Annotated in this window: 49 protein-coding genes and 1 tRNA gene (2 of these 50 cut by a window edge); 39 read left to right on the forward strand and 11 right to left on the reverse strand. The window is 47.4% G+C overall.

Annotated elements, in window-relative coordinates; genetic code table 11:
- Positions 1-74, reverse strand: the beginning of a protein-coding gene (locus tag OXH00_23060; GenBank protein ID MCY3743905.1) for an SUMF1/EgtB/PvdO family nonheme iron enzyme. The gene continues 1,957 nt to the left of window position 1, outside the view; only the first 74 of its 2,031 coding nucleotides appear in the window; the start codon lies at positions 72-74; its stop codon lies off the left edge, out of view.
- 326 nt (positions 75-400) lie between these two features.
- Here OXH00_23060 and OXH00_23065 point away from each other — a divergent pair, with 326 nt between their 5' ends.
- The 12 genes from OXH00_23065 (at position 401) to OXH00_23120 (ending at position 11,663) form a co-directional block, all read left to right on the forward strand.
- Positions 401-1,153, forward strand: a complete 753-nt coding sequence (locus OXH00_23065) for a LamG domain-containing protein (GenBank protein MCY3743906.1) — start codon at positions 401-403, stop codon at positions 1,151-1,153.
- Positions 1,154-1,175: 22 nt separating this feature from the next.
- Entirely contained in the window at positions 1,176-1,775 is a 600-nt protein-coding gene (locus tag OXH00_23070; GenBank protein MCY3743907.1) for a peptidylprolyl isomerase, read from the forward strand.
- Complete coding sequence (locus tag OXH00_23075) at positions 1,753-2,355, forward strand: peptidylprolyl isomerase (GenBank protein ID MCY3743908.1); 603 nt, start codon at positions 1,753-1,755, stop codon at positions 2,353-2,355. Before OXH00_23070 ends, OXH00_23075 begins: the two co-directional genes overlap by 23 nt.
- 63 nt (positions 2,356-2,418) lie before the next feature.
- Complete coding sequence (locus OXH00_23080; protein MCY3743909.1) at positions 2,419-2,790, forward strand: hypothetical protein; 372 nt, start codon at positions 2,419-2,421, stop codon at positions 2,788-2,790.
- 52 nt (positions 2,791-2,842) lie between these two features.
- Positions 2,843-3,235: a DUF1844 domain-containing protein gene (locus tag OXH00_23085; protein ID MCY3743910.1), complete on the forward strand. Its 393-nt coding sequence runs from the start codon at positions 2,843-2,845 to the stop codon at positions 3,233-3,235.
- 123 nt (positions 3,236-3,358) lie between these two features.
- Positions 3,359-4,414, forward strand: a complete 1,056-nt coding sequence (locus OXH00_23090; protein ID MCY3743911.1) for a HEAT repeat domain-containing protein — start codon at positions 3,359-3,361, stop codon at positions 4,412-4,414.
- Positions 4,415-4,490: 76 nt separating this feature from the next.
- Positions 4,491-5,501 (forward strand): NAD-binding protein, encoded by a 1,011-nt coding sequence (locus OXH00_23095; GenBank protein MCY3743912.1) that lies wholly within the window; start codon positions 4,491-4,493, stop codon positions 5,499-5,501.
- Positions 5,502-5,632: 131 nt separating this feature from the next.
- Positions 5,633-7,171: a YifB family Mg chelatase-like AAA ATPase gene (locus OXH00_23100; GenBank protein MCY3743913.1), complete on the forward strand. Its 1,539-nt coding sequence runs from the start codon at positions 5,633-5,635 to the stop codon at positions 7,169-7,171.
- A 22-nt stretch (positions 7,172-7,193) separates the two neighbouring features.
- Positions 7,194-8,546: a sulfatase-like hydrolase/transferase gene (locus tag OXH00_23105; GenBank protein ID MCY3743914.1), complete on the forward strand. Its 1,353-nt coding sequence runs from the start codon at positions 7,194-7,196 to the stop codon at positions 8,544-8,546.
- A 1-nt stretch (position 8,547) separates the two neighbouring features.
- Entirely contained in the window at positions 8,548-9,291 is a 744-nt protein-coding gene (locus OXH00_23110) for a class I SAM-dependent methyltransferase (GenBank protein MCY3743915.1), read from the forward strand.
- A 466-nt stretch (positions 9,292-9,757) separates the two neighbouring features.
- Positions 9,758-10,636 (forward strand): metallophosphoesterase, encoded by an 879-nt coding sequence (locus tag OXH00_23115; protein MCY3743916.1) that lies wholly within the window; start codon positions 9,758-9,760, stop codon positions 10,634-10,636.
- A gap of 67 nt (positions 10,637-10,703) precedes the next feature.
- Entirely contained in the window at positions 10,704-11,663 is a 960-nt protein-coding gene (locus OXH00_23120; protein ID MCY3743917.1) for an ATP-binding cassette domain-containing protein, read from the forward strand.
- A 40-nt stretch (positions 11,664-11,703) separates the two neighbouring features.
- Here the strand turns inward: OXH00_23120 and OXH00_23125 are convergent, their stop codons facing one another.
- On the reverse strand, positions 11,704-12,456 hold the full coding sequence (locus tag OXH00_23125) for a HEPN domain-containing protein (protein ID MCY3743918.1): 753 nt from the start codon (positions 12,454-12,456) through the stop codon (positions 11,704-11,706).
- A gap of 201 nt (positions 12,457-12,657) precedes the next feature.
- Between OXH00_23125 and OXH00_23130 the strand changes: the two genes are divergently transcribed.
- The 8 genes from OXH00_23130 (at position 12,658) to OXH00_23165 (ending at position 22,407) form a co-directional block, all read left to right on the forward strand.
- A complete protein-coding gene (locus tag OXH00_23130; protein MCY3743919.1) occupies positions 12,658-13,581 on the forward strand; it encodes a fumarylacetoacetate hydrolase family protein in 924 nt (307 codons plus the stop codon).
- Between the two features lie 209 nt (positions 13,582-13,790).
- Entirely contained in the window at positions 13,791-14,540 is a 750-nt protein-coding gene (locus OXH00_23135; protein MCY3743920.1) for a glucose 1-dehydrogenase, read from the forward strand.
- Positions 14,518-14,805 carry a hypothetical protein gene (locus OXH00_23140; GenBank protein MCY3743921.1) on the forward strand — a complete coding sequence of 96 codons (288 nt, stop codon included), beginning with the start codon at positions 14,518-14,520 and terminating at the stop codon, positions 14,803-14,805. The genes OXH00_23135 and OXH00_23140 overlap by 23 nt, the downstream gene beginning before the upstream one ends.
- Positions 14,806-15,201: 396 nt before the next feature.
- A complete protein-coding gene (locus OXH00_23145) occupies positions 15,202-16,524 on the forward strand; it encodes a sigma-70 family RNA polymerase sigma factor (GenBank protein ID MCY3743922.1) in 1,323 nt (440 codons plus the stop codon).
- 16 nt (positions 16,525-16,540) lie between these two features.
- Positions 16,541-17,488, forward strand: coding sequence for a hypothetical protein (locus OXH00_23150; GenBank protein ID MCY3743923.1), 948 nt, complete (start codon positions 16,541-16,543; stop codon positions 17,486-17,488).
- Positions 17,489-17,746: 258 nt separating this feature from the next.
- Positions 17,747-18,433 (forward strand): hypothetical protein, encoded by a 687-nt coding sequence (locus OXH00_23155; protein ID MCY3743924.1) that lies wholly within the window; start codon positions 17,747-17,749, stop codon positions 18,431-18,433.
- Positions 18,434-18,462: 29 nt separating this feature from the next.
- Entirely contained in the window at positions 18,463-19,518 is a 1,056-nt protein-coding gene (locus OXH00_23160; protein MCY3743925.1) for a hypothetical protein, read from the forward strand.
- Positions 19,519-19,710: 192 nt separating this feature from the next.
- The gene (locus tag OXH00_23165) at positions 19,711-22,407 is read left to right on the forward strand and encodes a tetratricopeptide repeat protein (GenBank protein MCY3743926.1); all 2,697 of its coding nucleotides are present in this window, start codon (positions 19,711-19,713) and stop codon (positions 22,405-22,407) included.
- A gap of 30 nt (positions 22,408-22,437) precedes the next feature.
- Here the strand turns inward: OXH00_23165 and OXH00_23170 are convergent, their stop codons facing one another.
- Together OXH00_23170 and OXH00_23175 are read right to left on the reverse strand one after the other, a co-directional pair.
- Positions 22,438-24,057 (reverse strand): MBL fold metallo-hydrolase, encoded by a 1,620-nt coding sequence (locus OXH00_23170; GenBank protein ID MCY3743927.1) that lies wholly within the window; start codon positions 24,055-24,057, stop codon positions 22,438-22,440.
- Between the two features lie 663 nt (positions 24,058-24,720).
- Positions 24,721-26,499 carry a hypothetical protein gene (locus OXH00_23175; protein MCY3743928.1) on the reverse strand — a complete coding sequence of 593 codons (1,779 nt, stop codon included), beginning with the start codon at positions 26,497-26,499 and terminating at the stop codon, positions 24,721-24,723.
- A 293-nt stretch (positions 26,500-26,792) separates the two neighbouring features.
- On the opposite strand from OXH00_23175, the gene selA reads away from it, so the two are divergent.
- The 8 genes from selA to OXH00_23215 all read left to right on the forward strand — a co-directional run bounded on the left by selA (position 26,793) and on the right by OXH00_23215 (position 38,190).
- A complete protein-coding gene (gene selA, locus OXH00_23180; protein MCY3743929.1) occupies positions 26,793-28,205 on the forward strand; it encodes an L-seryl-tRNA(Sec) selenium transferase in 1,413 nt (470 codons plus the stop codon).
- Positions 28,202-29,011 (forward strand): formylglycine-generating enzyme family protein, encoded by an 810-nt coding sequence (locus OXH00_23185; protein MCY3743930.1) that lies wholly within the window; start codon positions 28,202-28,204, stop codon positions 29,009-29,011. Before selA ends, OXH00_23185 begins: the two co-directional genes overlap by 4 nt.
- A gap of 213 nt (positions 29,012-29,224) precedes the next feature.
- The gene (locus OXH00_23190) at positions 29,225-30,298 is read left to right on the forward strand and encodes an ABC transporter ATP-binding protein (protein ID MCY3743931.1); all 1,074 of its coding nucleotides are present in this window, start codon (positions 29,225-29,227) and stop codon (positions 30,296-30,298) included.
- 58 nt (positions 30,299-30,356) lie between these two features.
- On the forward strand, positions 30,357-33,845 hold the full coding sequence (locus tag OXH00_23195; protein MCY3743932.1) for a UvrD-helicase domain-containing protein: 3,489 nt from the start codon (positions 30,357-30,359) through the stop codon (positions 33,843-33,845).
- Complete coding sequence (locus OXH00_23200) at positions 33,842-34,552, forward strand: hypothetical protein (protein MCY3743933.1); 711 nt, start codon at positions 33,842-33,844, stop codon at positions 34,550-34,552. Before OXH00_23195 ends, OXH00_23200 begins: the two co-directional genes overlap by 4 nt.
- Positions 34,553-34,633: 81 nt before the next feature.
- Positions 34,634-35,359, forward strand: coding sequence for a hypothetical protein (locus tag OXH00_23205; protein ID MCY3743934.1), 726 nt, complete (start codon positions 34,634-34,636; stop codon positions 35,357-35,359).
- A gap of 21 nt (positions 35,360-35,380) precedes the next feature.
- Entirely contained in the window at positions 35,381-36,544 is a 1,164-nt protein-coding gene (locus OXH00_23210) for a Gfo/Idh/MocA family oxidoreductase (protein ID MCY3743935.1), read from the forward strand.
- The gene (locus OXH00_23215) at positions 36,529-38,190 is read left to right on the forward strand and encodes a CRTAC1 family protein (protein MCY3743936.1); all 1,662 of its coding nucleotides are present in this window, start codon (positions 36,529-36,531) and stop codon (positions 38,188-38,190) included. Before OXH00_23210 ends, OXH00_23215 begins: the two co-directional genes overlap by 16 nt.
- 57 nt (positions 38,191-38,247) lie before the next feature.
- On the opposite strand, the gene OXH00_23220 is transcribed toward OXH00_23215, so the two are convergent.
- From OXH00_23220 to OXH00_23250, 7 genes are all read right to left on the reverse strand, one after another.
- Entirely contained in the window at positions 38,248-39,099 is an 852-nt protein-coding gene (locus tag OXH00_23220) for a hypothetical protein (GenBank protein MCY3743937.1), read from the reverse strand.
- 36 nt (positions 39,100-39,135) lie between these two features.
- Entirely contained in the window at positions 39,136-40,038 is a 903-nt protein-coding gene (locus OXH00_23225) for a hypothetical protein (protein MCY3743938.1), read from the reverse strand.
- Positions 40,039-40,106: 68 nt separating this feature from the next.
- Positions 40,107-40,940 carry a hypothetical protein gene (locus tag OXH00_23230; protein MCY3743939.1) on the reverse strand — a complete coding sequence of 278 codons (834 nt, stop codon included), beginning with the start codon at positions 40,938-40,940 and terminating at the stop codon, positions 40,107-40,109.
- 138 nt (positions 40,941-41,078) lie between these two features.
- Positions 41,079-41,972: a hypothetical protein gene (locus OXH00_23235; protein ID MCY3743940.1), complete on the reverse strand. Its 894-nt coding sequence runs from the start codon at positions 41,970-41,972 to the stop codon at positions 41,079-41,081.
- Between the two features lie 146 nt (positions 41,973-42,118).
- A complete protein-coding gene (locus tag OXH00_23240) occupies positions 42,119-43,036 on the reverse strand; it encodes a hypothetical protein (protein MCY3743941.1) in 918 nt (305 codons plus the stop codon).
- A 47-nt stretch (positions 43,037-43,083) separates the two neighbouring features.
- Positions 43,084-46,002, reverse strand: coding sequence for a sigma-70 family RNA polymerase sigma factor (locus tag OXH00_23245; GenBank protein ID MCY3743942.1), 2,919 nt, complete (start codon positions 46,000-46,002; stop codon positions 43,084-43,086).
- Positions 46,003-46,275: 273 nt separating this feature from the next.
- Complete coding sequence (locus tag OXH00_23250; GenBank protein ID MCY3743943.1) at positions 46,276-47,193, reverse strand: hypothetical protein; 918 nt, start codon at positions 47,191-47,193, stop codon at positions 46,276-46,278.
- A 352-nt stretch (positions 47,194-47,545) separates the two neighbouring features.
- On the opposite strand from OXH00_23250, the gene OXH00_23255 reads away from it, so the two are divergent.
- The 11 genes from OXH00_23255 to OXH00_23305 form a co-directional block, all read left to right on the forward strand.
- On the forward strand, positions 47,546-47,719 hold the full coding sequence (locus OXH00_23255; protein MCY3743944.1) for a hypothetical protein: 174 nt from the start codon (positions 47,546-47,548) through the stop codon (positions 47,717-47,719).
- Between the two features lie 631 nt (positions 47,720-48,350).
- Complete coding sequence (locus OXH00_23260) at positions 48,351-49,508, forward strand: Gfo/Idh/MocA family oxidoreductase (protein MCY3743945.1); 1,158 nt, start codon at positions 48,351-48,353, stop codon at positions 49,506-49,508.
- Between the two features lie 164 nt (positions 49,509-49,672).
- Complete coding sequence (locus OXH00_23265; GenBank protein ID MCY3743946.1) at positions 49,673-50,479, forward strand: phytanoyl-CoA dioxygenase family protein; 807 nt, start codon at positions 49,673-49,675, stop codon at positions 50,477-50,479.
- Positions 50,480-50,625: 146 nt separating this feature from the next.
- Positions 50,626-51,762, forward strand: a complete 1,137-nt coding sequence (gene dgoD, locus OXH00_23270) for a galactonate dehydratase (protein ID MCY3743947.1) — start codon at positions 50,626-50,628, stop codon at positions 51,760-51,762.
- 94 nt (positions 51,763-51,856) lie between these two features.
- Positions 51,857-53,047 (forward strand): aspartate aminotransferase family protein, encoded by a 1,191-nt coding sequence (locus OXH00_23275; GenBank protein MCY3743948.1) that lies wholly within the window; start codon positions 51,857-51,859, stop codon positions 53,045-53,047.
- A gap of 1 nt (position 53,048) precedes the next feature.
- Positions 53,049-53,939, forward strand: coding sequence for a hypothetical protein (locus OXH00_23280; GenBank protein ID MCY3743949.1), 891 nt, complete (start codon positions 53,049-53,051; stop codon positions 53,937-53,939).
- A gap of 12 nt (positions 53,940-53,951) precedes the next feature.
- Positions 53,952-54,839, forward strand: a complete 888-nt coding sequence (locus OXH00_23285) for a 4-(cytidine 5'-diphospho)-2-C-methyl-D-erythritol kinase (protein ID MCY3743950.1) — start codon at positions 53,952-53,954, stop codon at positions 54,837-54,839.
- A 4-nt stretch (positions 54,840-54,843) separates the two neighbouring features.
- Positions 54,844-54,915: transfer RNA gene (locus OXH00_23290), tRNA-Gln, on the forward strand.
- A gap of 201 nt (positions 54,916-55,116) precedes the next feature.
- On the forward strand, positions 55,117-55,818 hold the full coding sequence (locus OXH00_23295; GenBank protein ID MCY3743951.1) for a 50S ribosomal protein L25: 702 nt from the start codon (positions 55,117-55,119) through the stop codon (positions 55,816-55,818).
- On the forward strand, positions 55,739-56,989 hold the full coding sequence (locus tag OXH00_23300; GenBank protein ID MCY3743952.1) for an N-acetylmuramoyl-L-alanine amidase: 1,251 nt from the start codon (positions 55,739-55,741) through the stop codon (positions 56,987-56,989). Before OXH00_23295 ends, OXH00_23300 begins: the two co-directional genes overlap by 80 nt.
- 38 nt (positions 56,990-57,027) lie before the next feature.
- Positions 57,028-57,671 carry the 5' portion of a GerMN domain-containing protein gene (locus OXH00_23305; protein ID MCY3743953.1) on the forward strand. The gene runs 118 nt beyond the window's last position, so only the first 644 of its 762 coding nucleotides appear in the window; it begins with the start codon at positions 57,028-57,030; its stop codon lies beyond the right edge, outside the window.

Consider the following 57,671-nt stretch of genomic DNA (forward strand, 5'->3'; position numbering starts at 1 on the left):
CCCGGTTCAATTCTCACAAATTGCATACCGAGTGAATTTGTATGTGTCTGTCCTTTAATCGCCAATTCCTGCATAGTTTTCCTTTCCTATCCAGACAATACCTTAGGCTGTACCCTCACCTTCACGTCTGCCACCATCATTATACCAACTCGTAGCGAATTTGTCACGAAAAATGTCGAAAAATATTCCCTTTGACTTTTTTCATTACTTTTGCTATAGTATTATAAAGTGTGTTAAAGGTTTCGTAACCCTTTTGTTAAAAAACAAACAAGTTTAGTATGCGGCAGTTGTTCGTTGCTATCAACTTTCAAGAGAATAAACCGTCTCAAATCGCTGCAAGTACGTCATTTAGATAATACTTAATACATCAATTAAACACCTAATTTTAGGAGGCACAATTTTGAAACAGTCTGTCATCTTCGGGCTACTTTTCCTCACTTTAATAAGCATCGCAACGATCTGTCAGGCACAAGATCTTGTATTACATCTCTCCTTTGATGAATTAGATGGAAAAGTTGCAAAAGACCTGTCCGAATTTGGTAACGATGCCACCTTTAATAAAGGTAATCCAAAATTGATCGAGGGTGTTTTCGGGCAAGCGATGGCGTTCGACGGAAAAACCGCTGGCGAAATTGATGACAATCCGAGCCTCGATATTGTTGATGGCATTACTATCGAGTTCTGGGCAATTGTTGAAGGCGGAGAAGCAATCCAGAGCGGTGTTGAGAAAGGCTCCGCTTGGGTCTCCGGTCTGTATAACCTCGCAGCACTCTACAACGGTGGGACGATTCTTCAATTCTTCGACCTTCCAGAACCGTGTAATGACGACAATAAAGGTCCGAGCATTCAGGACGGTAAATGGCATTTTCTTGCGGGAACGTGGGATGGTGATGACATCCTACTCTATATCGATGGCGAACTGGAAGCAGAAATGCCTTGTAAAGGTGAATTAAAACCGAACGACGAGTCGCTCTACATCGGTGCACGCGGCGGAAGCCAACGGTTCCTTACCGGTGCCCTCGACGAAATCAAAGTGTATAACTACGCCTTAACTAAGGAGGCGTTGCTCAAAGATATGGCGGAACCTGTCACGCTGCACGTTGACGCAGAGGACAAGTTGGCAACCGTCTGGGCACGCCTCAAAACCGACTAACCCATATAACAAAGGAAAGTTGATGCGAACAACTCGTTATCTTTTTGCACAACTGGCAAGTCAAAACTTGCTATACAAAAGTCCAACGTTTCTTCTTTTACTATTAACCCTCATTATTGGCTGCGCGCTGCCCTTCGGTCAAAACCTAACACCTGAAGAGCAGGTCGCCGTCGTTACAACCGATAAAGGCACAGTCGTAATTGAGTTCTATCCCGATGCCGCCCCCGTGGCAGTGGATAATTTCATCAAATTGATCAACCAGAAATTTTACGACGGCTTAACATTTCATCGCAGAGTTGACGAATTCGTCGTTCAGGGCGGGTGTCCTAACGGCGATGGAACAGGTGGCCCCGGTTGGAATATTACTGACGAATACATGCATCCGAACCAACGTCCACACCTTAGAGGTACAGTGGCCATGGCTCGGACGTCCGCGCCAAACTCATCCGGGAGCCAATTCTACATTTGCTTCAAACCCCAACCCTCTCTCGACGGCAATTACACCACTTTCGGCGGTGTAATTCAAGGCATGGATGTCGTTGATCGTTTAGCGATAGGCGATGTCATGACAAAAATCCGATTGGAGGCGAAGTCAAAATATGTTCAGGCAACAGCAGAATAAGCAACACCGGCAGTTCGCATCCGCAGCACTTTTAGTCTTGGCAACGCTGTTTGCCACCTTCGTGCTGAGTTGCGCACAAGAGGAGAAGAAAGCACCTGCACCGCGCGCCCGTCGCGCCGGTACAGGTTCAACGATAACCTCGGCAAAACCACAGATTAACCCCGCAACAGCCATAGCTGTTATTGAAACGGCAAAAGGCAATATTGAGTTTGAATTTCTGGCAACCGAAGCCCCCGAAACTTCTAAGAATTTCATCAAAAACGCGCAGGTGATGTATTACAAAGGTGAAAAGTTTAATCGCGCAGAAGAACTTCTCATCCAAGCAGGTTCAAAACTTGCCGCTGGTGAAACAATTCCCATTGAGAACGGTGCGAAAGAGATGTCACGTGGCGTTGTCGCTATGGCAAAAGAAGAGGGGACGAGCGTTTCATACGCATCTGAATTCTTTATCTGCCGAGATAGCACGATTCTGGATAGTGAATACACTATCTTCGGAAACGTTGTCAGTGGGATGGATGTCGTTGACAGTATCGTTGCAGACGACGTAATTACGAACATCACCATCCGAAACAAGGAATAGCAAAGTTCATGTAACGGTTGGCATTATGCCAATCGTTACATCCGACTCTATACGGAGGAATGTATGGCATTAACCGTTATCCGCACGGCTCGCCCAAACCCCGTTTGGCAGGAGAGTTACGTGCGCGTAAAAAAAGGACAACGTCTCGTTATTGACGGAGAGGGGGCTTGGTCACCAGATTTGCAAAATCGTACCGGCTGGTGCGGTGCCGATGGTATCCCGAAGACCCCAGGCTCCAACGATTATCTACTCCCCGGTACGAATATCGGTGCCCTCATCGCCAAGATCGGAAATACCATTTTCGCTGTCGGTTCACGCTACGACAATCCGGCTCCCGACGATGGCGTTATCTTTCTCGCGATGAACGAAAGTCCACACAACAATAATCAAGCAGGGAGTTTACTGGCACAAATCATTATCTTTGACGACGAATAACAGATCTTTTCAACAGACGCTGGATATACTCAGGTGAATCAGGAGCAGTTATATGGAAGAAACTATAGATCAGGAAGAAGCACAAGAACTTCCACCTACGAATTTCATCACTTTTCTCGGTGACCTCGTAACAACAGGGCAACTTTACTTGGAAGGGATCCGCAATCCTGAAACAGACGAGGTGATCATCGATCTTGGACTCGTGAAACGGATTATTGATAGTATTGAGATGCTCGAAGAAAAGACGAAGGGAAACCTCACTGCCCCAGAAGCCAACTTCCTGTCAAATACGCTCTACGAACTCAGAATGGGGTACATTCGTGCTGTCAGTAGACAGGAAGCAGCTGCACAAGAGGAAACCACGGCTGAAGAACCCGAAGCGGAGTCATCAGATAAAACAACCGAAGCAGAGGTTCCCGCTGATAAAACTGAAGAAGCCTCCTAATTAAGTGGTACAGCAAGAACTGTTATCCAACAACCGCGCATTGCAAGTCGGAATTCGCCGATTTTTATGAATTATCCGCTACAAATTGAGTTAACCCTGTTAAACCTTCTGGGAGAACCAATTATGGAATTCTATCACGGTACGACGTTAAGCAGCGCGAGAGGCATTATTGAAAACGGGTTTCGTCCACGCGGGGGAGCCACCTGGTTCACAACAAATTGGAACTACGCGAAGAACCGGGCCGAACAAAAGGCACGTCGAAAACATGGTAGACCTGTCGTCCTGAAAACCGATTTGGAGATTGAAGCACTCCGTACACACCTCGGTAACGGTAAAATTCATTTGCACGGCAACATTATAGCAGTTCGCGAACGGCTGTCTGTTCAACTCCTACAGTCTAATTTTTTTGAATTGTTAGCGTATCCAGCTGCACTTGCACAATGGGTTAACCATCAATTAGGGCTTTATTCCCACAATGGTGTGAGTCAAAACCACTGGGGCATCGTTAGATTGGCACACTGGATGGATAACAGGATGCGCTCTGGCACTGGAAAGCACATTGACCAACAGGAGTTTTTGGCAAAAGGCAAGCAATGGCTACCAGCATTCTTTGACAAAATCCCGTTCAGCCCTGAAGGACTCCCTATTCAACATCTTCAGAGGGATACTATTGCAGTCCGTGTACTGTACACTGACCTATCAGAAGAACCGATCCAGCCATCAAAAGTAGATACGCGCTACCTCAAGGCGATGGCGGACATTTCTAACGAAAATCCGAAACGCCGGATGCGCGGACTCCAATTTCTTGAAAAAACTGGAACTGAAGAACTATTTGATTGGTGTGCGATGCATCTTGAAGACGAATCAATAGACGTGGTATGCAACGCTTTGCGGATTATGTGCCGCTGTGATGAGGGCTATATTGCTCCCATTCTGCCGCATGCCGAATCGGAAAACAGACGTATTCGCGCGGGCGCACTCGCAGCACTCGCGAAACATGCCTCAGATGATGTCGAACGTTGGTTTGAACGCGGGCTGAAAGACCCCGCTGTATGTGTCCGCATGGAGGTCGCAAAACTTTTGACGACGCTTGATAGAATTGAGCATCAAGACCTTTTCGACATTGCGCGACACGATCCTAACCCCGTCGTTAAACGGCTTGCTAAAAAGCGGCATTAAACTGGAAAAATCATAGTACTTCCCTTGTAAACGCGCTGTGTTAATTGTAAGCGCACCTCATGCATGAAAGAGGAGAATGAATTATCAACGCCAGATTATAATCGCCCTTGCAATGCTCATGGGCTTGCTCGTGACAGGAACCACCGGTTACTTGATGCTCGAAAGGGATAGCGGATGGGATCCCCTTGACGCAGTCTATATGACGGTCATTACCTTGACAACCGCTGGGCATGACGATCTGGAAATGAGCGACAACGGACGTATCTTTACGATACTACTTCTCATTGGTGGCATCGGGGTATTCACCTATAGTGTCACTGTCGCCACCAGATTTCTGATCGAAGGACAACTCCAAAATTTTTTCCGACAACAAAAAATGGTACGAACTGTCGATAAATTATTAAACCACTATATCATTTGCGGGCTCGGCGATACCGGTGTCCATGTCCTCGACGAGATGCTGAAGGCAGATGTTGATTTTGTCGGCATTGAACTCGAGGAAGAACGCTTAATCCACCTCGCTGATACACGAAATTTTCCATACCTCCACGGCGATGCAACCGATGATGAAATACTCACGCGCGCCGGTATCACGCGCGCACGAGGGCTCGTCACTTGCCTCAGCCGCGACCAAGATAACCTGTTTGTTGTAATCTCCGCGAGAAAATTAAATCCGCACTTACAAATAGCCTCCAAAGCGGTTGAAGATAATTCGCCCGGGAAACTGGTTACTGCCGGAGCAGATGAAGTCGTACTCCCAGATCACATTGGTGGTATTCGTCTGGCATCGAGTATACTCTACCCACACCTCGTAGAGTTTCTGGAAAATATCACGCAAAATCAGCAGGAAACCCATTTTGCCGAATCCATTATCCAGCAAAATGCCACATTAGACGGGATCTCTCTCAAAACCGCCAATATCCAAGAACATACCGGATTGGTCATCGTCGCCATTCGTGATAATGACGGGACATTCCTCTATAATCCGCCAGGAGATAAGAGAATCCAAGCCGGTGATGCCCTATTAGTCATATCGAATCAGAGACAGTTACAAATATTACACAAACTCACAGGAGATTCCAGTTAGGTGAGGCTGCCAGTTGTGAGTCTTCAGCCATCAGGAAAGAAGAAGCCGCAGTTCGCTGGTGTAGACGGCACGCCTACAATACGAACCAGTGGAACTGTTCAAATTAACGCAAATCGGAAGGAAACATCTGTATGCTCGCAACAGTCCTAAGCAGTGCCTTGCTGGGAATTGATGCCTATATCGTAAAAGTTGAAGTAGATGTCGCTGGCGGTCTGCCATCCTTCAGTACCGTCGGTCTACCGGACAGTGCCATCAAGGAGAGTCGGGACCGGGTTACTGCAGCGATTAAGAACTCGGGTTTCTACTTCCCACAAACCCGAATCACGGCGAACTTAGCACCGGCGGACATCCGAAAAGCAGGCTCGGCGTTTGACCTTCCAATCGCAATCGGCGTTATGGCGGCTACCAATCAGGTAAACCCCGCAAGACTCGAAAATGCCATGATTTTGGGTGAACTCGCACTTGATGGAAACATCCGAGGCATACAAGGTGGACTCCCAATAGCCATCGCCGCAAAAGAGAACGGCATAGAAAATCTTATTTTACCCTCCGAAAACGCTAAGGAAGCGGCAATCGTGGACGGTGTGAACGTCTATCCGATCGCGAGTCTATCAGAGGCTGCCGCATTCCTCAATTCGGAGAAAGAGATAGCACCAGAGCCGCACACGCTCGACACTGACACACAGACTGCAGATCCAGAAATGCACATCGACCTACTCGATGTGAAAGGGCAAGAACACGTTAAGCGCGCCATTGAGGTCGCTGCCGCGGGCGGACATAACCTTATTATGATCGGACCGCCCGGATCAGGAAAGACGATGATCGCGAAGCGAATTCCGTCAATCCTGCCGAGACTCTCAATAGATGAATCCTTAGAGACGACGAAGATCCAAAGTATCATCGGTATCTTACCCAGCGATACACCTCTCGTTGTAACACGACCCTATCGCTCACCCCATCATACCATTTCAGATGCGGGCTTAATCGGCGGTGGAAATGTGCCACGTCCCGGAGAGGTGAGCCTCGCGCATAACGGTGTGCTCTTTTTAGACGAACTCCCTGAATTTCGGCGGAACGTCCTTGAAGTCATGCGTCAACCGCTTGAGGACCGGCAGGTGACCATCTCCCGTGCAGCGGCATCCCTCACGTATCCCGCAAATTTCATGCTCGTCGCAGCGATGAACCCTTGTCCCTGTGGGTTTTTCAGCGATCCAAGCCGAGATTGTAAATGCACGCCGAACCAGATTCAGAACTATGTCTCTCGGATCTCCGGCCCGTTATTAGATAGAATCGACATCCAAGTTGAAGTGCCAGCGGTGAAGTACGCCGAACTCTCCGCTGAAACAACCGGTGAACCGTCGGCACGCGTCCAAGAACGGGTCGAGGAAGCACGCCAAATCCAACACGGACGTTTTGCAGGCACAACGATACACGCCAACGCAGGTATGCAATCAAAGCAGATACGGGAATACTGTAAAGTCGACGATCAAGCACAAGATTTACTCCGAGTTGCGATTAACCAATTAGGATTAAGTGCGCGCGCCTATGACCGGATTCTGAAGGTAGCACGTACCATCGCAGACCTCGATCAAAACCCGAATATAGAGGCAGTTCATGTCTCCGAAGCCATACAATACCGGAGCTTAGACCGGAGTTTCTGGAAAGAATAGGTTTTATAAATAAAGAGGACAAATGCAACCTAATTTTATTATATTTCTAACGGATGACCAAGGGTACGGCGACTTATCCTGTATGGGCGCGACCGATTTCAAAACGCCACATCTCGATAGGATGGCAGCTGAGGGTGCCCGCTTCACAGATTGGTACTCAAATTCCCCGGTCTGCTCGCCTTCACGCGCAGCACTACTGACAGGACGATACCCCTGCCACGCAGGGGTCCGCTCCATTTTAGCAGGACACCGCACCGCTACAGGACTACCCCCTTCTGTTCCCACACTTGCAACCGCACTGAAGGAACACGGCTACTACACCGCAATGTCCGGAAAATGGCATCTCGGGCTCGCGGAAGGCTCACGTCCTGAACACCACGGGTTTGACGATTGGTTCGGATTCATGGCGGGCTGTATCGACTTCTTTTCGCACATCTTCTACTGGGGTCTGGGACAGCGCGGCATCGATCAGACACACGATCTCTGGGAAAACGGTGAGGAAATTTACCGAAACGGCGAATACTTCACCGAACTCATCACCGAATATACCATCAGATATATCCGTAAATCCGTTGAACTCGGCAAACCCTTTTTCCTTTATGTGCCTTATAACGCGCCACATTACCCGATGCATGCACCGCAAAAATACGTCGATCGATTCCCAAATCTACCGTGGGACAGACAGATCATGGCGGCGATGCTCAGTGCAGTCGACGACAGCGTCGGCGAAATTCTCGCTGAATTGGAGAGGCTTGGACTCGCAGAAAACACCTTCTCCTATTTCCAGAGCGACAACGGTCCCTCACGTGAAACGCGGAACTGGTTAGACGGCACGCAAGATCCGTATTACGGCGGTACTGCTGGAAAACTGAAAGGACATAAATTCAGTCTCTACGAAGGCGGCATCCGTTCACCCGGAATCATGCACTGGCCCCAGCAAATCCCCGCCGGACAGGTCATCAGTGAAGTCGGCGCGGCGATGGATGTGTTTCCAACGTTCCTCGCGGCAGCAGGTGGCAACCCTTCCGAACATGAACTTGACGGATTGGATGTTCTACCCATGGTGGCAAAAGGTGAACCGACACCCCATAACGAAATCTATTGGGAAATGGGCAAACAGACTGCCGTGCGGCGCGACAGTTGGAAACTCGTACTCAACGGTCAATTAGTAGAAGGTGCACCCCCAGAGGACGATGTACATCTCGCGAACCTTGAAACAGATATGGGTGAAACGAAAAACCTGAAAGATGCGCATCCAGAACTCACCGCTGAATTGACAGAAGCCGCACAAACATGGCGCGAAGGTATTGAAACACATTGGGAGACAGAATGGGTCAATCCAAACGGTACAACCGGCTATGTCAAGGAATCATAAAATGTTAACTGACAACCAAGATGCCTATGGACATCTGCTCTCAGATTATCATAACGGTCGAGAAAACATTGAAATTGTAGAGAGAGAAGACGGGCTTATTAATACAAATCGCGAGGGACTTCGCAACTATTTCGCTGAATATGAGGACTGGGCTGAACACCAAAAACACGCAATAGGATATGCTACAGGGCACGTCTTAGATATCGGTTGCGGTGCAGGACGGCACTGTCTTTATCTGCAGAAACAAGGATACCATGTCTTAGGCACTGATAACTCGCCACTGGCAATCGACACCTGCCAACGCCGTGGGCTTAAAAATGGTGTTGTTACGTCCATCACGCAACTCAATTCCAAAATCGGGACGTTTGACACCATTCTCATGATGGGACACAACTTTGGACTCGTCGGCAACTATAAGAGAGCAAAGTGGCTATTGAGACGCTTCGCTGCTATGACAAGCGAAACCGCAAAGATTATCGCTGAAACAATGGATCCCTATCAAACAACGGAACCTGGGCATCTCTCCTACCATCAATTTAACCGAGATAGAGGGAGGATGAGTGGACAGTTGAGATTACGGATTCGATACAAACAATTCGCCACGCCGTGGTTTGACTACCTGTTTGTTTCAAAGCCGGAAATGGAAGACATCCTTGATGGAACACCGTGGCAAGTTGAATGCTACATTGACGCAGCCAACACACCGACTTACGTTGCAATTCTAACCAAACATGCGCGTCCCTGAAATCGCGGATATACTTCTATTGGCGAGACAGATTCTACTCCTTACTCGGAAGGGGTTAGCAACTACAAGAAGCTTTCTATGCTAATCCATTCTAACGCAAGTTGTCACCTATTTATTCTCACTGCGAAGCAATAGCACTCCTCCGGGATGGCGGAAGCATCCAAAAATCGTGTCGAAACGCCTAAAATCCATTAGTAGCAACCTGGGTTAGTCTAATCCGCTCTAATGTCTATCTACTGATACTTTAATTGGACGTTCCTATGAAAATGCGGTATCATTATAATATTAGTTATGACAGGCGCGTTATCATGTGTGACCCAACACGTGTCCTGCCATCCAAATAACACTGGATACTGACGCTGACAATTTAGCATGTACTGTTGTTATTATACTTATCATACGCATGCAGAAGATTGCACCTAAAGGATTCGGTTTTGACATCGAAATCAGATAAACGAGATGTTTTATGATTCTTTTTAAATTTGCCTTTATTACGGATACACATCTTTATTTAAACGCCCCGAGGAACTTCGCGGGCGGACTACAACAGCAAAAAAACAGTCTCGCGCTCTATGAAAAATTGGTTGAACAACTGAACGCTTTCGATCCAGCATTTGTGATTCACGGTGGAGATCTCGTATGTGGTGGCAACAGCTTTGAGATGTCCGCGGCGGATTACGAAGCTGCGCTTGATAGTGCACAAGAACTCGGTCAGCGCATAAATGCGCCTTGCTATTACATCCCGGGCAACCATGATCTGCATCCGGAGACCGGCTCTAAAGATGCTTACTTGGCACGCTTTGGTATCAACGGCATGGGTTCCGTCAGCTTTGTGCACGAAAATATTCGGTTTATTCTCCTCGATTCACAGGAAGTACCGGAAGATATGACACACGGGTATATCAGCACCAATCAATTGGCATGGGCAGAACGTGAATTGAAGCGGGCACGAGATTACGAGGAAGAGGTTTTCATATTCTCGCACCAACTCCCTTTTCCAAGCGTCGAATTTCAAGGTATTGGTTCAAGAGTTGCTAACTCTGCAGAAGTCCTTGAAATCATTTCACCTTTTGACAAACAGATTCTGGCATTCTTTTGTGGACACTTGCATCTCAATCGCGTTTTCAGAGAACAAGGTATGTTGTGTATCGTCTCCGCCGGTATTATCTGTTATCCGATGATGTGGAAGCAAGTCATAGTCTACCCGGATAGAGTTGAGGTGAATTCCGTGACAGTTGATCTGCCGGAAGCCCTTGCCGAATCGGAAGCGGTTCAACCGGATAACAATCCGTATCTATTGGGCAGAGATCGGGACCTAAATTTCAGCATCCCGCGGAACCTCTAACCTTGTTAATAATTATCAGATATCTCTTTAACTGATAACTGATAACCGAAAACTGACAACTATTAAAATGATTGAAGTCCAAAATATCAGAAAAAATTACGGTCCCTTCCAAGCCCTCAAAGACATCTCCTTTCAAGTAGATAAGGGACAAATCGTTGGATTTCTCGGTCCCAACGGTGCTGGGAAAACCACAACAATGCGAATCCTTACCTGCTTCATGCCAGCGAGTAGCGGACGCGTTACCATCGCTGGGTATGACGTTTTCAAAGAATCGAGAGAGGTTCGCAAACGCATCGGCTATCTCCCAGAAAACGTGCCGCTCTATCCAGAAATGACGGTGACGAAATATCTGAAGTACATGGCAAAAATCCGAAGCGTCCCTCGAAGCAATATCAAAGCACGGTTGGATAACGCAATTGAGGCGTGTGGACTCACCGAGCGTAGGCATCAGATTATAGGGCAATTGTCTCGCGGTTTCCGGCAACGTGTAGGTTTGGCACAAGCACTTATCCATGAGCCAGATGTTTTAATCCTCGATGAACCCACCTCTGGGTTGGATCCACGGCAAATCGTCGAAATCCGAGAATTAATCAAGGCACTCGGTAAAGAGCGAACAATCCTGTTCAGCACCCACATCTTACCTGAAGCAAGTATGACATGTGAACGGTTAATTATCATCAGTAGGGGCGAAATTACGGGCGATGTTCAGTTAGACGGCGGGCGCGCCGTATCTAAACAGAACAATACGGAAAGCGTACCGGTAACAACTTTAACGTTATCGCTTCAGATCGCAGGCGCGCCGGCTGACGAGATACTCGCTATACTCACGGATATCCCCGACGTAATTCGGGTTGAACAAACCGGTGCCAATACAGCGGACACAGCGGCGTTCCACCTTCATTACACACCCACAACTGATATTCGGGCAGAAGTAGCAGAAACCATCGTCGGACGTGGATGGCGATTGCTTGAAATGCACACGACTGAAGTGTCTTTGGAGGAACTGTTCTTGTCTTTAACGGCATAGCCCCCTTTGCGCTACAACTACGAACAAAGCCGAAACTTCCTTAACTATCCCGTACGTCAAGCGGTAGTTTCAACTGTTCGCGAACCGATCGCCGCACCTCATCGCAGATCCGCATCGCATGTGCTGTTTCGTCGGCAGTCGCGAATTTTCCAGGATAGCGCGGATCAACGGCGTGTTCCGACAACTTTGAAAAATCTTCCCGCCACGCATCCCAAGCAGGTAGCGTCCGGACTATCAGGTTCAATAACTCTTGTAAATCGTGGGTCCTCGGAAACGGGATATTCGCCTCTTGAAGCCACGCCTTTAGATACTTTTCAACACACTGCTGAGTCAGGAAGCAGATAACATCATTTACTGGATTCTGTCCCTGCGCGGATTGCTGTGCGACAGTATAATCGCCTTCAGCTTTCTGCACCCATTCCTCTGTCAATGGATTCATCGCGTCTTCTTCCTTCTTTACCGGTCTCAAGAAAAAATTAGGAGTTTCATAAAGCACCTCGCCCTTTTCAGTAATCTCTCGGAGAAACCAATCGTTATACACGAGACGATATGCCAGGTCTTCAGGCGAATGCACAAGCACATGCAGGCGGAAAGGACGCGCGAGACGCTGCCGAATCTCTATCTCTTGCCGGCGGGCTTCGGATTTCAGCACCGGCATGACGACCAACAAATCAACATCAGAAGACTCTGTAGGCGTGCCATACGCATAAGAGCCAAAGAGAACAACCTGTAGCGGCGAGAACTCGCGCACGATGTCATCACATGTCGCTTGAATCTCTTGACGGGTAACCATGATCGTCCCTTTTCTGTTTGGATATGTTCATAACAGGAACACACAGTGATACAGGTAAATATATAGCGTTAATTATGCCATACCTGCATCGCACACGCAAGAAAATTTAAAAAAGAATTGATTTCTAAACGCATCTATCGTATAATCAACACCACGAAATCACTTTAATAAGGAGCCGCGATCGTCTGAAAAATAAGACCTATGAAACTCGTTACCTTTCAAACCAAATCGACAGACTCGACACCAAGACTCGGGGCATGGATTACTGGCGACCAAATTGTTGACCTCACGGCAGTTGCCTCAGACATGTACGAATTCTTTGAACAGAATCGCATCGCTGACGCGCAAAAACATATCGACCAGACAGCTGACAGCAGCTTCCCTGTTGCCGACGTGCAACTGCTCGCACCATTTCCACGCCCAGCAAGCCTGCGGGATTTCGGCGTATTTAAGACCCACATGGATGCTGCCTCACGTATCACAGGTAAAGAGATCTCCCCGGAGTGGTTCAAACTACCCAACTATTACCGCGGCAGTACCAGTCCATCCTCTATTGCCGGGCACGAAGCCGTTGTTACGTGGCCCAACTACACAGAAAAACTCGACTTTGAACTGGAATGGGGGGTCTACATCGGCAAAACCGGCAAAAATATCTCCATAGAGGAAGCACCCGAGTACATCGCCGGTTATACCATTTACAACGACATCAGCGCACGCGACATCCAGTTCCGGCACATGACGCTGGCACTCGGTCCCGCCAAAGGGAAGGACTTTGACAACAGCAACATCATGGGACCCTGTCTCGCCACGCCTGATGAAATCCGTGATCCCTACAACCTCCGAATGATTGCCAGAATCAACGGCGAGGTCTGGGCAGACGGCAATACATCGGATATGTATTACTCCTTCGCTGAAATGATTTCGTTTGTCTCACAATCAGAGACGCTGCATCCGGGTGAATTTTTAGGGTCCGGCACCGTTGGAAATGGGTGCGGATGGGAACTCGACCGCTGGATTCAACCGGGTGACATTGTTGAACTTGAAATCGAGAATATCGGTGTGCTCAGAAACCAAATCGGTGAACCAGAAGTGAACCCGGCAGAATGGACAGAAAAGGGACTTTAAACTATGGGGTTTCTGCTCGGTTTTCTCCGTTGTCGAAAACCGGTTTTCGTTTAGACTGTGGTTATCAAGGACAGATGGCGTTTCCCAACGAATGATCTGGCTGGACAATGTCCTACCCTAATCCTCTGAACCAAGTTTTCAGGATTACAGACGCTTCTTGATGGACAACTGTCATTTACGGAATTGATGAAAACCTTACTATTAAACTTATGCGACTTAAAAACAAAGTAGCCATTACAACAGGTGCCGCATCCGGCATCGGAAAAGCCACAGCAATCCTGTTCGCTGAACACGGGGCAAAGGTGGTCGTGGCGGACATCGATGAAAAGGGCGCGAACCAAACTGTCGCTGACATCCGAGACGCAGGCAACGAAGCAACCTACGTCCAAACCGACGTGACAATTTCAGACAACACAGAAGGGATGGTACAGGAAACCGTCAGCAGATACGGAAAACTGGATATTCTCTTGAGCAGTGCCGGCATCGCAATGCGCCTTTCTGTCGGTGACTTACCAGAAGCAGACTGGCATCGTTGTTTAGATGTCAACCTCACCGGTGTTTACCTCGCTGCCAAAGCAGCGATCCCCGCCATGCAGGAAAACGGCGGCGGCTCTATCATCAACCTGTCCTCTATCTACGGGATCGTGGGTGCGGACGTGCGGGCAGCGTATGTCGCCTCCAAAGGCGGTGTGACGAATCTCACCCGCGGGATGGCACTCGATTATGCCGAAGATAACATCCGAGTCAACTGCATCTGTCCAGGTTTCGTTGAGACACCGTTAGTCGCCGGGGTCATCCAGACACCAGCGGAATATCAGGTGCTTGCCGATAAACACCCGATGCGCCGACTCGCGCAGCCCGAAGAAATCGCCTATGGTGCCTTATACCTTGCCTCCGATGAATCCGCATTCGTCACAGGCATCGCCCTACCGATCGATGGCGGCTACACCGCTGGATAATTCACAAGTAGGTTTCAGCAATCTGTTACACACGGCCATCGTCCAACAAACTGTTATTATCCTTGGTGAAGGAAAGGTTCAAAATATAGATATTTACGCGCGGGATGGTGAATTCAATTGGAAGGAGATTAAAAAGATTAAAGACACTGTTACCTTCCCGCTTGAAATTACGATGGTTGCAAATACAGATGCCATTCGGATCATACAAAAATCCATGACAGGCAAAGGACAGATACACACCGTTGAATTCTACACACTTCAGTAAGAAAACTCGCAATTTTCCTCACATTACAATCTTGAAGAGTAATGGATGCAGATGGTCGTAACTCGGAGTTTATCGCTGTAGGACATTCTCCATCGTGGCAATCTACATTTCAGGGCTTGGCGGTTCATCCAAATAAGAAGTTAACTTCAATATGGGGACACATTAAATCTGATAGAGGTTTGAGATGAAACTCCGCTATTTCCTATGCCATATCCACGTCCACTTTTCAAATTTCCCACCTTTATCAATAATTGCAAATAGTTTTTAGACAAAAATTCAGATTTTTTCGTTTTTTCTAAAAATTATGCACAATTTCTGCCCCAAAATTGTATCTTTAATAATTAACCATAGCGCGGCGCGACACGGAAAAAGAAAATGTAATGATGGAGAACCCTGATGGAAAAGGACGATGTGCAACTGATTCATAGTATCTTGTTAGGCGACGACGAAGCATTCACGACCTTAGTCGGGAAGTATCAAAAGAGCGTTCACGCGCTTGCGTGGCGCAAGATTGGTGACTTTCACTTCGCCGAAGAAATTACCCAAGATACTTTTCTTCAGGCATATAAGAAACTCGCGACCTTGAGAAATCCCAATCAGTTTGCAGGGTGGCTTTATGTCATTGCGACTAACCTCTGCAACAGGTGGCTCCAAAAGAAGAAACTTCCGACGCAATCACTGGAGGGGACATCTATGGCAGAGATAGAGAACGCTTCTTACAAACGTTATGTATCCGAGCGACGGGAAATAGAAACTACCGAGCATCACCACGAAATCGTCAAAAAACTTCTGCAGAAACTACCAGAAAGTGAACGCACAGTAGTAACTCTCCATTATCTCGGTGAAATGACCATAAAGGAAATTAGCAAATTTTTAGGTGTCTCAGCGAATACGATTAATAGTCGGCTGCGCCGCGCGCGAGCGCGTCTACAGGAGAGAGAAGAACTCTTGATTCAGGAGATGCTCGGTAGCGTCCAACTACCTGTTAACCTTATGGAGAACATCGCCCAACAAGTTGCCAACATAAAACCGACACCCCCAACACCCGTTGGGAAACCTTTGGTGCCATGGGCGGCTCTCGGCACAGCCGCTGTTCTAATTATATTGGGACTCGGCGTGGGGAATCAATACCTCGCTCACTATCAGAAACCGTACAGTTTCGAGGCAGAATTTGAACCAACGATTGAAATCGTCGATGCACCTATTGTCCTTGATATTGATGCGAAATTGGCACTGCGAAACCAGTTTGGAAAGACCATTGTCCCTAATAAGAACAACCGGACAAGCACGTCTGTTGATGCTGAAACCCCAAGCATTCCACAATCCGAAAAACGGTTCTTTGGGTTAACGCTCGCTGAAATTGAAGCGGAAATCCCCGATCTTGAGAAAGAAATCCGGACGAATCTCATCAAAGCCTCGGCACTCTACACCCAACTACGAAACACAGATGGAACAGCAGGTATGTCCTCCCGAATTGCCACATGGCGCGACGAAACTTGGAAAGAGGTGCAACGACTGTTCCACGATGTCGCTAACACCGGAAAAATTCTGAGATATAGGTCTTATTTAAGAGTGACAGGTGTGGAGAAAGATCCGGTACTCCCCGGCGGATGGATCTATGCACTGATGGAACCCCTCCCGATGCGGGTCACCCCCGATGTAACATTCAATGAATCTGATCAGGAAGACAGGACTAAGAGCACCGAAAATGAAAACTGAACCAAGGAGAAAAACAGTGTCGTTTTTAAATCTGAAATCATATCGTTTCCCAATTCTCTGCATTGTGTTTTTCGTAGGTCTCACAACAGCACTTGCACAGGAAACACGGCAGCAAAATATAGCAGAAGATGAACTTGACCTCAAAGCACTTTTAGCAGCTATCAAACATCATGACGCCTTGCTCAAATCCGGTGAAGGGGAAGTCGTTTATACACTTGGCGTACCTCCGTTCGTCGATTCTGACACCGCTATTATTACCGGTACCATTGCCTTCAATACGGAAAAGACACGTTTCGATTCGGAAGAAACACCTTTCCATTCACACGGAAAAACGACTATTCTTACGCCGAATGGAAGATGGGAGATAGTTCCTCACAAAAACAGAAAACCCGACTACTCCTTTAACACAGAAGAATCTCCACGACTCATCAATCCTTGGCATGATGTGGATCCGAGACGGTGGCTCACCTTGAGAAGCAAAAATTTAGCAACCCACCTTGAAAGTAAAAACTTCCAGATCATAGGCCGCGAGGTTTTCAACGATAGTCTCTGTTATGTTTTGGAGGCAAAAGATGGAGATAGCACCGAAAAGATTTGGATCGCACCCGATCAAGGATTCCGATACCTAAAACACGAAAGTCAATTCCCTCGCCCAGTAGATGCACTTGACAGCGAGGTGCCGATGGAGGCACTCACCGTCTTTCAAACAACAATCTCTTATCAGCAATACGGAGAGATATGGTTCCCTAAAGTAGTTTTTGATGAATACGCTTGGGTCGACTTTAAGCCACAGGATCCTATAATTTCCGGACAGAAACTGGATATAAAGAATTTCAAAATCAATCACGACATATCACCGGAAACGTTTACCGTTGATATTCCTGACGATGCAATGATTAAAGTGAATCGTGAAAAACAGAAATTGTCAAAGGCAGAATTCTTCAAGCGGTACGGGAAACAGTAGGAAATCTGATTGTTTCAGCAACGCTATAACAGATAACTATCAATCAAGCAATGCCTATAACTCTCTAACCCCGTGAACCCTGATTCTACTAACCAAATGCCAAAACTGATAGCCGACTGCTGACGACTGATAGCCAAATACTTCTTGACTTTGCCGGAGTTGTTGAATAAAATAACCGCAGCTCCCATCCAGACATAAATCCTACGACCAACACAGAATTTATTTATGTCATCTGTCCAACACTAAGGCGCGTTTATCATGTTTAAATCGAAACTATTTTGGGGTGGTGTTTTACTCTGCGGTGTGGCGATACTCCTCGGTATTCTAATCCACAAGGCAAATCAGCCGCAAGAAACAATAAAGATATACAAAACTGTTACACCAGAACGGAGCGTTAAGTCTCAACCTTCAGCAAAACTGAAAGTTCAAGCAGCCGAGGATGCAAATGAACCAGAGATTGTTTCTGACTCCGCGGATTCCGATACCCCGACAGACTTTGGAAACTTTACCCCAGTAGATACACAATTTTCCGAGGTGGAAGTACAGACCGAAGAAAGCACTCTATCCGCTGATGTAGAAACTGAAACTGGTGCTGTGTCCGAAGAGGAACGTTTCTTCGGGTTAACGCTCGCTGAAATCAAAGAGAAAATCCCTGTGCTTGAGGAAGCAATCCACACGAACCTAACCAAAGCTGTGGAACTCTACACCGATTTGACAAGTACGGATGGAATAGAAAAAAAATCACCCGAACTCGCCGCTTGGCGCGACGAGACATGGGCAGAGATAAAGCGGCTTTTCCACGAAGCGTCCCGTCAGAAAATTCCACGCTATGTCTCATATTTGAAGGTAACAGGCGGAGATAATCCGCTACTCCCCGGGGGATGGATCTCCGAACTAACAGAACCGCTACCGATGCAGGTTACTTATAACGGAACATTTCAATAAACGTCCTTAAGAGAGATTAGGAGAAAACAATGTTTCTTTTATTGAACTCCAAGACGATGCATTACGTAATTTTCGGTCTTGTTTCCTTCGTGTGTTTCACGACCGCATTCGCACAACAAAAAGATTCACTGCCTGTCTTACCACAGAACGCCATAGATGCTGAAAACGATTTTAATATGATTCTACTCGGCATGCGGAATTATGACGGAGCCGCGCTATCCGGCGAGGGTGAATGTCTATATGTCTTTAGACAACCCGGAACGCCTGATGCCTATCGCACTTGGAAGGCACGTCTCACGTTCGATCCATGGCATACACGCATGGACTTTAAAGAAGGCTTCTCCAATAATACGCAAACGCCGAGAGTAACGCTTATTTCATCGCCAAGCGGCACTTTAGAGATAACATACACTAAAACAGAGGAACCGAACTATTTTTTTCGGCGTAGTTTGCAAGCCGAAAATTTGCCATTAAAAAGCCAAACAGAGATCAAATTAGATGCCTCAAGAGACTGGGTGGATCCAAGGCGATGGCTCCACAGCATTGATGGACGGGCCTTACCGACCTATCTGAAAGAACAAAACTTCCGTATCCTAAAATCCGAGTTTTTCAACGGTTTCCCGTGTTATGTCCTCGAAGCAAAACAGCCAGACCAACAAGGCGGTAGTTTTGAAAGAATTTGGGTTTCGCCTGAGTTGGGTCTGCGCTATTTGCAATATGAAAACCGCTTTCTAAGTGCGGCAGACTCCGCAGATGGGCAGATCAAGAAAGGCACACCCGCTGTCAGACGCATTAGACTCTCCTATGGACTATACGGTGAAGACGCATGGTTTGTCACAAATGGAATTGCAGAAACATTCTGGATCGATGCCGATGGCGAGGAACACCTCATCAACCGGGCTATCATAGAGACACAGAACTTCATAGTGAATCACGAGATACCACTTGAAGTATTCACCGTTGACCTCCCCGACAACGCCACGATTCAGGTAGGTACGGAAGACAAGAAATTGTCCCCAGAAGAATTTCGCCAATGGTACGATGAAATACACTTCAAAGGTATAAGACTCATCAAAGACCGATAATTGATCCAACAAGATTGACCTAAACTCTCTCACTGGCGAGGTTACCCAACCTCGCCATTTATATTTGCATAGCAGTTCATAGAAAAATGTGATACAATATAGAAAGGTGTAGATCTCCCCTGGTAGGCGCGCTTTGCGAGCACGCCGATCAAATATGTATTATTAATCGTTCAATTCACTAACAGTTTAAAAATGCGGAAACTCTCTTTAGCTACCTTTCTTATTCTACTACTCAACAGCGCGTACCTGTTCAGCTTCGGCGAACCGACGCTCTTTTATATCTTCAACGTCCTACTCCACATTGGACTCGGTATCGTCCTGATACTCCCGTTCTGCATCTATGTCTATAAGCATTTAGGACACCGCTCGCAAGCCCATATTCAGAAGCAAAGCACCGCAACACTCGGACAATTGGGGGGTATCGGGATAACCGTTGGTATCATCACTGGTGTCTATCTGATGATCGTCGGTGCGACAACCCCCTACCGGTGGCTTCTCATCACACACATTGTCAGTGTAAGCGCGGGGTGCCTCCTTTTCTGCATTTACCTACTAAGAAGTACCGAACTTCTCACGCCACTGTTGCGAAAAATAACAGTAGGCGTACTGGCTATTGTCGTTATTTTCCCTATTGGCGCGAAACTCGCGCAACACTACCTCCCGAATGAAAGGTATCTCGTCGAAAACCCTGCGCTCCCACCTACGAGCATGTACGAAGAAGGCGGTGGCACAACCGGTCATTTTTTCCCCGCATCCGTCGAAACAGAAACAGGTGCCTTAATCCCGACCGATTTCTTTCTCACATCAGAAACCTGTGCCGCAAAAGGGTGCCACCCAGACATCTATCAGCAGTGGAACGAATCCGCCCATCACTTCTCCTCTTTCAACAACCAATGGTATCGTAAGTCGATTATCTATATGCAGGAGGTCAACGGCATCCAGCCGTCTAAGTGGTGTGGCGGCTGCCACGACCCAGCGATTCTACTCAACGGTGTAATGGACAAACCTATCCGCGAGAATCTTCATACACCTGCCGCACAAGCCGGACTCGCTTGCACAGCGTGCCACTCCATCGAACGCGTCAAAGATACGATGGGTAACAGTGGATATGTGATTAAATATCCACCACTCCACGACATCGCTGCCAGTGATAACCCGATCATTCGGAATCTGCACAACTACCTCATCCGACTCGACCCAGAACCGCACAAAAAAAGTTTCCTGAAACCGTTCCATCGTCAAAACACCGCCGAATTCTGTTCAACGTGTCATAAAGTGCACCTCGATGAACCGGTCAACAATTTCCGATGGGTGCGCGGTTTCAACGACTACGATCAGTGGCAGAAAAGTGGTGTCTCCCACCAAGGCGCGTTGTCTTTTTACTATCCTGAAACGGCGAAAAAGTGTGTCGATTGTCACATGCCGCTTGTCGATTCCACAGATGCCGCAAATATCAACGGCAAGGTTCACAACCACCGTTTCCCCGCAGCGAACACGGCACTTCCATTCGTCAACCAACATCCAGACCAACTCAAAGCCGTGACAGATTTCTTGCAGGATGAAGTGATAACGTTAGACCTATTCGCAGATGGTGCCCCGATCCCCAGCAATGGCGTTGAAGTTGCACGAAATGAAAACACGCGGGTCGATGTTGTGGTGCGTACACGCGGCGTCGGACACCGTTTCCCCACTGGCACGATTGACGCGTTCGACATCTGGTTGGAAGTGAAAGCCACTGATGAAAACGGAAAGATCGTCTTCTGGAACGGCAGGATTGCTGCACCTGATGGAAACGGTCCCGTTGATCCGAGCGCGCATTTTTACCGCGGCTATATGCTTGATGCACACGGTAACCTGATTAATAAACGGAACGCTTGGGCACTGCGAACAGTCCTCTATTCAAACACAATCCCACCCGGTGCTGCTGATACCGTCCGCTACAGACTCGAAATCCCGTCCGATTGCGGAGATATTCTCACCATCAAAGCGAAACTCAATTACCGCAAATTCAACTGGTGGCATACACAATGGGCTTATGCAGGCGTACGCGACCCAGAAGATACCGACTTCCAAGTAGATAAAGGCTACGATGATGGCAAATGGGTCTGGACAGGTGATACTTCAGATGTCGCCGGAAAGATTAAGGCGATCCCAAATCTACCGATTACAGAGATGGCATCTGCTACAGCAACCCTAAAAGTAGTAGGCACAGTCCCTGGGTTCCCGTCCACTGAAGTAGCAGAAAACACACGTGAACGCTGGAACGACTACGGCATCGGACTCCTCCTACAAGGCGATCTGAAAGCCGCCGAAACCGCATTCCTGAAGGTAACGGAGATCGAACCGGGATACCTCGACGGGTGGGTCAATGTGGCAAGAGTCAGAATTGAAGAAGGTGATATGCAGGGTGCCGAAGCGATGCTTGAGAAAGCGTTTGAAATTCAGAAGACCTTGTCAGCTGAAAGCCCCCATCGAGCGAAGGTTCACTACTTTTACGCGCTCGTTCAGGAGACACACGGCAACTATGACACAGCGATTGAGCATCTCCAACACGCCGCCGCGCAATTTCCGCGCGACACCCGTGTCCGAAACCAACTCGGACGTATGCACTTCCTAAAACGCGAATACGAAACAGCGTTAACCGAATTCCAGAAAACGCTCACCGTTGACCCAGAAGATTTGGACGCACACTACAACATGATGCGTTGTTACCGCGCCCTCAAGAACCCATCGCTCGCCGCGAAATCACAGAAACTCTACTTACGTTTTAAAGCAGACGAATCCGTCGATGCAATCACCGGCATCCCCCGCCGCGCCGATCCGAATGTCAACCGCGAACGCCAACGGATTCACGAACACACCAATAGTTACACCAAATCTGAAAAATAAATTTGCACTTCAATAATTTTGAAACTCATATTAACGTAGGTAAAACAAATCGTCAGAGCCACGCCTGAAAAACTCCCGATCCAAAGACAAACACCATTCAACGAACTTGACCACTACTGCCGTGATTGCTTCACTGCCGAACCAGAACGCGGCTAATTCCCGGACGTGGAATGGGCCTTTGTTTCGCATCTTTAGGAGGTGCGCGTGGACTTCAGAGAGGATTCTCTCCATAGTGTGTCTCCTACCGCTGGCAATACCGAGCCGCTTTTTTATTAAATAGGTCCCGCCGTTTTCAGGAAGTTTCACACTTACTTCCAACTGTTTGCGGGCAGATCCAAATAACGCTCTGCGTGCTTCTGTAACACCGTGCACAAGAAACAGTTTTTCACGCGGTCTTACTTTGCGAACCAAATCAATCAATTCATTTTTGTCCGCATGTGCTGAAAGCGAATAACGTTCCACTCGGCATTTGACATCAAAGCGTTCACCGTCTAAAAACCACACTCGGTCTTCTGAGTTTTTTCGCTCTCTTAAATCCTCTAACGCGCGTCCCGGAGTGCCTTCAGCTTGATACCCGGTAATTGCAATCAGGTTTCTTGGATTTGCGACTAATTGTTTCGCATAGACGATTGACTTACCACCGTTCAACATACCTGAAGATGCCACAATGCAACAAGGTCCCCCTGCTAAAACATCTTCGGGTTTATAATTGCGTGGCACCTCTTCTATCACATCGGAATAAAAAAGAGACTCACCTTGTTCCGCTTTACGCCTCAAGGGACGTTGAAGCTCATCGGCAAATCCAGAGTATATTGCATTAACATCTCGGACCATCCCATCAACGTAAACAGGAAACTTAGGGATTTGTTCGCTTTCCATTGCCTGCTTCAGAATCAAGATGACTTCCTGAGATCGTCCGATAGCAAAGACGGGGATTAACACTATAGCTTCTTCTTTAATAACCGTGTTGGCTACAGCCGCAGCGAGTCTTTTCTCTTCTTCGCGGCGGTTAAATTTGTGCGGACGATTACCATAAGTTGACTCTATCACCATCACGTCAGGTTTACAACACCACGCAGGCACATCTACACTCGGAATAGTCAACTGTTTGGTAACAGACACATCACCTGTCATCAAGAGAGTTTCAGACTTTCCCTCAATGTAAATCATCGCTGCACCTAAGATGTGCCCCGCGCGAGTCCACCGGGCTATCACACTTGGACAGATCTCTACGGGGTCTGACCATGGCACAGTTTCTATACGTTTCAATACTGCAGCGACATCGCCAGGCGTATACCGCGGGGCCTCACCCGTCTGTTCTTCCTTTTGATGCATTATCTTTATACTGTCTTTTAATAAGACTTCTATAATCGCCTTCGTTGCTTCCGTGCAATATATTTTCACATCTGCCGGTAGCCACTTGTGCAAGTCAGGCAATGCACCCGTATGATCGGTATGCGCGTGTGTCAGGAGGACTGCATCAGGCATGCCTACCTTATCAAACACCGAAAAATCAGGCAACGGTGATCCGTTCGTATGCTCATGATTCATTCGGATACCCGCATCTACAAGAATTGGATATCCATCAATGTTACTTAACGCGGAGGAAGCACCAACTTCACTGGCACCTCCGAGAGGTTGGAAGATCATATTCACTCCTATCGCATAATGACCTTACAAAGGATATTGGTATCCATCTGCAAAGTCCTGAAGAAGCTGCCATAGTACACTTAAGAGTGAGGCACTTAAGTCCTTCATAGTGTGTACATAGCATCAAAATTTATTATAGTAGGTTTTGAAATTAATTATACACTTATTCCTTACCAGATCAGTGTTTGTAGTAGGGCAATTCTGCGGCGTACTTGAAGAAACACTTTCTTCGCATTGGATTTCAGCGTTTGCAAAAACCCCAAATGCGACCTGCATTATTGCCCGTCTCTTCAAAAGGTGGGCAAATAATTACGGGCTCTACTATAAACATTAAACACAGAAACGAATTAAAAATGTGAATATTGATTCACAAAATTTGATGTCTTAATTCATTAAACGAAATGATTGACAAAAAGGTTTGCCTCATAAACAAATATTATGGATTTTCCTTTATCAACCCTATCTTTCCCTTGTGGAGGGTGCATTATTTTCTCGATAGGTTTGTTATCATGCCCTCTTGATTTCTAATAGGTATCGTTGTTAGGATTCAGCTGATTAGCATGATTGTCGCGATTGCCTTGAGTGTTCCGTCCGCGATTATTAACACGCTTTTTTCCCATTTTTTACTTCCTTTTTCGATGAAGGCATCGCTTTAGGATAACGCTATCTTTTCCACTCGTAACGATCATCTTTTTCCCGTGTCCGGTGCAATTCTTTTCGGCGGGTACGCATTGCACCTGCCTGATCAATTTCTACGCCAAGCGTTATGAGATGCGCCTGTCGAAGCCACCAAAACGCCTCGAACAGCGGTCTACGCGGCGATGCACCTTCGTCTAAATTGGGTTTATCTCGATCCAGATGTCGAACCCGTTTATGTGCCTTCTTAGCAAGTTCTTTAACCATTTCATCAGGATCGTTGTTCAATAGCCAGAAAAGTGTCCGGTGTCCTCGTCCACCCGGATTAACACGCAATGCAGCCAGTGCTTGTACATAACACCGCCGCCACACTGGACGTGGTTCCATAAAATCCTCATTGTCGAAACCAGATTTTTTATTCCTTTCCTTTTTTGTTTTCAGTCGTTCGAGACAAAACTTGGCAAACTCCTCACGTAATTTTTGGAGGGGCATGTCTCGCTTCAGTTCATCCTTAAGGTTCTGCGGGTACATTGACGTACCAATCCATAAAGGGATTTGACTATACGGTTGAGGGGGTTTTTCTTGGTCAGGCTCGTTCCAAAATCCAAGATCGGACGCAACGGCTTGCGACTTCATTCCTGTGAAAGCTAATAATAAAGGTTTCAAGCGTTTCCACGGTGCGGCGAAAACCAGCAGTACATAGAAAGCCTTTTGATAAAAATCGCGAACATCTTTATCTTCAAAGACTTCAGGTGTATCTCTAAGCACAGGTCGCAAGCGGCCGATATGCTCCGATGCACTCTCAACGAGCCTATTTTTCAAGTCGTCTGATAGTCTTCCTTTTGGTTCCAGCCCTCCCATACCCCAACTGAAAATATGTGTGGCTAAATGCCACCACGCTTTGAGCAAAGTTGAGCGTTCCTGATTTGACTCAGGCTTCTTTGCATCCAGCAACTTAAAAAATGGGAGCAACTCATCTGCTACATGCTGCCATCCTTCATTCAAAGAAGCCCCAGGGCCAAGTGCCACGCCCAATGCATAACCAATATCGTTTAGGAGTCCAAAAATCCTATCGCCTAAAAGAGCATCTGCTAATTCAGAAAAGTCTTGCTGTAACGTGTCTAACCTGACTATCTGGCGACGTTCTTCATTTGCCCGAAATCGCCAGATTAACCAAGGATAAAACCGTTCAAGTTGTTCAAATTGTGTTGGAGCATTAAAATCACTGTTAGACCAGCCGCCTGGTCGAATCGTGCTTAATAAATTTATATCGACTACCTTGTCTAAAGGTACCCCTTCTGGAAAGAGAAATGGCAGCAGCTTATTAATATCTAAAGAAGTGCTATGTGGATACCTAATTTTACTCAGTTTTTTCAAACTCTCTGGGCTGAATTTTGCATGTTTCTGGAACGCGCTAATCCATTCAGGGATATCCCCCGATCCATCTTTTGACTTCTTGAGTTCAATATTGGGGGACAGACTTCCGATGCCTCCGGGTCCAAACTCAAGCATCGAACTAAAAAGAAGCATCAGGCGGGTTTGGCCGTCCTTTTCGCCTTGAGTCCATTCTTCTAACAGAGTCTTTAAACCGGATTTTAACTCGGCATCAAACGGAGCAGATTCATTTCTGAATACAGATTCACGGCTCGGATCGCCAAAGCAGTCGCGGTGTTTAAAAACGCGAACAAGCCACTCTTGATCCGCAGTGGAAAAACCGGCAGATTCAAGACACTGCTTAACACGTTGTATTTCTTCAAGAGGCGTATCATCTAACGGAAAAACAAGTTCATTTTCAGTTTTGCGCATGAAATGCTCCTTTTCCATGAAGGAGAACAAAACTATATCCTATGAAAAATCCGATAAACTCAGATTACTAACCCTTAGGATTCCCGATGAAAGTGTATCAGGACCGGAGGAGATGCATAAGACATCTAAGCGACGAGGTTAGATTTCACTTCACTAATTTTAAAATAACACAAAAAACGGTAAATGTCAAATTTATTTTAACATTATTTTGATAGTATTTGACAATCCACCTATAATATGCTATCGTATTAAAAGCACTATGCTCCTAAAAACCCTATACCTCGGAAACCATTTTGACCAACGATCACGCAAAAGACCTCTTACGGCAATTACCCGCCATCGAAAAACTCCTGAACACACAGGAGATGCTCGACTTGCAAACCACCTACACGCGCCCGCTCGTCACAGAAGCACTGCGCGATGCTGTTGCTGACATCCGAAACGAAATCCTCAGCGGAAATCAGACACAACTCCCAGAACACACGGAATACGCCGAACGGACACTCCAGAAAATTGCGGCGAAAACAGTACCCCGCATGCGTCCCGTCGTTAATGCAACAGGCACGGTTACACATACCAACTTAGGCAGGTCTTTGCTAAGCGACGATGCCTGCGAAGCCATCCAGCAAGCCGCACAAAACTACGTTAACCTTGAATACGACATCGAAACAGGCAGCCGAGGACATCGGGACAGGATCACCGAACCGCTCCTACAGCAATTGACAGGCTGTGAGGCTTCCACGATCGTCAATAACAACGCTGCTGCTGTGCTACTCGCACTTCAGACCGTGGCACGCGGTAAAGAGGTCATCGTCTCACGTGGAGAACTGATCGAAATCGGTGGCGCATTTCGTATCCCAGATGTTATGGCGGCAAGTGGTGCGATACTCCGAGAAGTCGGCACCACAAACCGAACCCATCTCCGAGATTACGCCGAGGCTATCAATGAGAACACAGGACTATTGCTCAAAGTACATCCGAGCAACTACAAAATCCTCGGTTTCACATCAACCCCGACAATGGAAGAAATAACGGAACTCGGTACACAGCAAGGCATCCCCACAATGGAAGACCTCGGCAGCGGCGCACTTATTGATATGACAGCCTATGGACTTCCCCATGAACCCCTTGTCGGCGAACGCATCGAAAGTGGTGTCGATATTGTTACCTTCAGCGGCGACAAGCTGCTCGGTGGACCACAAGCAGGCATTATCGTCGGTAAAGCAGAATGGATCGAAAAGATGCGTAAAAACCCGATGATGCGGGCACTTCGGGTCGATAAACTCATCATTGCCGGTCTATCTGCAACATTGCAACGCTATCTCATTGACAGCACCACCGCCGCCGAACAATTTCCGATGCTCAACCGCTACACCCGCCCTATAGAGACACTCCACGCTGTCGCAGAAAAACTTAAAGCGCAACTCCGAGACATCTTGGTGGAGACAGTCAACATTCAGATCTCGGAAACCTACGGTCAGATCGGGAGTGGTGCGCTTCCAGTTGAAACACTACCGAGTGTCGCGCTTGTTCTTGAACCTTCAGAGACATCCGCTGAAACACTCGCTGCACAGTTCAGAAACGCCACAATCCCTATCATCGGTAGAATCAAAGACGGCCTTTTTTGGCTGGATCTCCGTACAGTTTATGAAAGAGAACAGGCGTGGATCGTTGAAGCCGCGACACAAATAGCCAAAATGCCATGAAGATTGCCGACATCCTTCTCATCTGCATCGTCTGTGTGAGTATATCCGCCTGCGCGCAGCGCGATGAAGGTTCACCCACCACCGAACACGCAACTGAAATCGTTTCTGAGATCGACGGTGCCACAATGGTCTTGATTCCGGCAGGTACGTTTCAGATGGGATCCACGATCGGGGATAGTGACGAACAACCGGTGCATACTGTTACCCTCAACGCATTTTACATGGACCAGTATGAAGTAACGAACGCACGTTACCAAAAATTTGTCGAAAGTACAGGCTACCCTCAACCACCACTGTCGCATAACCCGCGGTTCAATGCCCCGGACACACCTGTCGTCCATGTAAAATGGCGTGATGTTGCCGCCTATGCTGCATGGGCAAATAAACGGTTACCCACTGAAGCAGAATGGGAATACGCCGCACGCGGAAATCTGACTGGAAAATTATACCCGAATGGTGATATAATTACACATACAGACGCGAATTTCGGCGGCACAGGTGGAACAGATAGATGGAAGTGGGCGGCACCCGTCGGCAGTTTCCCGCCAAACGGCTATAACTTATACGACATGGTAGGGAATGCCTGGGAATGGTGTTTCGACGAATACAACGGCGAATTCTACAGTCAGAGTCCAGAAAATAATCCGCGTTTCGGCAGAGAAATCGCACCAGATAACGAAAATTTCCGGATCCTACGCGGTGGCGGCTGGGGCGGGAGTCCTGAGGACCTTCGTGTCGCAGATCGGTGGTACCATCTCTCATCTGGCAGTACCATCGGCTTTCGTTGTGTAAAGGACATACCGTAGAAGAAAAAGGAAAAATAATACCATCTCTGGTTATATATTTCCCACTTGTAGCACAAACTTTTAGTTGGTGTCGGGCGGCACCACAATCCATAACAAACTTGTAACGAGACATCAATGTTTAGAATAGCATAAGAAAACATGCAATTAACCCAATTTTGTTGAAGCACATCAGAAACCCTGAAGAATCGGAGCGAAAACCCAATCGCTAAAAATATGGCAGTTTCAGTTCAATTAACGCATGTCACAAAAGCATTTGACACAACGATCGCAGTCAATGACGTGAGCCTGAATATTGAGAAGGGCGAATTCTTCTTCCTTCTCGGCCCGTCCGGATGCGGTAAATCAACCTTTCTGCGTATCGTCGCTGGGTTCTACAAACCCGACACCGGCGAATTACGGTTTGACGACACTGTTGTGAACAACGTACCGCCGCATCAACGTAATACAGGGATGGTATTCCAAAACTATGCCCTCTGGCCCCACATGTCCGTCGCCGAAAATATCGAATACGGACTCACACTCCGCAAACTCGGCAAATCGGAACGGGACGAAAAGATTACGCGCGCCTTAGAAATGGTGCAGATGGTAGACTATCACGACCGCGCAGTCAACACACTTTCAGGCGGACAACAGCAGCGCATTGCACTCGCCCGCGCCCTTGTCATTGAACCGAGCGTTCTCCTTCTTGATGAACCGATTAGCAACCTTGATGCCGCACTCCGACAACAGATGCGCGACGAAATCAAACAGATCCACGATCGAACGAACATCACAATGTTCTATGTTACACACGACCAAGTCGATGCGCTCTCTATGGCGGACCGGATGGCAATCATGCAGGACGGCGTTGTCATTCAGGTCGGTACACCGCGCGAGGTGTATCAGTTCCCAAAGAACGCTTTTGTGGCAAGTTTCGTCGGGGAAACCAACTTTATCTCTGGTAAAGTCCAGCAGACATCGAACGGGAGTGCAACAATCGAAACACCTGTCGGAACACTTCACTCCAAAACTGTTTATCACGACTTAAGCGAGGGAACACCGGTGCAGTGCTCAATTCGTCCGGAAGCACTCATCGTTGGCAACAACGAGAATAACCACACCGAAAACACGATAACAGCGAAGATTACCGCAGTCAACTACTTAGGCAGGATAGAAGAATACCAACTGGTAGCCGCAGATGTCCCGCTCAAAGCCGTGCATTATAACCCCGGTATCGAGACAAAAAAACCCGGAGACACTGTGCAAATCAAAATATCCGCAGAAACAATTATCCCACTACCCAATTAAAAGTAATAGGCACGCGCCGACGTGCCGTAAACAAAATCACTGCAAGAGATGAAAGAAAATGAGATTAACACCAAGTCAACAAGAGGCCCTCAACATAAATAAACACGTCTGCGTAACCGCGGGTGCTGGATCTGGAAAAACTACCGTGTTGGTTGAACGTTACCTCAAAATTCTACGAGAGGGTAACGCCACGCCGCGGGAAATTGTTGCTATCACTTTCACAGATAAAGCCGCAGCGGAGATGAAGGATCGCGTCATCAAACGCTTGTCCGCTCAACAAGGAAATGAAGACTCAGAAGAGAGCAATTCCCTTCAACATTTTCGTGACGAGATGAACTCGGCACATATCTCAACTATCCACGCCTTCTGCTCAAGCATCCTAAAAGAATTTCCTTTCCAAGCCGACGTACCGGCTAACTTCAGTATTACATCCGGTATTGATCAGAAACTCTTACTGCAGAGAACTCTGAAGAAAACGCTCAAAGACATTGCTACAAATCTTGGTGATCCACATCGCGAAGAACTCACTCGTCTCCTACAACGCTACGGAGGACAGCAAAAACTGGTGGATTTCTTTTCCACGATGATAAATCAACGTGATGTAGTAGCACAACTCATGCGGGAAATCTATGATAACCGAAGCGAGACAGAAATACGCGAAAACTTACAACAGCAGATTCTCGAACAATTGATGCCATCAATTGACGTTCCCGAATTCGTCCGATGCTTAAATGTTGTTCTACAGGTAGCGACAGGCAAACGTAAAAAGATAGTTAGTAGTTTGACCCAGCAATTAGAACCACTATCTGCGCAAAGCCCAAACTCGCTTGAAGTGCTGAATTTGCTTAAGGAAATTGCGTATTTGATTGTCACCGAAAAAAATAGCATTGCGAAAAGAGATTTTATAGGACTCAAGGTTGAGATAATAAGTATTGAGACCGAGATCAATTTTTTGGTATCGGCTGCGAAGAAGATTAAAGATACGCCTTCTCTCGGAACGGACGATAATTTTCTGCTTAGTACAACTCGCGACCTACTTACACTATACACCCGAATCCTCAATGACTACGAAACAGCAAAGCTCTCCCAAGGTGCGCTTGATTTTAACGACCTGCAGCTAAAAACCCGTGACTTGCTCTGCAACAACAAAGATATCCAGAAGGCATTGATCAAACGACACAAATACTATATGGTAGACGAATACCAAGATACAAATGAATTGCAGCACGAATTGGTAATGCTCCTGACAAACCAACTCAAAGACGCGAACCTCTTTATCGTGGGGGACCCGAAACAGAGTATCTATGGGTTCCGCGGTGCTGATGTCCGTGTCTTTGAGAAAATAAAGCAAAAAATCATTGACATAGGTGGCGAGGATATCTCCCTCACAGAGAATTTTCGTTCCCTGCGTGATGCCGTCGGATTCGTCAATTATTTTTTCTATACCTTGATGAAAGACGGGACTCAAACTGAATTTGAGGTGGCGTATGAAGCCCTTACCCAAGCCCGACCTGTCCCCTCAAACGGCGGCATTGAAATCCTCCTTGGAAAACAGGGTGAGAAAGCAGTAAACGAATATGCCCTCATCGCACAGCACATCCAAAATATGAAAACAAACAGAAAAATCGTGTGGGTGCGCGGCGATAATGGAGAGGAATTGGAACGTCCAATTGCGCATGGCGATATTGCAATTCTCATTCGTAGCAGAACACATCTTCCTGACCTCGAGCACGCCCTACTTGAAGCAGACATCCCTTATCTCACCACAGGTGGTGTCGGTTTCTATCAACGTCAGGAAATCTATGATATCTGGAACTATCTCAATTTCCTTAACGAACCGGTAAAAAATCAGGTTTCTCTCGCCGCCGTACTTCGCGGTCCCGCTTTCGGTATCTCTGACACCGAACTCTACGAAATTTCATTACAAGTCGAAGAAAGTCTCTGGAACAAAGCACAGCAGTACCAAAGACCTACCAACCACCTCAGCACGGCAATAGATATTTTAAGAAAGCATTGTGAGTTTGCACATCGCATGCCTGTAAACCGACTCATCGGAACAATCGTTAATGAAACAGGATTGATCGGAACATTGAAAATTGGGCGACAAGCGGAACAACGTTGGGCGAACTATCAAAAACTCTTAGAACTTGCCAGAAACTTTGACGGAGATGAGAACAAACAAGCTCTTCCAGACTTCATCGAATTTCTGAATATCTTAATTACAGAGGAACCCCTGGAGGGGCAGGCACCTATCGAGGCAAGTACCGGCGCAGTCCGAATTATGACGATCCACGCCGCCAAGGGGCTTCAATTCCCGATCGTTATAATACCAGGGCTCGACCGAGGTGGACAAACAGACAGAGAACCTTTTATTGATGAGGTATTCGGTATCGGCTTTAGTCCGCTTAATCCAGATGAAGGGTACAAGAAAACCGGACCGGAAATCATTACCCACATGAAAAATCGGTCAAGTGAGAAAGATACCGCTGAAAAGAAACGATTGTTTTATGTCGCTGCAACACGCGCTCAGGATAGGCTTATTTTGTCGGGGACCCTCTCAGACAAAGACCAACCGCAGCAAATGCTCGAATGGCTCCACACATACCTCGAAATCAATAAAGAAAACGACTTATTGAATCTGGATATTGAACAGGATGTATTCGTAGATGACCGTACAAGTCGTCAACGCTTTCAACTTCAAATTCCAATTTCCCGGGTACCTGCAGACATTGCTCCGGCGGCTGAGGTTACCGATGAAATAGCCCCCGTCGAATTCCCAGAGGATCTGCCATCAATGCCAGAACCAAACGGGACTTTTTCGTCTTTCACTGTCGCTGAACTTGCTAACTACGCCCGTTGTCCACTGCGGTATCAGTTGGAAAATGTATTACAAATCCCGACAGATGCGCAAGACGTAGCAGGTTTGGATAAAACCGAGTTTACCGATGCGATACACCGCACCCTCGCGCGAATAAGACGACCATCAGATGTGCCAAATCTCGACACGATTATTAACCAAGTCGCTGAGAATTATCTTCAAGAAACGAGCAAATTAACAACGGCACTTCACACATCTGCTAATAATTTCATTAACTCGCAACTTGGAGAAACCGCGCTCTCGGCATCCAAAAACCATACCAATCAGCAGGTCCACGCGGATATTGAAGGACATATTATTAGTGGCAGGTTTGATAGACTCTTTAAAGATGAAACTGGGTGCTGGCAGGTAATCAATTATGAAACCGGTAATGGTCAGGCATCAGACGCAGATCATCCAGAAATGGAACTTTATAGCCTACTTCTGCATCGACGTTACCCAGAACAACCGACACTAACGATAAATATCTTCTTTTCTGAACAGGACCAATGTATACAGAGGCATTTCAACGTATCAGAATTGCAGGAAACTACCGAAGAGTGGCAGAAAAAAATTTCGGCACTGCAGCGGGGCATTTATAATAAAAATACAGATCATTGCTGTTCTTGCCCCTACGCAGATCCGAACGGACAATGTATAATTACTGAATCACAAGGAGAAAAGCAATGAAAAAATTAACACCAATCATCGCAATTATTACGTTTGCCTGCTTTTCAATAGGGATATGGCAACCCAGCTTTGCAGGCACATGGCGCGACGATTTTGAAGATAAAGACACCCGCGAATGGGAAATCTTTAATATCGACCGAAAGGTTGAAAAGTGGTGGGTCAGTGAAGGTGAAGCCGTCGGCGAAATCTTCTTACCCGGCTTCATGAGCCTCTGGATAACAGGCGAACTCTCATGGAAACACTACTCCGTCTCCTGTCGCGCAAAGCTCGTGGAAGACAAAGATGAACCCCCAACCATCGGACTGACACTCCACGATAGAGGCGAAGAGGATAGCCGCTACCTCTTTTTTATCGATTATATTTTTGGCACCGTCCGAATTGTAAAGGCAGTTCAAGACGATTGGAACATCATTACCTACCAATTTGAAGCAGAAATCGATACGTGGTACGATCTGACCGCCACTATCTATGAAGATGGCACACTCGAATTTAAAATTGGCGATGAGGTATTTACCGCCCTTGACGAAGACCTCTTAAAAGGTGGACAAGCCGGTCTTGTTGTCGCAGATGGACGCGCACACTTTGATGATGTCGAAATCACAGGTGCAAATATCCCCAATGGGGGTCCCGGAAAACCACGTCCCGTGGAACCGCGAACCAAACTCGCTACCACATGGGGAAAAATTAAGAAAATGGAACGACAATGACGCTTTATCCACTTTGAAATTAAGCGTAAACTCAGTCCAACCTTCAAAGTCAAACTTGATGAAACAATAAAGGAAAACACCATGATTAAAAAATGTCTCATTGCCGGACTTGTCGTTTGTAGTATCGCTTTGAACCAATTCGCACTTGCAGGCACTTGGAAAGATAGTTTTGAGGACAACGACATGTCCGAATGGAAAATCGTTGATGATTGGGAAAATGCAGCAGGAAAGTGGTGGGTTGATAAAGGTGAAGCTGTCGCGGAATCATTGGGCGAATCAAGTTTTGCTATGTGGCTGACGGGTGAATCTACATGGGAATACTACACTGTGTCCTGTCGAGCGAAATTAGTGAAAAGTAAAAAGGAACCTGCGACTTTCGGGATCGTGATGCATGCTAACAATAATGAGTTACTTGATGGACTACTTGATGAGCATTATTATTTTCGTGTCATTGGGGACTTTAACTTTATTAGTATCAGGAAATTCCGTCCATTTCCAGCCGGACCGGTCACACTCGGAGAATTTGATTTTGAAGTAAAAACAGATAGATGGTACCAACTCACTGCCATCACTCGTAGAAACGGTAAAATTGAATTCTATATCGATAAAAAATTGTTCACCGTATTCGATGCCAACCCCCTGGAAGCAGGGCAAACTGGGGTGGGCGTTTCAAATGCAGAAGTCCGCTTCGATGACGTTGAAATCACAGGTCAGAACATTGATGATGGGGGTCCGGGAAACACCACACTCTCCGTCAAACCGCAAGCTAAACTCACAACTACGTGGGGACATCTGAAAAATAATTGACGAAGGGTACACATACGAAAAATGGAGACCAAACACACAATAGGCATCGGCATTATCGGCATGGGATGGATGGGGATGACCCACGCCCGCGCATATCGCCAGATTGCTGACCGGTTCCACGACGCTCCGCTCCATCCGAAACTCATTATCTGTGCAGATGACGTTGTTGAGCGCACAACCGAGGCAAAATCACGTTTCGGATTTGAACGCACAACTACCGATTTCCGAGATGTCATTGCAGACAAAGACGTACAGCTCGTCAACATCGCCGCGCCAAACAACATGCATCTTGAGATAGGTGAGGCAGCCACCGCAGCCGGAAAACACATTTTCTGTGAGAAACCAGTTGGACGGAATCCATCCGAAACGAAGGCGATCTATGCCGCCGCGCGTCGCGCAGGTGTCCTGACGTGTGTCGGTTATAACTACAGATGGGCACCCGTCGTCCAATACGCACAACAACTGATTTCAGACGGCAAACTCGGCAAACTCACCCATTATCGTGGCAGATTTTTCGCTGGCTACGCAAGCCATCCGCAAGCCGTGCTTTCGTGGCGGTTTCAGAAAGAGATAGCCGGATTGGGAACACTGGGGGACCTGCTTTCTCACGTTATTGACATGGCACATTTTATCGTCGGCGGTATTGATAGCGTCATCGCACAACAAGAGACATTTATCCCAGAACGTCCCGTAGTAACAGCAGGCACCGGTACCCACTTCACGCTCGGTGGAGATGGCGAAACGGAAGCCGTTACGAACGAAGACTATGTCGGTGCACTCGTCCGGTTTGAAAATGGTGTCAGAGGCACACTGGAAGCATGTCGGATTATTAACGGTCCCAAATGCGAGATGGCGTTTGAGGTAAACGGCACAGCCGGAGCCTTGCGTTGGAACTTCGAGCAGATGAATGAACTTGAGGTGTCCCTACCTGCTGAAGACGGTTTCCCAGACGGATATACGCGCATATTGAGCGGTCCGAGCCATCCGTTCCATAGCGATTTCAACCCCGGTCCCGGTGTCGGATTAGGCTACGACGACTTGAAAACAATCGAGGCTCATCAGTTCCTACAAGCTATTCACGCAGGACAACAAGGCAACCCAAGTTTCCGAGAAGCCGCTGCTGTCGCCGATGTGCAAACTGCTATTCAAACCTCATGGGAGGAAGATCGTTGGATCTCCGTGTAAAAATCAAACAAACGCTCCTTCTCTGCTACTGCTGCCTGCTCTTTTCCTTTAACGCTGGCGCACAAAACCTACCCCAATTCACCGACATCACAGAGGCAGCAGGCATCAATTTCGTCCACAATACCGGTGCTTTCGGTAAGAAATACCTCCCCGAAACAATGGGTTCAGGTTGCGCCTTTATCGACTACGACACCGACGGATGGCAGGATATCCTCCTCGTCAATGGAAAAGATTGGGAAGGCAATCCAACTGGAAAGCAGCAGACGATGGCACTCTACCGAAATAACCGTGATGGCACCTTCACCGATGTCACTAAGACCGCAGGGCTCGCTATACCGCTTTACGGCATGGGTGCTGCCGTCGCCGATTATGACAACGATGGCGACTCAGACATCTATATCAGCTGCCTTGAAACCGATCGGCTCTTTCAAAATCGTGGTGATGGCACTTTCATTGACACCACAAAGGCAGCTGGCATCCATAACCCCGGCTTCGGTACGAGTTGCGCATGGTTCGATTACAACAATGACGGACACCTCGATCTCTACGTCGCAAACTACGTCGAATGGAGCAGAGAGACCGATCTGTTCTGTACGCTCGATGGCATCAATAAATCCTATTGCACCCCTGAATCCTACCAAGGACAGGCAAGCAAACTCTTCAGGAATCGAGGGGACGGGACATTCGCTGATGTCTCGCGCATCGCACGGATTGAGGACAACAACAGTAAATCACTCGGCGTTTGTATCTTCGATTACAATGCCGACGGACTGCCCGACATCTTCGAGGCGAACGACACACAACCGAACAAACTCTACCAAAACAACGGTGACGGTACCTTCATCGAAAGCGGGATGCTCACTGGGATTGCCTATAACGAAAGTGGTGTCGCGACCGGCGCAATGGGCGTTGATGCCGCCGATTATGATCGTATCGGCAGGGAAAGCCTCGTCATCGGTAACTTCTCTAACGAGATGCTCAATCTTTATCACAATGATGGCGACTTTTTCATCGACGAGGCACCTGCCGCACATATTGGAAACACAACGCTATTGACACTCACCTTTGCATGCTTCTTCTTCGACTTCGATCTCGACGGCAACCTCGACATCTTCACCGCTAACGGACATGTCGAAAACGACATCAACACCATCCAGAATCAGGTCACCTACGCACAACCCCCCCACCTGTTTCATAACAACTCGCAAGGCAAATTCACTGACGTACGCAACAAAGTCGGCACCGACTTGGCAAAACCGATGGTCGGGCGAGGCGCAGCCTACGGCGACATCGACAACGACGGCGATTGGGATTTACTCGTTACCACCTCCAACGGACCGGTGCATCTCTTCCGAAACGACGGCGGCAACCGCAAGGCGTGGATTAAGATACAACTTGTCGGCAAAACGAGCAACCGAGACGGCATCGGCGCACAGATTCGTATTACCTCGGCGTTAGGAACACAGACGCGAACCGTCAAAAGCGGCTCCAGCTACTGCTCACAGAGCGAACTCGCTGCCATCTTCGGCATAAACGGGGACCCCATTATCGAGACAATTGAAGTCCTATGGCCCAGCGGTACCATCAGCACACGCAAGAATATCAAACCGAACCAACAGATTCGCATTGAGGAAGTTTCACCGTAAGCATTTTTCTAATCCACTTTCCACAGAAAACACTATAGAAGAAGCACCATGAAACTCTTATTTTTTAAGTCGTCCCCATAGCGTCGCAAGTTTTCCTTCTGCTTCAACTGCAAATGTGCCATCGGTCCGCGCACCATTTTTACCCATTAAATGGTAGGCATTGCCCGATGTATCTGAGAACGCCCGTGTTCCGCTCGCTTCATCAAAATGCCACAACGCAATCGTCTTTGCGTCATCCTTGAACTTTGTACGCGGCGTGAAATCGCGTTTGGCGGTATTGTAACGCGCAACCGTTGAGATGCGGACTTCATCAATATAGCCCGAAAAATGACCCCAAAAATGACCGCCGTGCCAATCAGACGCAATTTTCTCTCCAAATCCACCGATTGTAAAATCCCGTGGATGTTTGGCGTGTGAGAGGTCGGCTGCGAGAATTGTTCTTCCCTGTGAGATGCGCACGACATCGTTAATGATGAGCACCCTCTGTACCCCTTCCGCCTGAAAGACGACGTGATGCCATTGATTCAGGAATAAAGAAAAAGGCGGTACCATGCCAAACGCCACTCCACGCAAAGGATGAAGGTGCGTTGCACTCATGAGTCTTAAACCTAAGTTGGGCCCATGGTTCCAGACATACATCCGCACCTGTTGGCTGAGAATCAGGGGATGTGTATCTCGGTTAGGCTGCGTAGTTAGATATATCCACGCTTCAAAGGTGAATTCATCTGTGCCTTCCGGCAAGAGGATACCGAAGGTCTCAAAGTCCAAAATGGCGTGGTCGTCCACCCCATCAAGAACTAAATAGTTCCCACCCGCAGGTGAAGGCGGTGGAATCGCTTCAGTACGTATCGGAATTAAAACAAGCAGAAAAAGGTAAGCAAAAATTGACAGATTTCGTAGATTTTTCATCTTTGTAGGTTTCCTTCTCAAATCTTTCTATGAATCTCAAAACGATTCTGACTTGACTTGACCCCATGTCGTTGTTAAAGAAGTGTCGGGACGAATCTCAAGATTACCAATACCTCTACTATCAACCACAGTAGCACCATTCATACCGATGAGCGTCTTCCCATTCCCAGACGTATCTTCAAACCGATCTGCACCCTCCTTATCATTAAAATTCCAGAGTGCTAACGTGTGTTCGTCATTCAAAAAACGAGGTGGTGGATCAAACGGATTGTGGCCCTGCGCGGCGCAATCATACCGAGCGATATTTGAAAACCTGATCGCATCAATTTCGCCTTGAAAACTACTCACTTGGTATAACAACCCACCGTTAGGACCCACAAACTTATCCTCACCATATCCGCCTACGACGAAATCTTGAACTCTTTCAGGTCTACGGATATGCAATCTCACCCTGTCCACACGAGGAAGTCTCCAGCCTTGACTAATTCGGTTGTTGGTCGCATGACAAAGCGTGCCGTTCTTGAAAATGATTGCTATATAGTTCCATTGATCCTTCTGGAGTGGACTATCAGTTCCGGCAAGTCCGTGAGCTGTGTCTCCTGCAAGATATGCATGCCGATAACTGCAAAGTTGATTCTGTCCGAGTATACACTTCTCTCTTGCCTGCAACCCGATGGAAACTTGCTGATTCAGAATAAGGTCTCTATCTTTTTCCTTGGGTTCAGCTTTCGGATAGAACCATATTTCAACAGTAAATGCATGGGTGCCTTCAGGGAAAATATGTCCATGTTCCGCAAAAGGGAGTATTGCATAGTCATCCTCACCATCCAACATCAAAACACCCCCGGAAGGCTCAAAAGAAAATACAGGCATAACTAATAAACTCAACAACAATACCGCACTGAGTACACTTAGTAGGAACTTAAAGTTAATATACATCAGAAACCCTCCTTCTTAGGTTAAACATTAAAGTCCCTACCGCAAATGTATACAGCAGGGTTCTTTGTTTAGCGATCCCGCTTAATATCTGCCCAAGTTGTTGTCGCCTTTCCTGTAGGATCAACTGGAAGGCCACCAGCAATCTCCCTAAAGAAACCTTTCTGGTCCTTCGATTTATCAGGATAGATTTTGCAGACATTGTGCGTGTTATCGTCAAAATGTAAATTGAGATAGGCAGCTCCGCCAGTTTCGCCACACCGGTAAAGAACGACATTAGCACCTTTTTCCAGTTTGACTTCAATGTTATAATTAACGACCTGCGCGCCGCCTGTCCAAGTTGGATTGTTATACCACTTATTCCCATTAATCCAGATTTGGGCATGGTCATCGTGTGCTGGCGACATCACCGCCTTTATATCTTTCGGCGCAGCAACGACACATATAGCGTAGGTATCAATATTATCAGTGGGTCCCTCTCGGTTCATATTGTTTTGGCTCGCGGGATCCAGTTCAAAAACTGTCCAATCTCGAGTACCACCGTGGTCACGGTCCCATGCCATCTTAAGAGTCTGGGTCTTCTTTAAGCCTTTAAGGGTTGAGAGTGACTGCTGTGTGAGTTTACCTTTGGTGCCTTCCTCAATAAGGTCTATTCTACTTGAATTTTGGAAACCTTCATTGTTTTCATAATTTCCGTCGGGGCCGTACCACTTGGTAATCCAGTTTTTGTTATCAGCGTGGGATTCGCTCAACGCGCCTGCGTCGAGATCTTTGAACCAATCTGCTTCTTTTAAAGGCCCGTCGTCAATATTAACTTTTCCCTGCGCAAATGCCAAGTGTGAAGTTCCAACAACCAACGTAAAAACAACGACTATCGTAAGTATCAGTGGGTAAAACCTTTTCATTAAAATTTGCCTCCTTATAGACAATGAAAAACGCGAAAGCAGATTTTGGAAATCCGCGTGTTACATCAGAAAGTCAAGTAGGGGTGTTTTGCTTGGGTGTTTCTTATAGGTTACCCAACCCTTACAATCTAATTTCAGTTAATCCGAAAACGGAATGTCTCTGGATTCCAACTTGATTTGCCCCCATGTCGTGGTTATAGAAGTGTTCGCAGGATTGACAGCAAGCACCCGACTGGTAGCAGCACCGTTCATGCCGATTAAGGTATACCCATTCCCTGATTCATCTTCAAACCGATCTGCACCCTCCTCCTCATTGAAATCCCAGAATGCCAACGTGTGCGCATCACTCTCGAAACGGTGCGGCGGATCAAACGGCGAGGTCCCCACCTCGACGGGTAAATCATACCGGGCGATGTTTGAAAACCTTATCGCATCAATTTCGCCATGAAAGTAAGGTATATGTTGGACTAATTCTTTTTTAGCAAAACCGCCCACACAGAAATGTTTAAACCATTCAGGGAAACCCAGATCCTCAACTATGACGTTCAGACGGTCATCTTTCTGTGTTTGAAAGATTTGATCGTTGTATGCCACATACAACGTGCTGTCCTTGAAAATGACTGCCAGATAGTTCCATTGATCCTTTTTGATGGGAACACTCATGTGGCTGGGACCGTGCGCTCCTCCGCCTTCAAGATATGCTGTACCATAGGCACACACTTCACCCTTCTCACTGACCGGAAGTCTCCTACACTTATTATCTCTCTGCAATCCGAAGCGAACTTGCTGACTTAGAATAATATTTGACTTTCCTAACTCTGGTTCAGATTTCGGATAGAACCATACCTCAACAGTAAATTCATCGGTCCCTCTTGGAAAAATATAACCGTGTTCAGCAAATGGTAGTATCGCATAGTCATCCTCGCCATCAAGCATCAAAACACCACCTGAAGGCTGAAAAGAAAATACAGGTATAACTAATAAACCGAGCAATAATACCACACTGGATAGCAATTTAAAGTTAATAAACATCAAAAATCTTCCTTCCACGGTTACGTGTTTTTCGCACGTTCACAATCACGCTCACTAATTGCTGCCAAAGTTTGTTTGACACGCTCTGAGTCTCGGCGGAAATACAGGAGTAATGTTGCCATAAGACCTCAAGTCCAAACTTAAAACTATTTCGATTTGATTTGACCCCATATTGTTGTTAAAGAAGTGTCGGGACGAATTTCAAGTCCACCTTCAGGATCACGATCGAGATTGACACCCGTCCCGCCAATCGTAGTAGCACCATTCATACCGATTAGCGTTTTCCCATTCCCAGATGTATCCTCGAAGCGATCTGCCCCTTCCTTCTCATTAAAATCCCAGAGTGCCAACGTGTGTACATCCGTGAAGAAACGATGCGGCGGATCAAACGGCGAGACCCCCTCCTCGCCGGGCAAATCATACCGGGCAATATTTGAAAACCTTATCGCATCAATCGCACCATGAAAGTAAGTCTTTCGCGATAACACTTGTTCATCTTTCGTTATCAACCAGTCTTCAATATATCCGCCTACAAAGAAATCTCTAACCGCTTCAGGGAGACGCAGCTCCGCAGCCACGACGTTCATAATGTCAAATTTTCCGCCGTTAATAATCTGATCGTTGTACGCCAAATAAAACGTGCTGTCCGTGAAAATGACTGCCATGTAGTTCCATTGATCTCTTTTGATGACAGCATCAATGCCTGTAACACCTCTCGCTACACCTTCAAGATATGCTAAACCATAAGAACAAACTTGATCCTTCTTACCGAGCCTACCCCGACACCTATCCTCATTTCCGGTCAATCCGAAGACAATTTGCTGACTTAGAATGATATTTGACTCTAATGGCTTCGGTTCAGCTTTCGGATAGAACCACACCTCAGCCGTAAACGTATCGGTACTTTTTGGGAAAATATAGCCGTATTCTGCAAGGGGGAGGATCGCATAGTCATCCTCACCGTCAAGCACCAAAACACCACCCGAAGGCTCGAAAGAAAATACAGGCAGAACTAAACTAAACACTAACACCGCACTGAGTAGAAACTTACAACTAATAAACATCAAAAACCCCTTTTTTCCAAAAATTATTATCAAGAAGATGTCTGCAGCTATTTCTTTTTATTCTCTTCAAGCGAGATGTAAAACAGTCCCATCTTTTTAGCACTACTGATCAGAGCAGTAGCACTATAGAGTTTATCGTTAGCGATGACGAGCTCACTGATTGTATTTGGCACTTCCGAAGAAATCTGTTCCCACTGTGCCCGCGTATTCAAACGATAACTGCCAGCATTGCCTGCACCATAAACTGTTGTGCCATCCACGGCAAATTTGTCTATGACGACGCGTGTACCCATTCCATCAGTAAGCACGCGCCAGTTTTCCCCAGTTCGCGAAGTCACGACACCATTATCTGTTGCGACATAAACCGATGATCCTGCAAAGATTACATCTTCAAAGTGAGTGAAACGGAGCGGCAAGGTTGGTGTGACATCTCTCCAACTCTCCCCTTCATCAAGCGATTGAAATAGCTGACCATCCCATTTGCCAGCGTAGACGGTCTCTCCTGAAACCGCTAATTTGAATACCTGGATGGATGTCTCAGAATGATTATCCTCTATTAATCCAGTGCTTGTCCACTCTGGATCACCGAGTTTCCATTTGAAAAGTTCTCCTATGTATTCTATATAAAACACATTACGACTCGCCGCAGCAGTCTCAGTTCTCAGACGAGATACGTGACGATAGTCTCGCTCTTTTGACTCATATTTTTCATCAGCAAGTTTATAACGATCGAAAATGGGGACACCTTGAACGGAAATGAAACTATCGCCATCGGTAGATAAACGGAAAATTCCGACATTGGCTCCTGTAGGGCCTCCAGTTAAAAGAGAATAAAGAATGTTGCCAACAACTATCAGTTTTAAATCAACGGTCACACTGGTAGTGAAGGGACTGAATCCAGCTTTTTGTCTATCAGTCGGAACTATTTTCCAGGACACGCCCGCATCCGTTGATTGATAAACTTCATAGCCATTATGGGCGTATAATCTATTGTTAAAGGCGACGATATCAACTATAACAGTTCCCATCATCCCGTTCATAAATAGATGCCATGACGCACCACCGTCAGTCGTGCGATGAATGCCGAACATGTTGGCTTTGTAACACGTTTTCTCGTTTACTATCACAGCTGGAAGGCGGCTTCTCCGCCGAAAATTTAGGTCGCTTCCAAGTTCGGTCCAAGTTTGTCCACCATCTATTGAACGAGATTGCACGAGACCCAATGCCAAGAGTGTCTTACCAGTCGCTAAAACCGTTATACCCGCCGGTGGACCTGTAGGAAGATATTGATTTTCATGCCATATTTCAGTCCACGACGCGCCCAAGTCAGTTGAATGGAAAATTTTGGCAAAATGCCACCTATTATCCCGCATGACTTCGTCCATTTCACTTGGCGTTAATCTCACCAAAAACTCGTGCCCTACTCCAGCATAAACATTATTCCCTGAGACTGCCAAGGAACAGATGGCTCCGGATGTATCCAACGGCAGTTTTTTCCAGATGTCTGAATCGAGACGGTAGAGACCGTTCTCTGTAGCAGCAAACACTGTTTTTCCAACAGCAGCCACTGCGGAAATTTTTTCGCCTGTCAACCCGTCGTTAAGAGAGGTCCATTGCGCACCACCATCTGTGGATCGGAAAATCCCACTATCTCTAAGGGCGAGATACATCGCAATAGACACCTGTGAACTGGACGCTTCTTCAGCACCTGTAATGACAAGTTCAACAGCATCTCCCTTGGGTCGGGGCCCCAGTGTTATCCACGTCTCTCCCCTGTTGTCCGAAGTAAATATCTCGTCAGTAGCAACAATATAAAGCCCACCACTATGCGCTGCCATCGGCATCAAAGATTCGCCAATCGGGAGACTCGCGTCAACGCGTGTCCATGCAGTCGCATCTGCCGTTAATCTGTATATCCCTGTTTGTAGAATAGCATAGACGGTCCCATCAGACGCAGCGAAGATATTGCGGACAGGTCCCGCTGGTGGTCCGTTTCCCTGCATCCACTGTGCTGTAGAAAACTGGGTGGCATTCTCCGATGGAACAGATGCTGAAGTTACATTAGAAACTTGGGTGCCAGCACGGCTGGTTTCATTCGGACCCGTATCCCGTCCAACCTGATTTCGCACAGCGGGTTTCGTTGCTATATCAAGAATGATAGGGACATCAACGATTTCAATCGTCGGTTCAGATTGTGCTTCAAAACTGTACGGCTTCTGGAAACGGGTAAGGTACCGGTTGCTCGCACCGAGGAGTAAGACAACCAAAACCGCAGCCGCTCCTAAAGCCATCCATGGAAGGAACGGTTTAGCAGCCGGAGGCGGAGTAGGTTTCATGTCAGCGACCTGTCGCATAACGTTCTCGCCCAAACTTGTCGGTATTCGCACGCCACCGAAAACTTCTTGGATCATCAGTTCCTCGTCCTCTTGCAAACGCTTTCGACCCCGACGAAGCCTACTTTTAATTGTGCCCACGGACACCCCTAAAAATTTACCAATCTCTTTAGCAGTCATCTCCCCGAGATAATAGAGTGTCACCACTGTGCGTTCGCTCTCTGGAAGCTTTGCGAGCAGCTGTTTGACGAGTTCACGGCGACGCTCGGCGCGTTCCGTCTCTCGCGCTTCTGATACGTGATGTATATAAGAGGATCTTTCAACTTCTTCCACAGGTGTGCCCTCCAGCGATTCCGTTATGAGCCTTCTCTTCCGACTCCAATCAATACAAAGTCGATCCGCGATGACATACAGCCATCCAGCAAACTGATTATGATTCTTGAGTGTTGAGAGTTTTTTATATGCTTGAAGGAAGGTGTCTTGCGTAATATCTTCAGCAATGTGAAAATCCCCGAGCTTCCGCCATACGAGCGCGTGCACGCTTTTCTGGTATCTTTGGAGCAAGATACCAAATGCTGCATCGTCTCCCGATAAGGTTCTCTGAATCAGTTGAACATCGTCTTCTCTTTCCACGAGATCCCCCCTGATGAAAGGATGGCATCGCGTCCTATGCACTCAAAGACTGAACCTGATGTAGAGTCTTGTAATACCATCTCTAAAATTTTATATTCCATCAGCACCGTTTATGAAGTATGAAAATCCAGTTCGCCCCAGGCCCGGTAGGTGCGGTTTCCTAACCGCACCGGACTTTCACAAAAAATTACCGAATTAATCCTTTTTTAATTCTCCATCTAACCACACCGAGCCTGTTATGTCAAGTGTTTGCAGCCCATGAGAGTTTCAAGTTCAAAACGATTCTGACTTGACTTGGCCCCAGGTCGTCGCTAAAGAGGTGTCTGGTCGAATCTCAAGCCCATCTTCAGGAGCACGCTCAAGATTAACACCCGTTCCACCAAGCGTAATGGCACCATTCATACCGATTAACGTTTTTCCATTCCCCGATTCATCTTGAAAGTGATCTGCCCCTTCCTCGTCATTAAAATCCCAGAATGCCAACGTGTGCGCATCAATAAAAAAATGAGGCGGCGGTTCAAATGGCGAGGGACCCCGCTCGGCAGGTAAATCATATCGAGCGATATTTGAAAACCTTATCGCATCAATCGCACCATGAAAGTACGTCTCTCGGGCTAACACTCGCCCATCCCTATTGACTATTAACTTATCTTCAGCATAGCCACCGATAAAGAAATCTTTAAACCCCTCAAGGAAAAATATCTCCGCAGCCACGACGTTCATAAAGTCACGTTTCGCACCCCGAAGAATTTGATTGTTGTACGCCAAATAAATCGTGCTGTCCTTGAAAATGACTGCCAGATAGTTCCATTGATCCGTCTTGATGACAGCATCAATACCTCTGACACCGTTCGCCGCTGCGCCTTCAAGGTATGCTAAACCGTAAGAACAGACTTGATCCTTCTTACCGACCCTACCTCTACAATCATCTGCCGTCAATCCGAAAGCAACTTGCTGACTCAGAATGACACCTTTCTCTCCTTGCTCGGGTCGAGATTTCGGATAGAACCACACCTCAGCCGTAAACGCATCGGTATCTCTCGGAAAAATATAGCCATGTTCGGCAAGTGGAAGGATCGCATAATCATCTTCACCATCCAGCATCAAAACACCACCCGAAGGTTCAAAAGAAAATACAGGAAAAACTAAACTCAGCAAGAACACCACACTGAGTAGCAATTTACAGCTCATATACATCAGAAATCCTCAAAGTACATTGGTTCATCGTTGCGCAATTCTGCGGCGTACCCGCCTACCTCCTTGATAAGGGGGGTTGCAACGTGCATTATTGCGCATTACGTAAGTTCCAATAAAGTAACGCGATACGCTTTACACCCTCTATTATTAAAGACGAATTTTGAGTCAGAAAAGATGCATTATACAAAAAAATCGAATGCCAACGCCACAAACCCATATAATCAATAGAGTAGGAGCCTCTCAAACTCGTAAAAAAAATCGCCCTGCCTGCATTTCAAATCCGCTCGACATTTTCCACCGCTTTACGATATAATATAAATCTTGGCACAAGACTACGACAATAGAAGTGACTATCGAACACATCTCGGTGGTTCTTAAAACGAAGTTCTCAACAGAACTTGTCAATGCCTTAAAACCTGCACTTCAAGATATAGACGATTTGGAACGACTCGAGGATCTTTACCTCCAAGCAATTCACGCGCGCAGCATCCAAGCCTTCGCACAAAAACTGATTCAATAGACGTATGCCACTTACCGCAAAAAACGCATTGAGGTAAATATACCGCTCCCAACCATTAATGCTTGCCAATCACACACTTCATCAATTACACTTGGGACAAAACCCTGAAAAAATCCTTTAATCCTGTGAATCCTGAACCTGACAATAACATTCTTCACCCTTTATTTTTTTACTTGACATTTGTTAATAAAAATAATATAATATCTTATCACATCTTTGAAAAAAGGAGAATGCCACGCCAATCTACGAAAAACGCAATACGCCATCAAAATAATTTGTTGCCCATCCGCAGAATGTTACACTTTTCATCAAATTATTTTTTTTATCGCGGAAAACCAGATGCAAAAATACACCCCTAAACCCTTACAACCATTGAGTTCCTTTCCAATAACCTCTATGCCGAAATGTTACACTGGTGTAACATTTTAAAGGGGTAAACCGACAAAAAACTTGACAGCAAAACCCAAACAAGTTAATATTGTCACATCATCAGAACCAGTCCGAGATTTTAAACAAACTTAATCGTTACAAGGACGGTTGAGGCGCATCGCAAACCGGCTTTTGACAGGGACCCCACCTGTTACTAAGAAGGGGCGGAAAAAGCCGAGCGGGAATCCAATCGTTAAAAATTATGAAAACTTATCGCGTTGCCATACTGGGGTGTCGGAGCCGCGGCACCTCCGCAGCAAAGGCATACCACGCACATCCGCGCACCGAAATCGTGGCACTCTGTGACCTCGTCGAAGAACGGTTAGAGGCACTCGGTAACATCGTGAACGTCTCAGCACACTTCACCGATTTAGACGAGATGATCCAACAGACAGCACCCGACATTGTCGCTATCCCGACAGCAACAGAGGCCCACTATCCGCTCTGTATGCGTGTCCTTGAACACGGCGTGAATATTGAGGTAGAGAAACCCCTCTGCATTGACCTCGTTCAAGCCGATGAAGTGCTGGCGAAGGCGAAAGCGAAAAACGCTCGCGTCGCCGTGCATCATCAACGCCGCACGAGTCCATCAATGCATGCGGTCGCGAAAGCCTTAGACGAAGGAAAAATTGGCGACCTCCGCTACATCTACGCCAGCGGGAAAGGCTACTACGCCGGTTACGGGTTAATGAACATCGGAACGCACGTCGTCAACAACATGCTCCGTTTCGGTGGACACTGCCGAAGCGTCGTAGCACAGGCGACAACGGGTGGTCGCGCCATCGTCCATGATGATGTCCTACCCTCACCGGCTGGCATGGGCACAGTCACAGGCGAATATGTTACCGCAACGTTCCAATTCGACGGAAATGTCACCGGCACGCTCATTCAGCACCGATTTCCAAAGGTTGATACCGATGCCTACGTCATGGAACTCTACGGCACTGAAGGCAGACTCTTCTGGTCGGAATTGAAAGGCTCGTGGTGGCTACCCACACCGCATTTCGTCCCCGATGGCACACACGACCAGTGGGAAGCACTCCCTTCTATCTATCCAGAGCATTTTGATCCAAATAAAGGGGCAGATGCCGACGATTACTGCTTCGTTGAAGAGTATGTAAACGCATTAGACGAGGACCGAGAACACGAGTCTAACGGCGAAGAGGGTCGCCACGTCATTGAGATTTTGATGGCGATTTTTGAATCTGCTGTTTACGGCACACGTGTTGAATTACCCCAGAAAAACCGCGAGCATCCGCTATTACAGTGGCGTACCGAAGCCGGTTTAGGCGACATAAAAGAGATGCCGCGCGACTACGGTACCTGGCTATCACTGGAAGACGAACGTTTGTATCAATAGTTATCAGTTATCGGTTATCAGTTATCAGTTAAAAGAGATAGCTGATAATCCCAAAGTCTCTTTCTGAAAACTGAAAGGTTTTTCATGCCTCGCAGTGAGAGAAAACCGTACTGACAACTGACAACTACTAAAAACTGACAACTATTCCTCTAAGGAAGAAACCCATGCCGAACCCTACAACGAATGCTGACAATCTACCACCGATCCCACTTACCGAAGAACAACGGTTTCTCTTTGATACCCGTGGATGGCTCCTGTTCCCAGGGGTGCTCAGTGAAACCGAGGTTAAAGAGATGCGTGAGTTCTGTTACCAACTCAAACAGGATCCCGAGTCAATCCCTGAACACCATCGTTCTTCTATTGGCGGTCCCCTTGAATCGCTCACAGATCATCCCATTGTGCTCGGATTCATGAACGAATTCCTGACCTCCGGTTATGCGAATGAAAACTGCTACGGATTCCGGCTGGAAAGCACATTCCTAACTATCCGAGCAAACGGACACGATAACTTCCAACCGCACGGCGGACGCGGGATGCTCAACTTCCCCGGCAACTCGCATACGTATCATCTGCACCACGACAAGGCACACAGCGGATTGACGCGTGTCGTCTGGGAACTCAACCCGGTCCAGGAAGGCGGCGGTGGAACGATGTTTCTTACTGGCAGTCATAAAGGCGCATTTCCGGCTCCAAAGTCAACGGCGGATCGCAATTCACCGCTGTGGGAGGACTACACCTGCCCCGCTGGTTCCATGCTGGTTTTTACAGAGGCAATCACACACACAGGGGCGAAATGGACAGACGAAGAAGCCGATCGAGTCGCACTTTTCCAATGCTACAATACTGTTGGAAACAAGTGGCATAAGTGGGACCCCCATCCAAAGCACCTCGAAAAGATGCCGTTCAAACGTCAAACGCTCTTCCGTCCCGTCCACTGTCAGGACAACACACCAACGTTAGATGCCGTGTAGAGATCCGTTGAATTTCACCTTGTTCAACCCAACTACGATTTCTTTGACTTTGAAACAATCCACTTATAATCTACGTTGTTGAAAATTGACAAAAAACCCGTTTTTAACAACGGAAAAAACGGAGCAGAACCCAAATATTTAAAAACATGAAGATTACGAATGTCAAATCCTTTGTATCAGAAAGCGGTCATTTCTTCGTGAAAGTCGAAACCGATGCCGGTATCTACGGTGTCGGAGAGGGCGGATTACGCCGCCGCGCGCTCGCCTTAGCCGAAGTCATCCGCTCATTTGAGCCGTTTCTTATCGGCGCAGACCCGTTTCGCATTGAGCACCTGTGGCAAGTGATGTTTCGTGGCGGCTTCTTCCCCGGCGGCGTCGTCCAATCCGCCGCAGTGAGTGCCGTAGATATTGCACTCTGGGACATCAAAGGAAAAGCACTGAACGTCCCCGTCTACGAACTCTTGGGCGGACGCACGCGAGACAAAGTCGTCTGCTACCCACACAACGGTGGTGGATCAATTGAGGCACTCATCGAGAGCTGTCGGCAAACCTACGAAGCCGGTTGGAAATTCGTCCGATGGAGCGTGGTTGATCATTCTGACAGTGGCGGGACGTTTGAACCCAGACGCGCGGTCCGAAACTGTGTTAAGCAGGTAGAAGCCGTCCGCCACGCATTCGGCGACGATCTTGAAATACTGATTGACGTGCATACCCGCCTCGATCCAGCAGACAGCCTTGATTTCTGTAACAAGGTCGCACAATACGATCCATTTTTCATTGAGGACCCCCTTCGAGCAGAAAACCCCGCCAGTCTCAGACGGCTTAGACAGCAGACCTCGGTGCCAATTGCAGTTGGTGAGCAATTTGATAGCAAGTGGACATTCCGAGAAGTCATTGAAGAAGATCTCATGGATTACTGCCGCGTCGATCTCTGCATCGCCGGTGGGTTAACGGAGGCACGCAAAATCGCAGGATGGTGTGAAACGCATTATATCTACATAGCACCGCATAATCCATTAGGACCTGTATCCGCTGCGGCGTGTCTGCATCTCTCTTTGTCATCAGCACTCCTCGGTGTACAGGAACAGCCACGCGCCCCAATGTCCTCAATGACCGACGTTTTTCCCGTGCAGGTGCCTTGGGAAGCAGGCTACCTCTTACCGCCTGAACGTCCAGGACTCGGTATCGAATTCAATGAAGACGCGCTTACCAACGTCACAACGCAAGAATATGGACCACCCCACGGCTATCAACGCGACGACGGTGCCTATACGAATTGGTAATCTTAAAGGTAGCAGGCACGCTCCGTGTGCCGTTGCCACTTAAAGGTAGTAGGCACGCTCCGTGTGCCGTTGCCACAAAGGAGAAAATTGAAGAATGACAACCGCTGAAATTAAAGCGATGGCGACAGAATATATTATTAATACTTACGGCGACAGAAGCCTGGCATTCGTTAAAGGCGAAGGACCTTACCTCTGGGATGCCGACGGTAAAAAATACCTCGACTTCCTTGGTGGACTCGCCGTTAACGGCTTAGGACATTGCCACCCGAAAGTCGTCGAAGCCATCCGTGAGCAGGCTGGCAACCTGCTGCACACGTCCAATCTCTATTATATTCAACCGCAGGCAGAACTCGCGAAACTCCTCATCGACAACTCCGATATGGATCAGTGCTTCTTCTGTAATAGCGGTGCCGAAGCGAACGAAGCAGCAATTAAACTGGCGCGGAAATACACCAAAGACAGCGGCAGAACGGATGCCTACGAAATCATCACAATGGATAACTCGTTCCATGGACGCACAATGGCAACCATCACTGCCACTGCGCAGACGAAATACCATGTCGGGTTTGAACCGATGCTTGAAGGTTTCAAATACGTGCCGTTCGACGACCTCGAAGCAACAGAAGCCGCCATCAGCGAAAAAACCTGCGCCATCTTAGTTGAACCGATTCAGTCCGAGGGCGGCGTTAATATGCCAAGCGATGGCTACCTCCAGGGATTACGAGAACTCTGTGATAAACATAATCTGCTACTAATCTTTGACGAAGTACAGACAGCAATGGGGAGATTAGGGACCTTCTTCGGATATCAGAGTTATGGTGTCGTGCCAGATGTAATTACCATGGCAAAAGCACTCGGTAGCGGTGTACCTATTGGTGCGATGTTAGCGAAACGGCATATAGCGGAGAGCTTTGTTCCCGGGACCCACGCAGCGACATTCGGCGGTAATCCGTTAGTCACTGCAGCGGCAGCCGCAACCGTCAGAACGATTCTCGAAGAGAACCTCGCCGTGAACGCCGTTAAAATGGGGAATTACCTTGCAGGCGGACTCATGGAACTCAAGAGCAAGTATCCGATTAAAGAGATCCGTGGAAAAGGCTTACTCCGCGGTTTAGTCATGGAAGTCGATGCCAAACCACTCGCAGCGCAATGTATTGAGAACGGGCTTGTCACGATATGCACCAACGATTATGTCCTCCGGTTCTTACCACCGCTGAATATCAACGCAGGTCACGTCGAAGAAGCCGTTAATATCGTCGAAAAATCGATGTCGGAAACTCTTTAAGATGTCATATCCGATACACCGAATCCCCAGTAGGAACGATTGCCAGACCGCGATTTTTTTCACAGTGCACGCTGTGTGCTTTCTACTGTTCGTAGTCATCGCTGGATGTATTCCCAGTACTTCCGCGGATCGATTGTCACCCGCCACCCGTGCGGAAGTAGAGGGTATCCTCAATACACTGCAAGCGAGATACGATCTCACCGGCTCTTTAAAGATAATCCAGATGGCAGTAACCATTGAGGAAGGCGATCAGCGCGAAGAAGTCCGAGAATCGCTGTGGTATAAAAAATCAGAAAGCGGTGGGGAGCTGCTCCTGATCCAAGCATTAGGCCCCATCAACGAACCACGTGCAGTCGTAATCGCTAATCGAGACGAGAATCAATTCGTACTCGCGCTTCTGAACGAAGAAAGAACCTACCACGGGCCACTATCCGACGGGGCTTTAAAAGAGATTTTTGGTGTAGACCTGCGCGTCTCAGATGTCTTGAGTGCCATCTTCGCCAATCCGTTTCTTGACAGACGCACGGATAATTTCACATCGGTTGAAAACTCCGGCGCAAAATTTACCATCACGCGCCCAGGGATCAAAGACGAACATGTAGAAACCGTTACCCTCTTTGTCCGTGAAGGTGAACCGCGAGTGACAGATTGGCATATCCACGATAAAAACGGAGTGCTTCAGCAACGCGCCACTTTTTCCGACTATCGAAAAGTAGGCGGTATCTTACGTCCACACAAGGTCGAAATCAAACGTCCGATCGAACAAACGCGGGTTGCTGTCAATATTGCCAAAGTCGAACTGAATGTCGAGATTAAGGATAGTAAGTTTGACGCGGCACGGTTCCTATCAGAGGATTTTGAAATCATCCCGTTATCAGAATTAGCGGATTGACAGACAAAAATCGTGCGAAATTTACGCGTTCGCGCCCATGCGAAAATCAACCTCTATCTAAATGTCGTCGGAAAACGCAAGGACGGCTATCACAACCTCGAAACGATCTTTCATTCTATCGGTTTGCACGACGATGTTATCATCCGCAAGCAGAACACAAAGCATATAACCGTCCATTGCGAACATCCAGCGGTTCCGTCCGATGCTCGCAATCTGGCACACCGTGCGGCACAATGCCTCAGCGATGCCGTAGGTGGCATCGGCGGCATCGCAATTGAGATTTTCAAACGGATTCCGGTCGCCGCTGGACTTGCAGGCGGGAGTGCAAACGCTGCCGCCGTCCTTCACGGCGTGAACGAACTCTTTGGACTCGGTTTCACACAGGAACCCCTAATGCGCTTCGGGGCGCAGTTAGGCGCAGATGTCCCGTTCTGTCTGCACGGCGGTGCCGCATTAGGACTTGGTATCGGCGACCAGTTAACGCGTCTTCCCGTACTCTCTGACCTACCGCTCCTCCTTTTAAACCCAGGCGTTGAAATCTCGACAGCGGCTATTTTTAAAAAGTTAAACTTTCCCTTGACAAAGCCTGAAAAAGACGGTATAATTATAAGGACTTACATAGAGAAGGGTGACATCCTCAGCATCGGGAAAAACCTTTATAATCTTCTTGAAATACCCGTTTTTTCCGAACATCCCGAAATCGCTGCGCTAAAAACCGCGCTATCTACGCAGCCCGGTTGTTGTGGCGCGCTGATGTCAGGGAGCGGTGCCACGCTGTTCGCTATAATGCATGACAGTCAAGCCGCACGCCAGAGTGAATCACACTTCAGAAACAGAAACAAGGTTAACTTTTGCGAGACGACGGTAACCAGTCCTGTCGGTGTATACATTGATGGTTAATTAAAGGGCGGTGGCCAAGCGGTAAGGCACAGGTCTTTGGCACCTGCATGCGTAGGTTCGAATCCTACCCGCCCTGTCTCCTTTTTGATACGGTTCCTGAATCTATGAAAAAGTTTTTTTCACGAGCAGGTTTTCGCCCCGCGCGCCATTCCATTAAGCACAGGTTTCAATAACATCAGAAACTTTAGCACGGAATGAAATGGAGTGCGGATTTAAGAAACGTACTCAGGAGTCTAAACGCACGAATTTTAACCGCAAGGAAAAGTAAAAAAACAAAATGCTACAAGCAAAATTAGAGGTTCAACAACGCGATACTTTCGGGAAGCAGAGCGCACGCGACCTACGACGTAACGGTGGGCTCCCCGCTGTGTTGTATGGGCGCGCGCAAGACACCTTGTCGATTCAACTTAACGCACGGACCTTCAACCAATTTCTACGAACGTACGGCGAAAACGTCATCATCAATATGGTAATCGGTGAAGCGGATAGTGAAACCGTTATCATCAAAGAAATTCAACGCCATCCGGTCGAAAAACATACGTTGGTCCATGCGGATTTCATCAGAATCTCGCTGGATGAACCTGTAACATCAGCCGTCCCGGTGGTTTTGGAAGGTAATCCGCCTGGCGTGCAGGAGGGAGGCGTCCTCGAATTTCCGCTCCGCCATGTGTCACTTCACTGTCTGCCTATGCGCACGCCGACCGATATTTCGGTTAACGTCGGTGAATTAGACATCGGTGACGCTATCCATGTGAGCGACTTAAGCCTCGATGAGGACATCGAAATCTTAGATGACCCGCAACGGATTATAGCGACGGTCAGCCAGCCGCGTGTCCAACTCGAAGACGAAACACCAGAGGCTGAAGAAGGTGAAGAAGGTGAAGTTGAAGGTGAAGAAGGTGAAGAAGCCGCTGCTGAACAGCCTTCGGAACCAGAAATTATCTCCCGTAGACGTAGGGACGACGACGAGGACGAATAACGCTGTTTGTACCAAGAAAGCACAAGGAAAGTACGTCAATAGGTACGCTGCCCCTCTTAAAGCCGGCGTGCTTTTCTTAGGCATTCTTGTTTTTGCTGCCACGCTTAGTAGTATCGCCGAAGAACCTGCCGTCCGTTTCATTGACGCAGATGGGAAAACCATTGCGGAAGTGTCTGCGCAACACCGAGAAGAGCAGGTTTACCTTCCCGTTGACGCGGTGAAACAGGTCATCGATCCCGCGGCGACCCATCAATATAACCATCCCCAAAAACGACTCACCCTTGAAATCAAAGGTAGGCAAATTCGCCTGCAAATGGATAAACCAACAGTTAGTATTGATGGTGGACAGACACTCACACTCTCTACTCCGCCCATTATTATCGCTCAGCGCCCCATGCTGCCCATCGCCTTTTTTAAACAACTCCTGCCAATTTTCAATAATGTTGATGTCATCTACAACTCCAACTTGAATAGGTTACAGATAAGACCGAAAGGCACATGGACATCCGTAGAGACAGACAACATCCAAAATTGGAGCATTATTGTCGATCCAGGACACGGCGGAGACGACCAAGGCTGCGAAGGTAGCACCGGGATCCTTGAGAAAAACATCGTCCTCGCACTCGCAAAACAACTTCAACGGATCAGTAAACAGCAGGGCGTACAGGTTTATCTCACTCGCGAAACAGACACCAAAAGAACACAGTTTGAGCGCATTCAGGTCGCTAAACAGAATCAAGGCCAACTCTTCCTCAGCTTACACTGTAACGCCTCTTTCTCACCTCATGAAAAAGGTATCAGGATCTACCTCAACAACCCCAAAGGACAAATCCGTTTCCCAAGTACCACCAAACCAACACTCACAGGACAACGGCTAAAAGTTCTTACCCAAGTCAATTTTTTAAAGCAGAGCCATGACTTCGCACGCGCACTACAAACGGAACTGAACTTTCTAACAGAAACGCCGATTCAGATTATCGACCTCCCACTCATTGCGTTATCTGAAGCCTATATGCCCGCCGTTGTCTTAGAACTCGGCTACCTTTCCAACGTCGAGGACTTAGAAAAACTTTCTAATGCTGAGTACACCGAAAGCGTTTCACAAGCGATTACCCGCGCACTCCAACGATACATATCTTCTGCCAACCAGCAGATCCCACAACAGCGATAAAATAATAGGACATCAAGCGGCTTACGACAGGAAGAACTATGATAGACGATCAGGCAGCAACGAATACGTCTCAAAGCACAAATGGTTATCGGTTTTCAGTTCGGTTTTTCTGCGAAAAACCTTTCGATTATCAGTTAAGAGAAAAACTTTATTATCAGCGTTTGCCTCTTAACCGAACAACTCTCACTGCGAGGCAAACCGACAACCGACAACTATTTAACAATGCCGGATTTTCGAGACTCTTAGTCATCTGGGGAATAACCTTCATTGCGGTACTTATCTGTCTCGGTGTGACACTACTGCTCATTGAAAGATCGAAGCAAGTAATGCTGCCAATTGCACCACCCGTGATACCGACTGCCGCTAACCCTTTAGATACGCCACCGGAACCCCAAGAGGTCAATCTATTTCTGCTTGATGCTACCACGCTTACACTCGTTCCCATTAAAACCGAACGGCGACTCCATAGAGAACTTACGCCACGTTTGAGTCAGGTGGTCAGAGCACTTATTCAGGAAACACCGCCGAACTTCAGAAACACCATCCCCCGTGGAACAGAACTCAACGAAGTTTACATCGACAGCCAACAGACCGCGTACTTGGACTTCTCAAGTCATCTCACTGATGGACATATTGGCGGCACAACAGCAGAATTTCTGACGGTCACAGCAATTCTCAAAAC

The organism is Candidatus Poribacteria bacterium, assembly GCA_026706025.1.
Taxonomy (GTDB): Bacteria; Poribacteria; WGA-4E; order WGA-4E; family WGA-3G; genus WGA-3G.

What these genes read in the sequence shown, in the direction of transcription:
- OXH00_23100 (MCY3743913.1), top strand. Translation starts at nt 5,633, where the DNA reads ATGCTCGCAACAGTCCTAAGCAGTGCCTTGCTGGGAATTGATGCCTAT.
- OXH00_23250 (MCY3743943.1), bottom strand. Translation starts at nt 47,193, where the DNA reads ATGAGCTGTAAATTGCTACTCAGTGTGGTGTTCTTGCTGAGTTTAGTT.
- OXH00_23220 (MCY3743937.1), bottom strand. Translation starts at nt 39,099, where the DNA reads ATGAAAAATCTACGAAATCTGTCAATTTTTGCTTACCTTTTTCTGCTT.
- OXH00_23260 (MCY3743945.1), top strand. Translation starts at nt 48,351, where the DNA reads ATGAAAACTTATCGCGTTGCCATACTGGGGTGTCGGAGCCGCGGCACC.
- dgoD (MCY3743947.1), top strand. Translation starts at nt 50,626, where the DNA reads ATGAAGATTACGAATGTCAAATCCTTTGTATCAGAAAGCGGTCATTTC.
- OXH00_23235 (MCY3743940.1), bottom strand. Translation starts at nt 41,972, where the DNA reads ATGTTTATTAACTTTAAATTGCTATCCAGTGTGGTATTATTGCTCGGT.
- OXH00_23195 (MCY3743932.1), top strand. Translation starts at nt 30,357, where the DNA reads ATGAGATTAACACCAAGTCAACAAGAGGCCCTCAACATAAATAAACAC.
- OXH00_23105 (MCY3743914.1), top strand. Translation starts at nt 7,194, where the DNA reads ATGCAACCTAATTTTATTATATTTCTAACGGATGACCAAGGGTACGGC.
- OXH00_23225 (MCY3743938.1), bottom strand. Translation starts at nt 40,038, where the DNA reads ATGTATATTAACTTTAAGTTCCTACTAAGTGTACTCAGTGCGGTATTG.
- OXH00_23130 (MCY3743919.1), top strand. Translation starts at nt 12,658, where the DNA reads ATGAAACTCGTTACCTTTCAAACCAAATCGACAGACTCGACACCAAGA.
- OXH00_23085 (MCY3743910.1), top strand. Translation starts at nt 2,843, where the DNA reads ATGGAAGAAACTATAGATCAGGAAGAAGCACAAGAACTTCCACCTACG.
- OXH00_23125 (MCY3743918.1), bottom strand. Translation starts at nt 12,456, where the DNA reads ATGGTTACCCGTCAAGAGATTCAAGCGACATGTGATGACATCGTGCGC.
- OXH00_23095 (MCY3743912.1), top strand. Translation starts at nt 4,491, where the DNA reads ATGAATTATCAACGCCAGATTATAATCGCCCTTGCAATGCTCATGGGC.
- OXH00_23205 (MCY3743934.1), top strand. Translation starts at nt 34,634, where the DNA reads ATGATTAAAAAATGTCTCATTGCCGGACTTGTCGTTTGTAGTATCGCT.
- OXH00_23170 (MCY3743927.1), bottom strand. Translation starts at nt 24,057, where the DNA reads ATGATCTTCCAACCTCTCGGAGGTGCCAGTGAAGTTGGTGCTTCCTCC.
- OXH00_23230 (MCY3743939.1), bottom strand. Translation starts at nt 40,940, where the DNA reads ATGAAAAGGTTTTACCCACTGATACTTACGATAGTCGTTGTTTTTACG.
- OXH00_23140 (MCY3743921.1), top strand. Translation starts at nt 14,518, where the DNA reads ATGGCGGCTACACCGCTGGATAATTCACAAGTAGGTTTCAGCAATCTG.
- OXH00_23160 (MCY3743925.1), top strand. Translation starts at nt 18,463, where the DNA reads ATGTTTCTTTTATTGAACTCCAAGACGATGCATTACGTAATTTTCGGT.
- OXH00_23190 (MCY3743931.1), top strand. Translation starts at nt 29,225, where the DNA reads ATGGCAGTTTCAGTTCAATTAACGCATGTCACAAAAGCATTTGACACA.
- OXH00_23240 (MCY3743941.1), bottom strand. Translation starts at nt 43,036, where the DNA reads ATGTTTATTAGTTGTAAGTTTCTACTCAGTGCGGTGTTAGTGTTTAGT.
- OXH00_23070 (MCY3743907.1), top strand. Translation starts at nt 1,176, where the DNA reads ATGCGAACAACTCGTTATCTTTTTGCACAACTGGCAAGTCAAAACTTG.
- OXH00_23275 (MCY3743948.1), top strand. Translation starts at nt 51,857, where the DNA reads ATGACAACCGCTGAAATTAAAGCGATGGCGACAGAATATATTATTAAT.
- OXH00_23295 (MCY3743951.1), top strand. Translation starts at nt 55,117, where the DNA reads ATGCTACAAGCAAAATTAGAGGTTCAACAACGCGATACTTTCGGGAAG.
- OXH00_23080 (MCY3743909.1), top strand. Translation starts at nt 2,419, where the DNA reads ATGGCATTAACCGTTATCCGCACGGCTCGCCCAAACCCCGTTTGGCAG.
- OXH00_23075 (MCY3743908.1), top strand. Translation starts at nt 1,753, where the DNA reads ATGTTCAGGCAACAGCAGAATAAGCAACACCGGCAGTTCGCATCCGCA.
- OXH00_23210 (MCY3743935.1), top strand. Translation starts at nt 35,381, where the DNA reads ATGGAGACCAAACACACAATAGGCATCGGCATTATCGGCATGGGATGG.
- OXH00_23135 (MCY3743920.1), top strand. Translation starts at nt 13,791, where the DNA reads ATGCGACTTAAAAACAAAGTAGCCATTACAACAGGTGCCGCATCCGGC.
- OXH00_23115 (MCY3743916.1), top strand. Translation starts at nt 9,758, where the DNA reads ATGATTCTTTTTAAATTTGCCTTTATTACGGATACACATCTTTATTTA.
- OXH00_23200 (MCY3743933.1), top strand. Translation starts at nt 33,842, where the DNA reads ATGAAAAAATTAACACCAATCATCGCAATTATTACGTTTGCCTGCTTT.
- OXH00_23155 (MCY3743924.1), top strand. Translation starts at nt 17,747, where the DNA reads ATGTTTAAATCGAAACTATTTTGGGGTGGTGTTTTACTCTGCGGTGTG.
- OXH00_23175 (MCY3743928.1), bottom strand. Translation starts at nt 26,499, where the DNA reads ATGCGCAAAACTGAAAATGAACTTGTTTTTCCGTTAGATGATACGCCT.
- OXH00_23185 (MCY3743930.1), top strand. Translation starts at nt 28,202, where the DNA reads ATGAAGATTGCCGACATCCTTCTCATCTGCATCGTCTGTGTGAGTATA.
- OXH00_23110 (MCY3743915.1), top strand. Translation starts at nt 8,548, where the DNA reads ATGTTAACTGACAACCAAGATGCCTATGGACATCTGCTCTCAGATTAT.
- OXH00_23120 (MCY3743917.1), top strand. Translation starts at nt 10,704, where the DNA reads ATGATTGAAGTCCAAAATATCAGAAAAAATTACGGTCCCTTCCAAGCC.
- OXH00_23280 (MCY3743949.1), top strand. Translation starts at nt 53,049, where the DNA reads ATGTCATATCCGATACACCGAATCCCCAGTAGGAACGATTGCCAGACC.
- OXH00_23265 (MCY3743946.1), top strand. Translation starts at nt 49,673, where the DNA reads ATGCCGAACCCTACAACGAATGCTGACAATCTACCACCGATCCCACTT.
- OXH00_23165 (MCY3743926.1), top strand. Translation starts at nt 19,711, where the DNA reads ATGCGGAAACTCTCTTTAGCTACCTTTCTTATTCTACTACTCAACAGC.
- OXH00_23090 (MCY3743911.1), top strand. Translation starts at nt 3,359, where the DNA reads ATGGAATTCTATCACGGTACGACGTTAAGCAGCGCGAGAGGCATTATT.
- OXH00_23145 (MCY3743922.1), top strand. Translation starts at nt 15,202, where the DNA reads ATGGAAAAGGACGATGTGCAACTGATTCATAGTATCTTGTTAGGCGAC.